The sequence below is a fragment of the Caulobacter sp. Root343 genome (assembly GCF_001425745.1).
In the GTDB taxonomy this organism is placed as follows: domain Bacteria; phylum Pseudomonadota; class Alphaproteobacteria; order Caulobacterales; family Caulobacteraceae; genus Caulobacter.
Window position 1 is genome coordinate 789,657 of sequence record NZ_LMDF01000007.1, and the last position, 57,671, is coordinate 847,327.

Consider the following 57,671-nt stretch of genomic DNA (forward strand, 5'->3'; position numbering starts at 1 on the left):
CCCTGATGGCGCCGACCGAGATCCTGGCCCGCCAGCACTTCGAGACCATCGCCCCGCCGCTTCAGGCCCTGGGCCTGTCGGTGATCCTACTGACCGGCCGTGACAAGGGCCCGGGCCGCGCGGCCAAGCTGGCGGGTCTGGTCGACGGGACTCACCAGGTCGCCGTCGGCACCCACGCCCTGTTCCAGGACGACGTCGCCTTCAAGGCCTTGGCGTTCACCGTGATCGACGAACAGCACCGCTTCGGCGTCAACGAGCGGCGTCGCCTGCAAGACAAGGGTCCTGCTGGCGTGGACTGGGGCGTCCATCTCCTGGCCATGTCGGCCACGCCGATCCCGCGCACCCTGGAGTTGACAGTGTTCGGCGACCTGGACGTCTCGCGCATCGACGAGAAGCCGCCGGGCCGCACGCCCGTCGCCACCCGCGCCGCGCCCATCCCACGCGTGCCGGAGATCGTCGATCGCCTGCGCGTCGCCATCGCCGGCGGAGCTCAAGCCTTCTGGATCTGCCCGCTGGTGTCCGAGTCCGACAAGGTCGACCTGCGGGCCGCCGAGGATCGCGCCGCCGATCTGCGCCAGCAGCTAGGCCCCAGCGTAGGCCTTGTTCACGGCCAGATGCCGGCCGCCGAGAAGGACGCGGTCATGCAGCGCTTCGTCGATGGCGAGGTCAGCGTCCTGGTCGCCACCACGGTGGTCGAGGTCGGGGTCAATGTCCCCAACGCCAGCATCATGGTCATCGAGCACGCCGACCGCTTCGGCCTGGCCCAGCTGCACCAGTTGCGTGGTCGCGTCGGCCGGGGCGCGCGCGAGAGCTCCTGCGTCCTGCTCTATGATCCCCCGCTGTCGGAAGTGGCCCAGCAGCGCCTCGACATCCTGCGCCGCAGCGACGACGGCTTCGAGATCGCCGAGAGAGACCTGGAACTGCGCGGCGGCGGCGACCCGCTGGGCCTCAAGCAGAGCGGCTTCCCGGCCTATCGCCTGGCCGATCCCGTGGCTCACCGCGACCTGATCGCCGTGGCCGCCGACGACGCCCGCCTGATCCTGGCCCGCGACCCGGACCTGACCTCACCGCGCGGCCAGGCTCTGCGGATGCTGCAGGAACTGTTCGACTGGAAACCCGCCTCGCCGCTTCACGACGCGGGTTAAACCGCGCTCAGTGCGCCGCCGCGCCCTTGCGGTGGTGCCAGAGGTGCATCACGCCAGCCAGGACGCCGCCGATCGCGAAACCAACCACCGCCGAGCCGAGCGCAAAGGCCAGCCAGCCGGTCAGGGCGCCGATCCCAGGAACCTGCCCAGCCCAACGCGAGAAGCCTGCGACCCAATGCGGGATCGGCGTCAGGTGGAATTTTTCGAGGCCGTGGACGATGATGCCGCCGCCGACCCACAGCATGGCCGCCGTGCCGATCACGGTCAGGCCTTCCATGGTCCAGGGCATGGCCTTGACCAGGCCCCGGCCGAACCCCCGCAGTCCGGGCGACCGCCCTCGCGACAGGTGCAGGCCGATATCGTCCATCTTCACGATCAGGGCGACGACGCCGTAGACGCCGATGGTCAGCAGCACGCCGACCAGGGCCAGGGCGCCCGCCTGGATCGCCAGAGGCTTGTCCGAAACGTCGGCCAGGGCGATCGCCATGATCTCGGCCGACAGGATGAAGTCGGTGCGGATCGCGCCGCCTACCTTCTGCTTTTCCAGCTCGGGGCCGCTCAGCGCCAGCTCCTCGATCGCCTCGCCCTCGCTTTGCGGCGTGAAGGCTTCCAGCACCTTTTCGGTCGCCTCGAAGGTCAGATAGGCGCCGCCACACATCAGCAGCGGCGTCACCGCCCACGGGGCGAAGGCGCTCAGCACCATGGCCCCGGGCAACAGGAACAGCAGCTTGTTGCGCAGGGAGCCCAGAGCGATCTTCCAGACGATCGGCAGCTCACGGTCGGGCGTGAAGCCCAAGGCGTAGCCCGGCGTCACCGCCGTGTCGTCGACCACCACGCCCACGGCCTTGGTGCCGGCCTTGCCGGCGGCGGCGCTGACGTCGTCCAGCGAGGCGGCGGCGAGCTTGGTGATGCCGGCGACGTCATCGAGCAGGGCGGCGAGACCGGAGGGCATGGAGCATCCTGGGCAGAGTTGAGCGCCCACGCCTAAGGCGCGCCGGCCTCGCCGTAAAGTCGCGACGGGCTTGCCGGACGCCCTGTCATAGCCGCGACCCTGACCTGGGCGTCGGCCTCGAGGTCGGCGTAGAACAGGTTGTAGGCGTCGACCTTGCGGCGATCGGCCCACGAGCCACTGTCGCGCAGCGAACTGGACTTGGGCTTGCTGGTGCGCAGCAAACCGTTCTCGCATCTCGCCGAGACCTGGCGCTGCAGGAAGGCTGGTCGAGCGCCCCAATCCAGGCCCGTGGCGTTGGTCGCCCCCAGGTTCAGCCGCGCCGGCGCCCGCTCCAGGGTGACCCCGCCCAGCAGCGGGTTGAAGCACAGGGGCTCGCGATGCTCGAGATTGACCAACTGATCGGCCCCGTCCCAGACCAGCGAGCGGCCCATCAGTTCCTGGACGCTGCGGAAGTCGCCTTCCTGGGCCGACGCCCAGGCGGCGACGCATTGGGTCTCGCCCCGCCGTTCGCAGGCCGGCAATGGAGAGTCCGGGGCGTATTCGTCGGCCGGAACCACGGTCTCGATCAGATAGGCGGCGACCAGGCGGCGCTTCAGATCCGGCTTGGTGGCGACCTCTTCGCGCAGCAGCCGCGCGGCCAGGGAGCCGCCCTGCTCCACCCCGACCACGATGAACGGCCGGTCGTGGCCATAGCGCGACAGATAGGTCCGGAAGGCCTGCAGAACGTCGCCATAGGCGAAGCGCCGGGCGTCGCGGGCGTCGTCGCGCAGGGTCAGATAGGTGTAGAGGCTGGCTTGCCGGTAGCGCGGCGCGAACACCCGGCCCACGCGGTCGAACGGCCCGGCGTAGTTGGGCAGCACCACCCGCGACAGGAAGCGGCTGGCCTTCGGCTGGTCGATCCCGCCGTTCCAGTCACGACCGCCGTCGAAGGTGGTCGGATGGACAAAGAAGACATCGACCGACCGATCCACGGGCGCCACGCCGTCAGCGTCGCGGGGCAGCAGCGCCCAGGAGGCGCGCTTGCCGTAATCCGGGGCCGGCGGCGGGTGATAGGTCAGGAACGGGACCTTGGGGTCCAGGGCGTTGCTGAGGATGTCGTAGCGCCAGATGAACGCCGCCGCGATGACCAGCGCCAGGAACAGCGCCACGCCCGCGAAGATCCAGCGTCTCAAGCCAATGACACCCATGGACTCGTGGGTACACCAAGCCCCGCCTGGGATTAAGCCCTTTCCTACGCGTCTTCCCGGCCGATGATCGCCACCGAACAGACATTGCTGGCCGGTGCGCCGCCCAGGTTGTGGGTCATGCCGAAAACCGGGTCGGACAGCTGCCGCTCGCCCGCGCGGCCTTGCAGCTGCAGATACATCTCGTAGAGCATGCGTAGGCCCGACGCGCCGATCGGATGGCCGAAGCACTTGAGGCCGCCGTCGATCTGGCACGGCACGCCGCCGTCGGCGTCGTAGAAGCCGTCCAGCACGTCGCGCCAACCCTGCCCCTCCGGCGAGATGAACAGGTCCTCCATGGTCACCAGCTCGGTGATCGAGAAGCAGTCGTGCACCTCCATCATCGAGATCTGCTCGCGCGGTCGCTCGATGCCGGCCTCCTTGTAGGCTTTGCCCGCGGCGATGCGGGCGGTGTGGAAGTGGCTGCCGTCCCAGCCGTTGTACTGGCTCTCGTAGCCGTTCGAGACCGACAGCTGCAGGGCCTTGACCGTGGTCAGGTTCCGCTTGCCCAGGCTTCGGGCGATCTCGGGCGTGGTGACGATGGCCGCCGCCGCGCCGTCCGAGACGCCGCAGCAGTCGAACAGGCCCAGCGGCTCGGCGATCATCGGCGCGTTGAGGGCTTGGTCGACGGTGATCGGCTTGCGCAGGTGGGCCTTGGGATTCTTGGCCCCGTTGGCGTGGCTCTTGACCGAGACGTGAGCGATGGCGCGCTTTAGGTCATCCTTCGAGACCCCATGCTTGGCGCGATAGGCGCTGGCCAGCTGGGCGAAGTTCCCCGGGGCCGAGCCGTTGGGCATGACCTGCGGGTTGAGCGTGCCAGGGTTGCCGGCCGGCAGGCCGCCATAGCCGGTGTCCTTCAGCTTCTCGACGCCGACCGCCAGGGCGATGTCGGCCGCGCCCGCCGCCACGGCGTAGACCGCGCCCCGGAAGGCCTCCGAGCCCGAGGCGCAGAAGTTCTCGACCCGGGTGACGGCGATGTTCGGCAGGCGCAGGGCGATCGACAGCGGCGTGCCGCCCTTGCCCGAGCCGATCTCGTCGATGTGGGTCGAGAACCAGGCCGCATCCAGCTGAGTTGGCTCGACACCGGCGTCCTGCATCGCTTCCAGATAGGCCTCGACCATCAGGTCATCGGGGCCCGCGTCCCAGCGCTCGCCGAACTTCGAACAACCCATCCCGAGGATGGCGACCTTGTCGCGGATTCCCTGTGGCATGGTCGCCTCCTATTCCGCCGCTTGAGCGGTTTGAGCCGCGATCGCCGCCCGGTCCGGCGCGGCCTTCCAGAAGTAGCGGACGAAGCCGCGCTTCTCGTCGACGTCCTTGATGCGGAACACCATCCGTACCGGCAGGCCCGTCTCGACATCGCCCGGCGCGACGTCGGTGATGTCCATCATGATCCGTCCGCCGCCTTCGAAGACGATCATGCCGTAATGGTTGGGCGGGTTCATCGAGAAGGTCAGATAGTCGGCCGAGTAGCTGAGCACCGAGGCCTTGCGCTCGGCGAAGCGGTACGGCTCCTGGGTGTCGACGGCGGGGTTGTTGGGCGCGACCGAGATGCGGGTGCGCGGAAACTGGACGACGCCGGTCTCGCGACAGCGCCCGCCGACCAAGCCCAGGATCATGTCCTCGTTGCGGTAGAGGGTGGTCAGGGCCGTCTTGTTGTCCTTCTCGGCCCGCATGCCCTTGTCCCATTCGATCAGACCGTTGAAGGTCAGGAACTTCAGGTAGTTGGTTTCTTCTTGACGGTCGGCCAGAGCGCCCGTGACGCCGCGCGCAGGGCGCTGGCCCTGACCGGTGGCGCGGAACACCAAGGCCTCGGCGCCCTGGCCGAACTGGGCGACCAGGATGGTCTCGCCGACCTTGGCCTCTTCAAGCGCGTGCGCCAGCATGATTGGCCCGTGCGCGCAGCCGGCCTCGCCCATCACCGCGGCGAGATTGTCGCGGACGGCCTCGGGCCGGATCCCGATGGTTTTGGCCAGGCTCGCGGCCATGCCGGCGAAAGTGGACGGGAAGCAGAAATGGTCGATATCAGAGGGGCTTAACCCCGCGACTTCAAGCGCTCTCTGGATGGCCGGCGGGACCAGCTTGACGATGCCCTCGTCACGGATCCAGCGCTCCTCCCAGTAGTGATCGAAGCCGCCGTCATCGCCGCGGAAGTGGTCGACGAAGTCATCGGTGACGCTGCCACGCCCAAGCAGCTCGGCCGCGCCGGCCCCCTCCGTGACCACGAAGGCCGCCGCGCCATCGCCAAAGTCCAGCTCCTGCGCCGAGGCCGCTCGCGCCTTGCGGTGCTCGCCGACAGCGACCAGGGCGGTTCCGCCGCTAACCAGGGCCTGTCCCAGCGCCGTCAGTCCGCAGCGCTGCGAGCCGGTGACGTCGCTGGCGCGGATCGATTTCTCCAAGGTCAGGGCCGCCGAGACGATCCCGGCGTTCAGCCGGTCCGCGAACGGCGCGGTGGTCGAGGCGAAATAGAGGGCGTCGATATGGGAGCGGTCGTCGGCCGGCCCCAGCGCGTCGCGAGCCGCCTCGACGGCCATGGTCAGGGCGTCCTCGTCCCAGTTGGCCATGGACCGCTCGCCCTTGCCCTTGGCCTTGAGGTTGGGCGCGACCCAGGCGTTGGCCTCGGTCACGGCCTTGCGGCTCAGACGAAGACGCGGCGCATAGGCGCCCCAGGCGGCGATGCCGGCCATGACCAACTCCCTGGCGTCGAGGTTTCCGCCCCGATCTCGAAAGTCAGCCTACGCCGGCGCCTGCGCTCCGCAACCGTGCCCTGACGTCAGCGATACGGGTCCTCGGTATTGAGATAGCCGGCCACATAGTCGGCCACCCCGTCCTCGAGCGGCGTCATCGGGGCGTCGTAGCCAGCCGCGCGCAGGCGGCTCATGTCGGCCTGAGTGTAGTACTGGTACTTGCCGCGCAGCACCTCGGGCATGTCGATATAGGTGATGTCGGCCTCTCGCCCGGCCGCCGCGAACGCCGCCACGGCCAGGTCGCGGAACGAGCGCGCGTGGCCCGAGCCCAGGTTGAAGACCCCGTTCACGGCCGGGCTCCTGGCCAGCCAGGCGATCACGTCGACCACGTCGCGGACATAGACGAAGTCGCGCAGTTGGCCCCCGTCCTCATAGTCCGGATGGTGCGACTTGAAGAGCTTGACGCCCTCGCCAGCGGCGATACGCGGCCAGATCTGGGCCACGACCGACTTCATGCCGGCCTTGTGCTCCTCGTTCGGGCCATAGACGTTGAAGAACTTCAGGCCCGCCCACTGGGCCGGGGCGCGGCCGCGATGGGCCTCGCGCACGGCGTAGAGGTCGAACAGGGCCTTGGACCAGCCATAGGCGTTCAGCGGCCGCAGCGCCTTCAGGGAGTCGAGATCATCCTTGCCTTCGAAGCCCAGGGTCCCGTCGCCATAGGTGGCCGCCGACGAGGCATAGATCAGGCGCTTGCCATGCTCGGCGCACCAGTCCCAGAGGTCGCGCGACAGCACGAAATTGGACTGCACGATCTTGTCGGCGTCGGCCTCGGTGGTCGAGGACACCGCGCCCATGTGGATGATTAGCTCGACGCTCTCGCCCTTGCGCGCCAGCCACTCGGTCAGCTGCTCGGGCGCCACGAAGTCGGCGATCGGGTGCTTGGCGATGTTGCGCCACTTGCCGCTGGCCGCGTCGCGCAGGCGATCGCAGACCACGACGTCCAGCGACGGATCCTCGCAGAGGCGGGCCACGACGTTCGAGCCGATGAAGCCCGCGCCGCCAGTGACGAGAACGATGCGACGGCTCATGCGCTAAGCCGCCGCCTTGGTCAGGGCGTCATAGGCCAGCAGGTTGCCGACCAAGGCCTCGAACTGGCTCATCGGCACCATGTTGGGGCCATCCGAGGGCGCGTGGTCCGGGTCGGGATGGGTCTCGATGAAGACGCAGGCCACGCCCACCGCCACGGCCGCGCGGGCCAGGACCGGCACGAACTCGCGCTGGCCGCCCGAAGACGTGCCCTGCCCGCCCGGCTGCTGCACACTATGGGTGGCGTCGAACACCACCGGACAGCCGATCTCCTTCATGATCGGCAGCGAGCGCATGTCGCTGACCAGGGTGTTGTAGCCGAACGATGCGCCGCGCTCGCAAGCCATGACGTTGGGATTGCCCGCGCCCGTCACCTTGGCGATGACGTTCTTCATGTCCCAAGGCGCCAGGAACTGGCCCTTCTTGATGTTGATCGCGCGGCCTGTATGGGCGGCGGCGACCAGCAGGTCGGTCTGGCGGCACAGGAAGGCCGGGATCTGGATGACGTCGACGGCCTCGGCCACGATCGGGCAATGGCTAGTCTCGTGCACGTCGGTCAGGGTGGGCAGGCCGGTCACCTCGCGGATCTCCTGGAAGATCGGCAGGCTGTCGTGCAGGCCGATGCCGCGCTGGGCGTTGGCCGAGGTGCGGTTGGCCTTGTCATACGACGTCTTGTAGATCAGACCGACGCCGAGCCGTTGGGCCATCTCCTTCAGCGCGTGAGCGGTTTCCAGCGCGTGCTGGCGGCTTTCCATCTGGCAGGGGCCGGCGATGATCGACAGCTTTTCGCCGTTGCCGATGCGGACAGGCGCGCCGGTCGGCGTCTTGATCTCGACGAGGGCGTTCGGGGCTACGGCTTGCGGCTGACTCACGGCAACTATTCCAGTCGGTAGGGATTTGAGGCGCCCAAGAGGTGACCCTTCGAGCGGGACGGTGCAAGTGCGGAAAGACCTGGGCGACCATGAGGCGAACCTGGCGCCCGTCATCGTCTGGTTCCGCCAGGACCTGCGCTTAGCCGACAATCCCGCGCTGCGCCATGCCGCCGATGGGGGCCGTCCAGTGATCGCGCTCTACATCCTCGACCAGACGCCCGGCATGCGCGCGGCTGGCGCGGCGTCGCTATGGTGGCTGGACAAGTCGCTGAAGAGCTTGGCCCAGAGCCTTGAGAAGCTTGGCAATAAGCTCGTGTTTCGCAAGGGCGCCGCCGCTGAGGTGCTCGACGAGGTGATCTCCGAGACCGGCGCGACCTGCGTGCTGTGGAATCGCCTCTATGACGCGGCCAGCATCGCGCGAGATAGCGACATCAAGGCTCGACTCAAGGACGCCGGCGTCGATTGCCAGAGCTTCAACGCCGGCCTTCTGAACGAGCCCTGGACTGTCAAGAATGGCTCCGGCCAGCCGTATAAAGTGTTCACGCCCTACTGGCGCGCGGCGCGTGAGCAGTTGGGCCGGATAACCGTAGAATCCATGCCGAAGCCCCTGAAATCCCTAGGCAACCACCCGCACACTGAAAGCCTAGCCGCCTGGGGGCTGCATCCGACCAAACCCGACTGGTCCAAGGGCTTTGATCTCTGGACGCCCGGTGAAGCTGGCGCCCAGGCGCGACTGAACGACTTCCTATCCGGACCCATCGACGGCTATGGCGACAAGCGCGATGTTCCGGGCGTCCAGGCGACCTCAAACCTGTCTCCGCACCTCCATTTTGGCGAGATCGGGCCGCGTCAGGTCTGGCTGGCGGCCCGCAACGCCGCCAACGCTGGCGACGCCCCGGCCGGCGAGGTCGAGAAGTTCCTGTCCGAACTGGGCTGGCGCGAGTTCAACCATTCCATCCTGTTCCACTGGCCCGACCTGCCCCGACAGAACTTCAAGCCCGAGTTCGACGGCTTTCCCTGGGTCAAGGACCCCGCCGCGTTCGAAGCCTGGACGCGCGGCGAAACCGGCTATCCGATCGTCGACGCGGGCATGCGCGAGCTGTGGACCACCGGCTTCATGCACAACCGCGTGCGGATGATCGTCGCCTCGTTCCTGATCAAGCACCTGATGATCGACTGGCGCGAGGGCGAGGCCTGGTTCTGGGACACGCTGGTCGACGCCGACCTCGCCAACAATGTCGGCAACTGGCAGTGGACCGCCGGCAGCGGCGCCGACGCCTCACCCTATTTCCGGATCTTCAATCCTATCGCTCAGGGCGAGAAGTTCGACCCCCGTGGCGTTTACGTCCGGCGCTGGGTTCCGGAACTTCGGCACGTTCCCGACGAACTTATCCACAAGCCGTGGACCTCCCCCTTGCATCTGCCGGAGGAAGCCAAACGTCTCTATGAGCGGCCGATCGTGGACCACGCCCGGGCGCGCGAGCGGGCCTTGGAGGCCTATCGCGGCCTCTAGCTGAGCCGGGGCTTTACGAGCCGGTCGTTAACGGCGTTAATAAACGCGTAACTCGGATGCGAGGCCCTGCCTTGGATACTGCGTTGTGGAACGACCCCGACCTGAAGGCCGCCCCGGCCGCCTTCCGCGCCGCGCTTCGCGTGCTGGCGACCAATTGGGACTTTGGCTCGGTCACCTGGATTCTACCGACGGGCAAGGCCCTGACCGTGAAGGGCGGCCGGGCCGGTCCTGACGTCACCGTCCAGATCAACGACTATCATTTCATCCGCCGAGCCTTCTCGTCGGGCTCCATCGGCTTCGCCGAGGGCTTCATGGCGGGCGAGTGGGAGACGCCGGACCTCTCCGCGGTGCTGGAAGCGTTCTCACTGAACTTCGACAGACTGACACCGTTGCTGACCGGCAATCCGATCATGCGGGTGGTCAATGGCCTGTACCACCTGCTTCATCGCAACAGCCGCGACGGTTCGCGCAAGAACATCCACGCCCACTACGACCTGGGCAACGGCTTCTACTCGCGCTGGCTGGACCCCAGCATGACCTATTCCTCGGCCTTGTATGAGCGGCCCAACCAGCCGTTGTCCGAGGCTCAGCACGCCAAGTACGCGGCCCTGGCCAAGACCATCGACCTTGCGCCCGGCAAGCACGTGCTGGAGATCGGCTGCGGCTGGGGCGGCTTCGCCGAGTTCGCGGCCAAGGAGGTGGGGGCCAAGGTCACCGGCATCACCATCTCCCAGGCCCAGTACGATTTCGCCCGCAAGCGCCTGTTCGAGCAGGGACTTTCCGAAAAAGCCGATATCCAGCTGATCGACTATCGCGACGTCGAAGGCCAGTTCGACGCCGTGGCCTCGATCGAGATGTTCGAGGCGGTCGGCGAGGAATATTGGCCGACCTATTTCGGCAAGATCCATGAGGTGCTGCGCCCCGGCGGCCGCGCCGGCCTGCAGATCATCACCATCCGCGATGAGCTGTTCCCTCGCTATCGCGGCCGCACCGATTTCATCCAGCGCTACATCTTCCCGGGCGGCATGCTGCCCAGCGAGGCGCGGCTGAAGGAAGAGACCGAGCGCGCTGGCTTGGAATGGAGCGATCTCAAGCGCTTCGGCCAGAATTATGCCGACACCCTGGCCGAGTGGGCGCGACGGTTCGAGGCCGCCTGGAGCGACATCCGCAAGGACGGCTTCGACGAGCGGTTCCGGCGGCTGTGGCGGTTCTATCTCAGCTATTGCGAGGCGGGCTTCCGCACCGAACGGACCAATGTCATCCAGCTGGGCTTGAGCCGGAGCTGATGGTGAGCCGCCGGGCTCAGCATCGCGCGACGACGTTTTGTGGATAACCCGCCAAGCCCACGGGCAAGCTCAAGGTTTGTTCGTGAGGCTCACCCGCCTTCAGGAAAACTGGGGTTGCGCCGACGGCCCGCCGCACGATCTACCAGCGGTCCGGAACCGCCCAGAGCCGCCGAAGAAGGCCCGCCATGACCGCCCAGCCCAGCGTCGTCCCGAGTGTCTTGGACGCCATCGGAAACACCCCGCTGATCCGCCTGGCCCGCGCCAGCGAAGCCACGGGCTGTGAGATCCTGGGCAAGGCCGAGTTCATGAACCCGGGCCAGTCGGTCAAGGACCGCGCGGCCCTGGGCATCATCCGCGACGCCGAAGCCAAGGGCTTGCTGAAGCCCGGCGGCCGCATCGTCGAAGGCACCGCCGGCAATACCGGCATCGGTCTGGCGATGGTCGCCTCGGCCCTGGGCTATAAGACCACGATCGTCATCCCCCGCACCCAGAGCCAGGAGAAGAAGGACGCCATCCGCCTGCTGGGCGCGGAACTGGTCGAGGTCGACGCTGTCCCCTACTCCAATCCCGACAACTACGTCCGCTATTCCGGACGCTTGGCCGAGGAGCTCGCCAAGACGGAGCCGAACGGCGCGATCTGGGCCAACCAGTTCGACAACGTCGCCAACCGCGAGGCCCATTACCGCACCACCGGCCCTGAAATCTTCGAGCAGACGGGCGGCAAGGTCGACGGCTTCGTCTGCGCCGTCGGATCGGGCGGCACCTTGTCCGGCGTGGCCGCGGCCCTGCGCGAGCGCAAGCCGTCGGTGAAGATCGGCCTGGCCGACCCCCACGGCGCGGCGCTCTATGCCTGGTACAAGGACGGTGAGCTGAAGTCCGAGGGAACCTCGATCAGCGAGGGCATCGGCCAGGGCCGCGTCACCGCCAACCTGACGGACCTGGTCGTCGACCATCCGTTCCGCGTCGATGACGTCGAAATGCTGGAGGTAATCTACGACCTCGTCCAGTACGAAGGTCTGTGCCTGGGCGGCTCGTCCGGCATCAACATCGCCGGCGCGATCAAGCTGGCCAAGGCGCTGGGGCCCGGCCACACCATCGTGACCATCCTCTGCGACCACGGCTCGCGCTATCAGTCCAAGCTGTTCAATCCCGAGTTCCTCAAGGAAAAGGGCCTGCCGACGCCGCCCTGGATGTAAGGTCGTCGCCGAGTCAGATTCCGAAGAGGCTTGTCCATGAGCACCCCGTCCGATCCGCTGGTCTCCACCGCCTGGCTGGCCGAACACCTGGACGCGCCGGACGTGCGCGTGGTCGACGCCTCGTGGCACATGCCGGCCGCCCAGCGTGACCCCGGCAAGGAATTCCTGGCCGCCCACATCCCGGGCGCGGTGTTCTTCGACATCGACGACATTTCCGACGAGACCTCGGACCTGCCGCACATGATCCCGACGCCGGTGAAGTTCGCCTCGCGGGTCAAGAAGCTCGGCCTGGGCGACGGCTCGCGGATCGTCGTCTATGACAGCATCGGCATTCTGCCGGCTGCCCGCGCCTGGTGGCACTTCCGCACCATGGGCCACGAGGACGTGGTGGTGCTGGACGGCGGCCTGCCCAAGTGGATCGCCGAGGGTCGCCCGATCGAGGACGGCCCCGCCTCGCCCCAGGAGCGCCACTTCACCCCGCGCTACCAGGCCGACATCTATCGCTCGGTCGAGCAGATGCGGAGCATCGTCGAGAGCGGCCGCGAGCAGATCATCGACGCCCGCGCCGCCGGCCGCTTCGAGGGCAAGGATCCCGAGCCCCGCGCCGGCCTGCGCGGCGGCCACATGCCGGGCGCCCGCAACATCCCGCTGTCGGCGATGATCGCGCCGGACGGCACGATGTTGGCGGCCGACAAGCTGAAGACCGTGTTCGAAGCCGCCGGCGTCGATATCAACAGGCCGATCGTCTCGACCTGCGGCTCAGGCATCACCGCCTCGGTCGTGGCCCTGGCCTTGGCGCGCCTGGGCAAGCCGCGCTCGGCGGTCTACGACGGATCGTGGACCGAATGGGGCGGGCTGGCGGATACGCCCGTGGCGACCGGGCCGGCGACCTAGTCAGCGCATCGGCGGCGCGTAAAGCAATCCGGGCTTGGGCGCGTTCCACAGCGCGTTCAGGCCACGATCCAGCTTCAGGGCCGAGCCGCCGCCGATCTCGCGGTCGAAGATCTCGCCGTAGTTGCCGTCTGCCGTGATCGCGCGATAGGCCCAGTCGGCGTCGAGGCTGAGCATGGCGCCATAGCCGCCCTCGCCCAGCAGCCGCCGCGCCTCGGGATCGGCGCCGGTCTTCATGTCCTTGGCGTTGGCGCGAGTGATCCCGTGCTCCTCGGCCAGGATCAGGGCGTACAGGGTCCAGCGGACGATGTCCGTCCAGGCCGGATCGTCCTGGCGCACCAGCGGGCCGAGCGGCTCCTTGGAGATGGCGTCGGGCAGGATCACATGAGCGCCGGGATCGTCCATCACCGACCGCGCCGCGGCCAGGGCCGAGATGTCGGCCGTGAAGGCGTCGCACTGGTCGGCCTGATAGGCCGCGCGGGCCTGGTCCTCGCGATCGAACACCATGGCCGTGTAGGCGATACCGCGCGCCCGGAAGAAGTCCTCCAGGTTCTGGGCCGAGGTGGCGTTGCTCTGGACGCAGATCTTGGCCGTGTTCAGCTCGACGGCGCTGGTCAGGTTCAAGCTGCGACGGACCAGGAAACCCTGGCCATCGAAATATGAGATCGCCGCCATGTCTAGCTGGTCGCCGGCGTCGCGCGAGAAGGTCCACGAGGTGTTGCGCCACAGGACGTCGACCTTGCCGGCGCGCAGGGCCGCGATCCGCTCCTCGTTGCCCAGCGGCACGAAGCGGACCTTGTCGGGCTTGCCCAGCACGGCGGCGGCCACGGCCCGGCAGAAGGCCACATTGAAGCCGCGCCAGCGCCCGCCGTTGTCTTGGAAGGCGAAGCCCGGCAGTTCGGGATTGACCCCGCAGCGCAGCTCTCCTCGCGCCCGGATGGCTTTTAGCGTCGGGCTGGGCGCGGCCGGCTTGATCGCCAGCGGCGCGACGGTCTCGGCGGGCTTCGAATCCGGAGAGGACGAAGGACGATCGCAGCCCGCCAGGACAAGCGCCGCGAAAACAGCCAAGCCGAACCGCACCGACACCGATCGCTCCTTGAACCCCGCGCGGAGGGCGCTAAAGCCTGCCTGAGCAGGCTTTACCTCATAAACTCAGAGCGTGGCACTCGCCAAAACCGCTCACACTTTTTGCTGCCACGCTCTAAACCACAAGCTCTACGCCGCGTCGCCGAAGAGTGCCCCCATGGATGAAGAAACCCGCCTGATCCGCAAGGGCTCCCAACCCACCGGCCTGGCGCGGACCGTCAATCCGCCCATTCAGCGCGGCTCCACGGTGCTGATGCCCAACGCGGCGTCACTGTATGACGACACCCAGATGTCCTACGGTATCACCGGCCTCTCCTCGCCGGCCGCCCTGCAGCAGGCCCTGGCCGAGCTGGAGGGCTCGCCTGACGTCACCCTCTACCCGTCCGGCCTGGCGGCGATCACCGGCGCCATGCTGGCTGTGCTGAAGGCCGGCGACGAGATCCTGGTGGTCGACAGCGCCTACAAGCCCACGCGCCGGTTCTGCGACCGGGTGCTCACCCGCTTCGGCGTCCAGACCACCTACTACGATCCGGCCCTGACGCCCGATGATCTGATGGCCCTGACGACGCCGAGGACCCGGCTGATCCTGCTGGAGGCGCCTGGCTCTCTGACGTTTGAGATGCAGGACGTCCCGGCCATCGCCAAGGCGGCCAACGATCGCGGGATCCTGACGCTGATCGACAACACCTGGGCCGCCGGCCTCTATTTCAAGCCGCTGGCGCATGGGGTGACGATCAGCGTTCAGGCCCTGACGAAGTACGTCGGCGGCCATTCGGACTGCTTCATGGGCTCGGCGACGACGATGGACTCCGTGATCGGCAACCAGCTGGGCGACGCCATGTGGGACATCGGCTGGTCGGTGTCGCCCGACGACGCCTACACGATGCTGAGGGGCCTTCGGACCCTGGCCACCCGCCTGCCGCGCCACCAGGACAACGGTTTGGCCGTCGCCCGCTGGCTGCAGGACCGGCCGGAGGTGTCGCGCGTACTGCACCCCGCCCTGCCCGGCGATCCTGGTCACGCCTTGTGGAAGCGCGATTTCACCGGCGCCTGCGGCCTGTTCGGCGTGGTGCTGAAACCCTGCTCGCAGAGCGCTGTCCACGCCTTCCTCGACAGCTTGGAGCTGTTCGGCCTGGGCTTCTCCTGGGGCGGCTATGAGAGCCTGGCCATTCATTGCGACCCGCAGCTGAAGAACCGCAGCGTTCCGGTGACCCTGGAAGGCCCGCTGCTGCGCTTGCATATCGGCCTCGAGGCGGTCGACGACCTCAAGGCCGACCTCGACCAAGCGTTCGGGAAGCTGGTCTAGACGACCGCGCCGTCCTTCCAGTCGCGCGCCATGAACCGGCCCGGCGCCCCGCTCAGCACCGCCAGGGCCGCCTCGATGTTGCGCATCTTGGCCTCCTCGGACTTGACGCTGGCGAACCGGCGCAGGGCCTCCTTCTGGAGGCTGGGCGTCAGCGCCTCCCAGGCCTTGGCGGCGGCCGGGTCGCGCTTCAGGCCGTCCGAGAACGCCTCGGGCGTCGGATGGGCCGGGCCACCGCGATAGGCCTCGTCGAAGGCGACCTCGACGTCGACCGTATCGCCGACGCCGACCCTAGCCGCCTCGCGGACCTCGCCATGCAGATAGAGGAAGAAGCCGCCGTCGCCCCTCGGCATCATGTTGATGCGCCAGGACTCGGCCGGCGCGCCATTAACCTGGACCCGGACCGGCATCGGCTTGCGCCAGCCTTCGCGCAGGCGCGCGGCCTGCTCGGCGTCGACCGGCACGAACGGGTTGATGCCGTTGATCTCAATCGTGGCCTGGAAGCGAAGGCTGGTCATGGCGATCCTAGAGGTAGCGGACCTCGGCCTCGGTCGGCCGTTCCCACCAGAGATTGTCGCGACCATTGCCGTAGTTGATCGGCGCGGCCGCCAGCTCCTCGGGCGTGACGTTGTCCAACGTCGCGACCTGGATCGAGACGAAGTCGCCGCCCAGCTCGGCGACATGCCCGTGACCGAAGGTGCGCACGCCGCAGGCTGAGCAGAACCGGTGGTGACCGCTCATCGTGCCGAACTGATAGTCGCCCAGGCTGTCCTCGCCCGACAGCAGCCGGAAGGCGTCAGGCTTGATCAGGGTTCCCCAACCCCGAGCCTTGGCGCAGATCGAACAGTTGCAGCGGCTGGTGCCGGCTTCCAGATCGATGTCGGCTTCGTAGCGCACCGCGCCGCAGTGGCAGCTGCCGGTATAGGTCTTCAGCATGGGTCGTCCCTCTCGATATGCGTCTTCGTTGAACGCCGTTCTAAAGGAAGGCTGCTGCCACCCTACTGTCAGTATTGACCCGTCGGCGTATCACCCATGGCGGCCTTGGCGGCCACGTCGGCGAGCGCGGTCCAAGGCGTCTTGCCGATATGCATCATGAAGAATTGGTCGACGGCCAGCCCCTCCCGCGTCACGGCCTGGGTCAGCTCGCTGACCGCCTGGGGCGTCGAAAAGCTTCCATCGCGGCCCCGTTGGAAGGGATCGCTGCCGTACAGCAGACGGTGCTCAGGCAGATAGACCATCATTTGCCGCTCACTGGCCTCCCCGCGCAGGGGATAGAGCTCCAGTCGATTGGGTCCGGCGCCAATCACGGTCTTGCCCGAGACGAAGCGCCAGACCGGCGCTCTGGGCTTCTTGGCCAGCGCATCGGGCTTGCTGGTCCGGGGATCGGCGATCAGTCGCGAGAGCGCCGGCCCGTTCACGTCGACCGCATAGACCGGGATGCCACGCGCGACATATTCGCGGACGCCCGCCAGATGGGGCCACGCATCGGATGTCGAAACGACGGCCTTGATCGGCGCGCCGGGAAACCGTCGCTCGACCTCGGCGATGACCTTGGCCGAATAGCCTGACGAGATCGGCGCCTCCAGCACCACGACACCATCGTCCTGCCGCACCAAGGCGACGTACCAGGCCCCGGGGATCATCACGACGCCCGGCGCCAGTTCTTGAGCCGGGTTGGCGCGCGAGCCAAGTGGGCGCTGTTCCAGGTCCGTCGGATTGACCTTGGGATCGTAGGCCGCGCGGATCTCGGGCGGGATGGTCAGCAAGGTCTGGTCCAGAGGGCCGTCGAACACTTGGCGCTTGATCGCGAACATCGAGTCCGGGAGGCCGTTGACCTCGATGTTCCACTGCATGGGCGTCCGGACACCGCCCTTTCCGAGCCACCAGAAACTCCAATAGGTGCGCATGGTCGCGTCGCCCAGGTAGTTCCAGTAACCCCGGCGCGCCATCGGCCCCGAATAGTCGAAGGCCGTCGGCAGGTGGCTGCCGCCGTTCAGATAGATCGTCACCGGGGCGCCGTCGAACGTGAAGCTCACCACGTCGTGACGAACCGACTGCAGAGTCTTGGTGGGCAGAGCGCGCAGATCCTTGGCGTCCAGAGCGGTCAGCAGCATGCGTTCGGGTGACAGGGCCATCCTCTCCCGCGCATAGACGACGAGGTCCGGCGAACCGGCGCTGCGCCGCTCGCCGGCCGTCTGCATCGCCGCCGCCGCGTCGACCGTCATTCCGCTCGTGGCGGCATAGGCAGGGTAGACCGCCACATTCATGCGCTGGGCGAAGCGTCCTGTCTTCAGGTCGTGGATCTCATGGATCGTCTGGAACTCCGGAATGTATGGCCCCTCCGGGCGTTCAGATTGTTCAAGGAGGTTGCGATAGCCGGAAGCGTCCCATTCCACGGCGCCCAACGCGCGGAGCTGGGCCTCGCCGCCCTGGGCCGCCAAGGCTTGGCGCACCAGATCCATGGCGCGGCGGTCGGCCGCCGAAGCAGCTCCCACCGCCAGGATCAGGGAAAGCACGCCCGCAAAGCCAAAACGCAACATCGACCGCACTCCCTATGCGCTTTTCGGCGCAATGCGCGGGACCTTAGCCGTGAGCGTGGCGATTCCTAGGATGATCTTGCGGCGCGAGGCCCGAATTCAGGCGATCTTTCGCGCCTGATCGACGATCTCGGCCATCGCATGGGCTTGGGCGGCGACCTCGCCGACCACGATCAGCAGCGGGCCGTCGCCGGCCTCGGCCACACGCTCGGCCAGGGTGGCCAGGGTCGCCGTATAGAGCTTGGCGTCCGCGCCGCCGGCCTTTTCCACCGCGACGGCGGGCGTGTTGGCCGGACGGCCGGCTTCGATCATCCGCTGAGCCAGGTCGCCGGCCACATCGCCGCCCATATAGACCGCCAAGGTGGCCTCGGGGTCGGCCGCGGCGCTCCAGTCGCCCGACAGCTTGCCGGCCTCCAGGCGGGCGGTGGTGAAGACCACCCGGCGCGCTTCGCCGCGATGGGTCAGCGGGAAGCCGAACTGGGCCGCGGCGGCGCAGGCGGCGGTGACGCCGGGCACCACTTCGGTCTCGACGCCGAAGCCGTTCAGGAACGCCGCCTCTTCACCGACCCGGCCGAAGATCGACGGGTCGCCGCCCTTCAGCCGCACCACGCGAAGGCCTTTGCGGGCCAGGCGCAGCATCAGGCGGTTGATCTCGTCCTGCTTCATGCTGGGCTTGCCGGCCCGCTTGCCGGTCTGGATGCGCACGCAGCCGGCCGGGGCCAGGGCGATGGCCTCTTCCGAACACAGGGCGTCATAGAGCAGCGCCTGGGCGCTCTCGACGGCGCGGAACGCGCGGACGGTCATCAGGTCCACCGGACCAGGGCCGGCGCCGACCAGCAGCACCTTGCCAAGCTTGCTCTCAACCGACATGGGCGGGCTCCTTAGGAGTAACGGCCAAGGCTTTGATCATTCGTGCGATTTCCGGGCGACAGGATCCGCAGTTGGTCCCCGCGCCCGTGGCCGCGCCGATCGCGTCGGGCGTCTCGGCGCCGGCGACGATGGCGGCGTTCACAACCTTGGCGCCGACCTTCAGGCAGGCGCAGACCATCGGGCCCTTGTCGACCGGCGCGCCAGGCGGACGACCGAACAGCAGGGCCGAGCGGGCCTGGGCGGACAGGGTCTGCTCGGCGAACAGGTCGACCAGCCAATCGCGCGGCGGCAGGCGGCCGGTGGTGGTCATGTAGAAAACCGCGACCAGCTTGCCGGCCTCGATCCAGGCCTCGCGGCGCGCGCCGGTGGCGGCGTCCTCGTAGGCGACGACCTCGCCGTCCAGCTTCTTGGTCAGGGCCTTGCGCAGAGCGTCGCGCTGCCCCTGCTCGCCCCGGCCGGCGAACTCGTGCTGCTGGCAGGCGTCCTGCGGGATGCGGCGCCAGACGAGGTCCAGGCCCGGGGCCATGACGGCGTCGCGGCTCAGGAAGAAGCCCTTCCAGGTTTCGCGATAGGCCCGAACGCGGGCGGGCGTGTGCTTGAACTCCGGCTGGCCTGAGGTCGGGTCGGTGTTCGGCGCGACCAGGGCGTTGGCGCGGCCCGACGGGGCGAAGGCGTCGGTCCAGTGCATCGGCATGAACAGTGAGCCGCGGCGCTGACGGTCGCTGACCTTGGCCACGGCGACGGCCTCGGCCCGCGAGGTCGTCACCCGCGCCAGGGCGCCGTCCTTGAGGCCCAGGGCCTCGGCGTCGTCGGGATGGATCTCGACGTAGGGTTCGGGCGCGTGGCGGCAGAGATCGGGGGCCAGGCCCGTGCGGGTCATCGTGTGCCACTGGTCGCGGATGCGGCCGGTGTTCAGCGACATTGGGTAGGCGTCGCCAGTCGCCTCAGCGGGTCCCTTCGGCTTGACCGGGACCATGCGGGCGCGGCCGTCGGCGGTCTGGAAGCGGCCGTCGACGAACAGACGCGGCGTGCCCCTGCCGTCGGCCTTCACAGGCCACTGGATCGGCAGGAGTTCGTTGTAAGTCTCTGGTGTCAAAGCCGAAAGGCCAGCCAGATTCAGCACACGATCCTGGTTTTCGTAAGCGGTCAGGCGCGCCCATTCGCGGAAGACGCTGGCGTTGTTGGCCCAGCCGAAGCCGCCGAAGCCCATGGCCGTGGCGACATCGGCCATGACCTTCCAGTCGGCCCGCGCATTGCCCGGCGCCGGGAACAGGGCCCGCTGGCGCGAGATGCGGCGTTCGGAATTGGTGACCGTGCCGTCCTTCTCGCCCCAGCCCAGGGCCGGCAACTTGACGTCGGCGAAGGCGGTGGTGTCGGTCTCGACACAGTCGGAGACCACCACGAACGGGCACTTGGCCAGGGCCTCGCGGACCGCGCCGCTGTCGGGCAGGCTGACGGCCGGGTTGGTGGCCATCACCCAGATCGCCTTGATGCGTCCGTCGCGGACCGCCTCGAACATTTCGACGGCCTTCAGGCCCGGCGCGCGGACGGTGTCGGGCGCGCCCCAGAAGCGAGCGACGCGGTCGCGATCGGCCGGGGCGAAGTCCATGTGGCCGGCCAGGGTGTTGGCCATGCCGCCGGTCTCGCGGCCACCCATGGCGTTGGGCTGGCCGGTGATCGAGAACGGGCATGCGCCCGGCTTACCGATCCGGCCCGTGGCCAGGTGGACGTTGATGATGGACAGACCCTTGGCCACGCCCTGGGCCGACTGATTGGCCCCCATCGAGAACAGGCTGACCGTCCGCTCATGGGCGGCGAACAGGTCGTAGAAGGCCTGCAGATCCTCGATCGCCACGCCGCAATCAGCGGCGACCGCCGAGAGCGACTGGTTGTTTTCCGCAAGCGCGGCGACCACTTGCTCGAAATTGTTCACGTGCTCGGCGATGTAGGCGTGATCGATCGCGCCACGCCGGATCATATCCGCCAGCAGGCCATTCCACAGACGCACGTCGCTCTGCGGGGCGATGGCCAGGTGCAGGTCGGCGCCCTCGGCCGTGTCGGTGCGGCGCGGGTCGATGACCACGTGCTTCTGGCCGCGCGCCTTGGCCGCCTCCATGCGACGGAACAGGACGGGGTGGGTCCAGGCGGCGTTGTGACCGCTGAACACCACCAGATCCGCCGCGTCGAGATCCTCGTAGCAGCCCGGCACCAGGTCGGCGCCGAACGCCTGCTTGTGGGCGGCCACGGCCGAGGCCATGCACAGGCGGCTGTTGGTGTCGATATTGCCCGAACCGATGAAGCCCTTCATCAGCTTGTTGGCGACGTAGTAGTCCTCGGTCAGCAGCTGACCCGAGACATAGAACGCCACGCTGTCGCGGCCGTGGCGCGCGATGGTGTCCTTGAAGCGCTTCGCGACCAGGGCCGTCGCCTCATTCCAGGTCGCGCCCCGGCCCGCGATGGTCGGCTCCAGGAGGCGACCTTCCAGGCTCACGGTCGCGCCCAGAGCCGAACCCTTGGAGCACAGGCGGCCCAAGTTGGCGGGGTGAACGGCGTCGCCCGCGATCGACACCGACCGGCCCTCCCCGACCGCGCCCGCCACGCCGCAACCGACGCCGCAATACGCGCAGGTGGTCTTGATCGTCGTCAGCGCTACGGAGCCGTCGGCCATGTTGTCAGTCCGCCATCGCCGGCTGGGCCAGCAGGACGCGGCCGTCCTTGATCAGCACCGGCACTACGGGCGTGCAGCCCTTGCCGGCGTCGGCGCCTGTGGGCTGGCCGGTGGCCAGGTCGATGACCCAGCTGTGCAGCGGGCAAGTCACGCCGTGGCCGTGGACGATGCCCTGGCTCAAAGGGCCGTGCTTGTGGGGGCAGCGGTCGACCAGGGCGAAGACCTTGCCGTCGCCCGTGCGGAACACGGCGACGTCGCCCTGGGCCGTGGCCACCCGACGCGCGCCGCGCTCGGGGATGTCGGTCACGGCGCCGACGTCACGCCAGTCAGGATCGATATGGGCTTGAACGGTCATTCGGCCGCCATCTCCAGGGGAAGGGTCGCCATCGGGGTGAATTCGCCGGCCGCGACACCGCCGGTGGCGCGCTCGGCCCAGGGGTCGATCTGGGCGGTTTCCTGCGACTTCACGAAGCGGGCATAGAGCGCCGCGCGGTTTTCGAGGTCGTCGACGGTGGCGGCGCGGATCGTGTCGAGGCCGATGCGGGCCATCCACTTGTAGATCCGCTCCAGGTACCAGCCGCCCTCGCGGTACATCTGCATGACCGCGGCGATCAGCTGGATGGCCTCTTCCTCGGTGGGAACCTTGGTCAGCAGCTCGGTGCCCTGGATGTGCAGGCCGGCGGCGCCGCCGACATGGATCTCATAGCCGCTATCGACGCAGATCACGCCGATGTCCTTGCAGGTCGATTCCGCGCAGTTGCGCGGGCAGCCCGACACGGCCAGCTTGACCTTGGCCGGCGCCCACGAGCCCCACATGAACTTCTCGAGCTTGATGCCGAGGCCAGTGGAATCCTGGGTGCCGAACCGGCACCAGTCGCTGCCGACGCAGGTCTTCACCGTGCGCAGACCCTTGGCATAGGCGTGGCCGCTGACCATGCCGGCCGCGTTGAGATCGGCCCACACCGCCGGCAGGTCGTCCTTCTTGACGCCCAGCAGGTCGATACGCTGGCCGCCCGTCACCTTGACGGCGGGAATGGCGTACTTGTCGGCGACGTCGGCGATGGCCCGCAGCTCGTCGGGCGAGGTCATGCCGCCCCACATGCGCGGGACGACCGAATAGGTGCCGTCCTTCTGGATGTTGGCGTGGACGCGCTCGTTGATGAAGCGCGACTGGCTGTCGTCGACATATTCGCCCGGCCAGGCGCACAGCAGGTAGTAGTTCAGGGCCGGCCGACACGAGGCGCAGCCGTCGGGGGTGTCCCATTCCATGGCCTGCATGACGGCGGGCATGGATTTCAGCTCGAGCTCGACGATCGCCTTGCGCACATCGCCGTGCGGGTGATGCGTGCACTTGCACATCGGCTTCGGGCCTGTCTGGGCCTTGAAGCCGTCGCCGAGGGTCAGGCGGATCACCTGTTCCACCAGCGGCGTGCACGAGCCGCACGAGGCCGAGGCTTTGGTGACCGCGCGAACGTCGTCCAGCGTGGTCAGGCCCTGGGCCGTGATGGCTCCCGTGATCGCACCCTTGCAGACGCCGTTGCAGCCGCAGATTTCCTGCGTGTCGGGCATGGCCGCAACGGCCGCGCTAGGGTCCAGGCCCGAGAGGCCCTCCGTGATCGCTTGCCCGAAGATCAGAGTCTCGCGGATGTCCGCGACGTCGGTCCCCGCCCGCATCAGGTCGAAGTACCAGCCGCCGTCGGCCGCGTCGCCGAACAGCACCGCGCCGGCGACCTTGCCGTCCTCGATGACCACGCGCTTGTAGACGCCGCGGGCCGCGTCGCGGAACACGATGTCCTCGCAACCGTCGCCGCCGGCGAACTTGCCGGCCGAGAACACGTCGACACCCGAGACCTTCAGACGGGTCGACAGCACCGAGCCCGCATAGGTCCCCGCACCGTCGGTCAATTCCTCGGCAAGGGCCCGGCACATGTCCCAGATCGGGGCCACCAGGCCATAGCAGTTGCCACGGTGCTCGACGCACTCGCCGACCGAGAACACGGCTGGATCGGAGGTGCGCATGGCGTCGTCGACGATGATGCCGCGATTGACCTGCAGGCCGGAAGTCTTGGCCAGGGTCGCGTTCGGACGGATGCCGACCGCCATGACCAGCAGGTCGCAGGCCAGGACCCGGCCGTCTTTCAGCTTCAAGCCGGCGACCTTGCCGTCTTGGCCGACGATTTCCTCGGACTGGGCGCCCAGCACCGTCTCGACGCCGCGTTCGGCCAGGGCCTCGCGCAGCAGATAGCCGGCGCTCTCGTCCAGCTGGCGCTCCATCAGCACGTCCATCAGGTGGACGACCGTGGCGGCCATGCCGCGGCGGGCCAGGCCGTAGGCGGCTTCCAGGCCCAGCAGGCCGCCGCCGATGACCACGGCGCGGGCGCCGGGCTTGCCGGAAGCCTCGACCATGGCCTCGACGTCGTCGAGATCGCGGAAAGTGACGACGCCCTTCAGGTCCGAGCCCGGTAGCGGCAGGCGGAACGGATCCGAGCCGGTGGCCAGGATCAGCTTGTCGTAGGCGACTTCCAGACCGCCTTCGGCGACCACCTTGCGGCCTTCCAGGTCGATCGCGGTGACGGCGCGACCGGCGTGCAAGGTGATGGCGTTGTCGCGATACCAAGCCTCGTCATTGATGACGATGTCGTCGAAGGTCTTCTCGCCCGCCAGGACCGGCGAGAGCATGATCCGGTTGTAGTTCACCCGCGGCTCGGCGCCGAAGATGGTCACGTCGTAGCGGGCGGGGTCGCGCTTCAGCACTTCCTCGACCGCTCGGCAGCCGGCCATGCCGTTGCCGATGACGACCAGCCTCTCCTTCAGGTTTTCGGCCTTGAGTTGGGTCATGGTGGACAATCTCGTTCGTCGAAGCGGGAGGATCAGACGCGGACGGTGGCGGCGTCGCCATGCAGGGTCGGCCACACGGCGCGCCAGCGAGCCTTGAGGCCGTGCAGGGCCAGGAAGGCGAACATCGCCAGGGCGGCGAAGCCGAGGAATCCGGGCTGGTAGGAGCCGGTCATCTTCTTGGCCATGCCCAGGGTCGAGGCCAGGTAGAAGCCGCCGATGCCGCCGGTCATGCCAATCAGGCCGGTCATGACGCCGATTTCCTTGCGGAACCGCTGGGGGGCCAGCTGGAACACAGCGCCGTTGCCGGCGCCCAGGGCCAGCATCGAGAACAGAAGCACGGCCAGGGCGACGAACGGCGACGGCAGCTGGAAGCTGGCGACCGCCATGCCGGCCGCGGCCAGGATGTAGACGAAGCTCAGGGTGCGCACCCCGCCGAAGCGGTCGGCCAGGGCGCCGCCGACCGGACGGATGAACGAACCGGCGAAGACGCAGGCGGCGGTGAAGAAGCCGGCGATAACCGGATCCAAGCCGTATTCCGAGTTGAAGTACATGGTCAGCGACGAGGCCAGGCCGACGAAGCCGCCGAAGGTCACGCCGTACAGCAGCATCAGCCACCAGGCGTCCGGGACCTTCAGGACATCGAGATATTCGCCCAGCTTCTTGGGCGCGGGCTGCTCCGGCGCATCCTTGGCCAGCAGCATGTAGACGACGAAGGCCAGCGCCAGCGGAATGGCGGCCAGGCCGATCACGGTCTGCCAGCCGAACGCCTTGGCCAGGGCCGGCGCGAACAGGGCGGCCAGGGCCGTGCCTGAGTTGCCGGCGCCGGCGATGCCCAGGGCCAGACCCTGATATTCCTGCGGATACCAGCGCGAGGCCAGCGGCAGGGCGACGGCGAACGAGGCGCCCGCCACACCCAGGATCACACCCAGGGCCAGCACCTGATGATAGTTGTGAATGCCGACGGCCCAGGCCAGCACCAGCCCGGCCAGAACGATCAGCTGGCCGATCATGCCGGTCTTCTTCGGCCCGATCCGGTCGACCAGCACGCCATTGACCAGGCGCAGGACGGCGCCGGCCAGGACCGGGATGGCGACCATCAAACCCTTCTGGGCGGGATCGAGGTGAAAGTCCTTGGCGATCGCGACGCCCAGCGGACCCAGGATCACCCAGACCATGAAGCTGAGATCGAAGTACAGGAAGGCGGCGAACAGGGTCGGCGCATGGCCGGCCTTCAGGAAGTCGCGGGAGAGCATGTCGGCCTCGGATGTCTGCGTGTCTGCGAGAGCGGGGCGTCGTCGCCCCGGACGGGTGACCGCATCCGAGCGGTCCTCTGGCAGCCGCGAACGCCGTTGTTCGGTGGCCTTGATGCTATTGAAGACGGGTGACGGGCGTCATGTCACGGCCCATGCCGCGCTGCGGCGCCGCCGATGTTTGCGACGCACACTTGCTCAGCATTTATGCACGAGCGGCGCCCAGGAAGCGTGCAGGTCTGGCTAGCCGCGATGGATATCGAAGGCGGCGGCGTAGGCGCGCGCGGCCTTCGGATCGAACGCTCGGCCGTCAAACAGTCGCGCCTCGGCCGGTCCAGCGGCGTCGGCGAAGGCCAGGGCCGGCTCCAGAATCGGCCCCAGCGACAGGGCCGCCTCGCGATAGAGGTCGGGGCGATAGACCCGGTCGACCAGAGCCTGCAGATCGTGCTCGGCGCCGATCTGCCCCCAGCGGGTCATCTGCGACAGGAACCAGAGGCCGTGCTCGCGACGCGGCAGGCCCGCCGCGTCGCGGTGGAAGACGATTTCGCTCTCCAGCGCCCGGCCGATCGCGGCCGGCGCCGCGCCGATGCGATCGGGCCGGGCCAGCAGTTCGATCAGCGTCTCGCGGTTCTCGGCCTCGTCGGCCCAGGCCGCGGCGCGCATAACCGCCCGCAGGCAGGCGCGCAGTTCGTCGGGTCGCTGGGTCGCGAGCTCGGTCGTGACGCCCAGCACCTTGTCGGGACCACCGGGCCAGAACTGCGAGGCGGCGATCAGGATTCGGCCGACGCCGCCGGTCTCGGCCACCACGTTCCAGGGGGCGCCGACGCAGAACCCGTCGATGGCGCCCGCATGCATCTGCTCGACCATGCGCGGCGGCGGAGTGACCACCAGGCGCACGTCGCGGTCCGGATCGATCCCCCCCTGCGCCAGCCAATAGCGCAGCAGGTAGTTGTGCATCGAATAGGGGAAGACCACGGCGAAGGTCAGCGGTCCCTGCCCGCGCGCACGCCGCTCCGCGATCACCTTGGCCAGCGGCGCGGCGGTCACCGGCGTTCGCGCCAGGGCGTCTGGATCGACCGCGCGGATCGCCTCGGCCAAGGCGATCGACACCGTGACGGCGCTGCCGTTCTGGTTCAGCGCCAGGGGCGCCAGGATCGCGCCCTGGCCGCCCGCGCCAGCCGACATCGTCGCCGCCAGGGCCATCGGAGCCAGCATGTGGGCGCCGTCCAGCAGGCCGACGGCGACCTTGTCGCGGATCGTGGCCCATGAGGCTTCGCGGATCAGCTCGACGTTCAGCCCTTCTTCCTCGAAGAAGCCCAGGGCCTGGGCCGCGGCCAGGGGCGCGCAATCGGTCAGCGGAATGAAGCCGAGACGCAAATCGGAAAGGCCGCTCACGCGCCGTCCCCCTTCAGCACTCCGGCGAAAGCCAGCAGGTCGGCGGCCACGGCGCCGATCGGTTTGCCCCGGTCCATGGCCAATTTGCGCAGCAGGCGATAGGCGCCGTCCTCGTCCAGGCCGCGCTCCTTCATCAGCAGGCCCTTGGCCCGCTCGACGGTCTTGCGCGATTCCAGGTCGGCCTTGGCCTTGGCCAGATCGCCGCGCAGCTGCTGGGTCAGGGCGAAGCGGCTCATGGCCACGTCGAGGATCGAGCGCACGCGATTGGGCGCCAGACCGTCGACGACATAGGCCGCGACCCCGGCCCGTACCGCCTGCTCGGCCAGGCCCGGCTCGGACCTGTCGACGAACATCACCACCGGATGGCCTTGGCTGGACTCCTGCAGACTATCCAGCGTGTCACGGTCGGGACTCTCGGCGGCGATCACCACCACGTCCGGCGCGAAGGCCATGACCTCGGCCTCGTCGTAGACCGCCGAACGGCGGACTTCGAGCGGTTGCACGCCCTCCAGCCCCTGGGCCACGAGCGCGGCGCGCGCGGTATCTGGATCAATGACAAGCACCCGCATCGCGTTCGTCCTACGCAGGGCGGCGCGATGGGCGGGAAACTTTCCCCCGCCAGGGGCGCCCACTCTGAAGATTGCGCAGAAACCAGGCGCCGACGACCATTCCTTGAGCGAAACGGCAAGCTCTGCCCGAGAGCGAACGATGACGGCGCGGGACTGCCGCGCGCGCCGCCAGACCGGCAAGACCTTGCCGCCGGAGGCGTCCCGCCGCCGCCCAGCGCCATCGGAACGTGCAAGAACAGCGATCGACCTTGCGTTGTCCTCCCGGCTCGCGCCAGATCTGGCGACACGAGATGAAGCGGAGCCTGTCATGTCCCTCTACCTGTTCGCCCTGTTGATCGGCGTGATCGCCGGCTTGCGCGCCATGACGGCGCCCGCGGCGGTCGCCTGGGCCGCGCGCCTGGGCTGGCTGCCGCTGGCGGGCTTTCCCCTGGTCTGGTTGGGCGGCGTGATCCCCGTCCTCGTCTTGACCGCTTTGGCGGCGCTGGAACTGGTCGCCGACCAATTGCCCAAGACTCCCAGCCGCAAGGTTCCGGTGCAGTTCATCACCCGTGTCCTGACCGGCGCGTTCAGCGGCGCGACGCTGATGATGCCGAGCGGCCACTGGCTGCGCGGCGCGGTCATCGGCGCCGTCGGTGCGGTGCTCGGCACGTTCGGCGGCGCCGAGGCGCGCGCGCGGCTGGCCAAGCTGTTCGGCAAGGACCAACCGGCCGCCCTGATCGAGGACGTGGTCGCCGTCGGCGGGGCGCTTTTGATCGTGGCCCTGGCCCGATGAGCGAGGCGCGCGCGTTCGACGCCATCATCATCGGCGCCGGCCAGGCCGGTCCGTCTCTGGCCGGCCGCCTGACCGCCGCCGGCCAGACCGTGGCGATGATCGAGCGCAAGGACTTCGGCGGGACCTGTGTCAACACCGGCTGCATGCCGACCAAGACCCTGGTGGCCAGCGCCTATGCCGCCCATCTGGCCCGTCGCGCCGCCGACTATGGCGTCGTTCTGAATGGTCCTGTCGGCGTCGACATGAAGCGGGTCAAGGAACGCCAGCAGACCGTGGTTCGCACCGCCCGCGGCAATGTCGAGACATGGCTGCGCGGCATGCCGGGCATTACGGTGATCCAGGGCCATGCCCGTTTCGAGAGCGCCGACACGGTTCGGGTGGGCGACGACCTGCTGACGGCGCCGAAGATCTTCCTGAACGTCGGCGGCCGGGCGAATGTCCCCGACATGCCGGGGATCGGCGACGTTCCCTACCTGACCAATGTCGACATGATGCAGCTGGATACGCTGCCCGAACACCTGGTCATCGTCGGAGGCAGCTATATCGGGCTGGAGTTCGCCCAGATGTTCCGACGTTTCGGCAGCCAGGTGACCGTCATCGAGATGGGGCCACGTCTGATCGGCCGCGAGGATCCGGAGATCTCCGACACCATCCGCGAGATCCTGGAGGCCGAGGGGATCACCGTCCGCCTGAACGCCGAGTGCATCCGCTTCGCTCGCCATGACGGCGGCGTCTGCGCCCATGTCACCTGCGAGGCCGGCGCGCCGCAGGTGACCGGCTCGCATGTGCTGCTGGCCGTCGGCCGCAGACCCAATACCGACGACCTGGGGCTCGATACCGCCGGGATCGAGATCGACAAGCGCGGCTACATCGTCGTCGACGACCAGTTGCGCACCAATGTCCCGGGCGTCTGGGCGATGGGCGACTGCAACGGCAAAGGCGCCTTCACCCATACGGCCTACAACGACTTCGAGATCATCGCCGCCAACCTGCTGGATGATGATCCCCGCCGCGTGAGCGACCGCATCACCTGCTATGGCCTGTTCGTCGATCCGCCGCTGGGACGGGTCGGCATGACCGAGGCGGAAGCCAGAACGACCGGCCGCCCGCTGCTGGTAGGCAAGCGACCCATGACCCGCGTCGGCCGCGCCGTCGAGAAGGGCGAGACCCAGGGCTTCATGAAGGTGGTGATCGACGCCGAGACCAAGCAGATCCTCGGCGCCGCCATCCTGGGCCTGAACGGCGACGAGGCCATCCACGGCATGCTCGACCTGATGTACGCCAAGGCGCCTTACACGGTGATCCAACGGGCGGTGCATATCCATCCGACGGTGTCCGAATTGATCCCGACGATGCTTGGCGAGCTGAAAACGGACTAGCTAGGCTGCTCGGCGCGCGTACAGGAACTCGATCACCGCCGCCCGGGCGTGGACGTAGGTCGGATGTTCGGCCACGGCCAGGCGGTCGCGCGGACGAGGTAGCGCGACGTCCAGAATTTGGCCGACACGAGCACGCGGGCCGTTGGTCATCATCACGATGCGGTCCGAGAGCAGGGTCGCCTCGTCGACGTCGTGGGTGATCATCAGCACGGTGTTCTTGAGCGCCGCGTGGATCTCCATGACGCTGTCCTGCAGGTGCGCGCGGGTCAGGGCGTCCAGCGCCCCGAACGGCTCGTCCAGCAGCAGCACCTTGGGCTCCATGGCCAAGGCCCGGGCGATGCCGACCCGCTGCTTCATGCCGCCAGAGATCTCGGACGGGCGCTTGTCCAAGGCGTGGCCCATCTTGACCAGATCCAGATTGTGCAGCGTCCAGTCACGACGTTCGGCGGCCGACTTGGTCCGGCCGAACACCTTGTCGACCGCTAGTGACACGTTCTCGCGTACTGACAGCCAGGGCAGCAGCGAGTGGTTCTGGAACACCACAGCCCTGTCCGGACCGGGGGCGTTGACCTCCTGCCGGTCCAGGATCACCGCGCCGGTGGTGACGGGGGTCAGGCCCGCCACCACGTTCAGTAGCGTGGACTTGCCGCAACCGGAGTGGCCGATGATCGAGACGAACTCGCCCTTTTCGACCTTCAGGTCGATGCCGGTCAGAACCTCGCTGCGGGCGGCCCCCTTGGTGAAGGTCACGCCGACGTTCTCGATGGAAAGATAGGCCTTGGCCATGTGCATGACTCTCTAGCTAGCGGCGCTGCCGCGCGAGACGAAGTGACCGACCAGGGCCACCAGGCGATCGAGGAAGAAGCCCGTGACGCCGACCCAGGCCAGGGCCACGATGATGTCGGCGATCCGCGAGGCGTTGTACTGATCCCAGATGAAGAAGCCGATGCCGACGCCGCCCAGCAGCATTTCCGAGGCGACGATGGCCAGCCAGCTCATGCCGATGCCGATCCGCAGGCCCGTGAAGATATAGGGCGTGGTCGCCGGCAGCAGGATCTTGAAGAAGTACTCGACCGGCGACAGGCGCAGCACCTTGGCGACGTTGACATAGTCGCTGGGGATGTTCCGCACGCCGACGGCGGTGTTGATGATGATCGGCCAGATCGAGGTGATGAAGATCACGAACAGGGCCGAGGGCTGGGCCTGGTGGAAGGCGGCCAGCGAGATCGGCAGCCAGGCCAGCGGCGGCACGGTGCGCAGGACCTGAAAGATCGGATCCAGACCTCGGTGCGCCCAGCGGTTCGAGCCGACGAACACACCCAGCAGGATTCCGCAGACGGCCGAGATCGAGAAGCCGACGCCCACCCGCTTCAGACTGGTGAACACGTGCCAAGCCAGACCCTTGTCGACGCCCCCGTTGTCGTAGAACGGGTGCAGGATCAGGTCCTTCGAGTCCGTCCAGACCTGCTTGGGCGACGGCAGGCCCGTATAGGAGTCGCCGATGACCGCCTGCCAGATGGCGAGCGCCACCAGCAGGGTCAGCAGCGGCGGGATCACCGTCTCGGCCACCGCCTTGGCGCGGCGGCCCAGCTCCGGCAGGAACAGCGACTTGGCCGGCGGAGGCGCGGTCGGCGCGGCGGCGACCGGCGCGGGCGCCGGCGTCGCTTGGCTGAACGAGGGCTTGGGATAGGTCACGGCGCGCCCTCCCCTCAGACCAGCTTCTTGATCGGCTGGCTGGCCAGGTAGGCGCCCGGATTGGCCGGATCGAACACCTTGCCGTCGAAGAAGCGCTCGACGCCGCGGCTGTCGCCGGCCGGACCGTTCTGGCCGATGGTCTTGGCCGCCGCGCGCCAGATGTCCGAGCGGTTGACCTTGTCGACCAGGGCCTTGGTGTTGGTCTTCTGCGGCAGCACGCCCCAGCGCACGTCCTCGGTCAGGAACCACAGGTCGTGGGACTTGAACGGGAAGCTGGCGTTGTCGGCCCAGAACTTCATCCGGTGCGGCGAGTTCTTCAGCGTCCGGCCGTCGCCGTAGTCCACAGTCCCCTGCAGGCGGGGCAGGATGTCGCCCATCGGCACGTTGATGTACTGGCGTCCGGAGACGATCGAGCACATGGCCGGCAGGTTCGAGGCCTTGTCGCACCACAGCTGCGCCTCCTGAACGGCGGCGGTGATCGCCTGGGCGGCGCGAGGATATTTGTCGACCCAGGCCGCGCGCATCCCCAGCGCCTTTTCCGGGTGGTTCATCCACAGCTCGGACGTCAGGCAGGCGGTGTAGCCGACATGCTGATTGACCAGCTGACCGTTCCACGGCTCGCCCACGCAGAAGGCGTCCTGGGTGCCGGCCTTCATGTTGGCCACCATCTGCGGCGGCGGGATCACGATGGTGGCGACGTCGGTCTCGGGATTGATCCCGCCGGCCGCCAACCAGTAGCGGACCCACAGGTCGTGGGTGCCGCCGCGGAAGGTCATGGCGACCTTGGCGATGTTGCCCGCCGCCTTCATCTGCTGGAACTTGGCCTTGGCCCCGGCGCTGTTCAGGCCGACCTGGACGCTCTTCAGGTCATTGCCGACCGAGATCCCCTGCCCGTTCGTGTTCAGGCGAGCCAGGATATACATCGGGGTCGGCACACCGTTGGTCACCGCCCCGGTGGTCATCAGATAGGGCATCGGCGACAGGATGTGCGCACCGTCGATGCCGCCTCGCTCGGAGCCCAGCACCAGGTTGTCGCGGGTCGCGGCCCACGAGGCCTGTTTGACCACCTCGAGGTCGGGCAGGCCGTACTTGGCGAACAGGCCGCGCTCCTTGGCGATGATCACCGGCGAGCTGTCGGTCAGGGCGATGAAGCCCAGGCGAGCCTTGGCCACTTCGGGGCCGGCGCCGGCGGCGTGGGCCCCGGCCGGGAACGCGGCCTTGGCGGCGGCGACGGTGGCGGCGGCGCCGATCAAGGCGTGACGGCGCGTCAGGCCGGACTTGGTCATGTCGGTCTTGCTCATGGTCATGCGTCCTGTCGGCTAGAACTTGTATTCGAGGGTGAACCAGGCCTTGGTCCGCGCGGCCGGCGGCGTCGCCGTGCCGACGGGCACGGTCGTGACGCGCTGGAAGTCGGCGTACTTCAGCTGGATCGAGAGCTTGGTGGTGATCGCGGCGGTGAACTGGACGTCCCACTCGTGGCCGAGGTCGGCGCCGGTCCGCTGATCGTCGAAGTCGTGATAGCGGACCACGATGTCGCTGTTGAAGAAGTAGGTCCGGCGGAAGCGTGGCTTGACGTTCAGGCTGAGGTTCAGGTCCTCGAGGCCGTCGACGAAGCTCTTGTTGCCGCCCGGCGAGACGAAGGCGTCGGCCCAGCCGTTGAAGGCGTGGGTGGTGGCCAGCGGCGTGGTGAAGCCACGCGTCCCGTCGCCTTCCAGCGACTCGTAGGACACCTTGACCGTGTAGATGTCGAAGGTCCCGGCCAGGTCGGCGCCGTAATAGTCGAGCTCGAAGTTCGGCGTGTTGTGGCGGTAGTCCGACTGCTTGGCGTAGGTGGCGTTGTAGGCCAGCTGATAGAGACCCAGCCAGGTCTTGCCCGAAGCCTTGACGCCCTTGGTGATCGACGAGTTGGCCGCCGAGTTGCCGAAGTCGAGCGCGTAGACGAAGCCCTGCACGCGCAGCGCCTCGGCCGGCGACCAGGTGGCGTTGAAGAGGTGGCTGTCGCTGTCCCAGTCGCGCAGCTCGCCCAGAACCCGGTTGATATGGGTGACGTAGGCGTAGGTCGCCTTGAAGCGTCCCAGGGCCACGTCGGTTCGGATGGCGTCGAACGTCTGCTCGTCCTGGCGCCAGCCGACATTGCCCACGAAGCGCTGGTCATCCAGCAGGATGCGCTGCCGGCCCGCCGTGACCTGCAGGGCGGCGCTGGGCGTCCAGGTCAGCTGGGCGCGGTTCAGCTCGGTGACGTCCGGGTCGTTGACGATCGGATAGCGGGCCTTGTCGGCGCCGTTCAGCGGCGCGGTCGCCACGCCCGGTACGTTGACGGCATAATGCTCGGAACCGAGTTGGCGGACGTCCTCGAACTCGATCAGGCCCTTGACGCCCTTGAACTCGGCGGTTTCCCAGCCAAAGCGGGTGCGAACGGTGAAGGCGTTGGCCTCGTCGCGCAGGGTGGCCGTGCGGGTCTGATCAACGTTCTCGTAGCGCGCCCGCACCTCCAGGATCAGCTTGCCCGCCCCGATCTGGTCGCTGATCGTCGGCGGCGGAGCGGGCGGCGGCGGCTCAGGCGCGGCCTCGGCGGCCGGCTCCGCGGCCGCTTCCTCGGCGGGTTTCGGCGCCGGATCCGGCGCGGTTTGCGCCAAGGCGGCCGTGCTCCAGGCAAGCGCGCTCAGTGCCGCACCGCAGTGCAGCATAAATCGTACGGATTTCATGCCTTCATCCCCTAAGGCCAAAACAAAAAAACGCCCGGCGAGACCACGCGCAGCGGTCTCTCCGGACGTCGTTGTCCAAGCTTGCCAGACGGCTACAGCGCCGCCGGCGGCCCTTACGAGCCAACGGGGAACGTCGTTGTCCCCCGTGTCGAGATCAGGAGGCGGCCGAGGGGGCGAACCGGCAATCGCAAAACCGCGTTCGCGGCCGCCGCAACGCACAAACGACGCTGTTTTGCACAGCAGCAAAGCAGGCCAAAGCAGCGCTCTGCACGCAAATTCCGCGTTTCGATCATCCGAACGCGGCGCGTCGTCCAGGGCTGCTGACGGATCGCGAGCGCCCAATCTCGTCCCAGTTGCTCAAAAAGCGCTCGTCGCCGCGCCATGAGATCGACTCGCGGCGCTTCGCCTTTCAGATTTTGAACACTCGCCTTCAGACGAAATCAGAGCCTGTTGCGGTTGCGATAGAAAACTCACTACCCAGATAGCTTCACAGACGCCGACGGAGGGTCGGCGCCCCTTGAGGGATAGTCTCGCATGCCCACCCTGTTCGACCCGCTCCGTGTCGGCGATCTCAACCTGCCCAACCGCGTCGTCATGGCGCCGCTGACCCGGCTGCGCGCCGGTCCGAGCCAGATCCCGAACGCCCTGATGGCCGAGCACTACGCCCAGCGCGCCTCGGCGGGCCTGCTGATTACCGAGGGCGTGCCCGTTAGCCCGCAAGGCGTCGGCTATCCCGGCGTGCCCGGCGTCTGGTCCAAGGAACAGACCGAAGGTTGGAAACAGATCACCCGGGCGGTGCACGACAAGGGCGGCCGCATCTTCATGCAGATCTGGCATGTGGGCCGCATCTCCGATCCGTCGCACCTGAACGGCGAGGCCCCGGTCGGCCCCAGCGCCATCGCCGCCAAAGGCCATGTCAGCCTGCTGCGCCCTGAACGCCCCTACCCCACGCCTCGCGCCCTCTCGACCGAGGAAGTCGCCGGCGTGATCGAAGCCTTCCGCCAGGGCGCCGAGAACGCGCAGGCCGCCGGCTTCGACGGCGTGCAGCTGCACGGCGCCAACGGCTACCTGCTCGATCAATTCCTGCAGGACGGCTCCAACCAGCGGACCGACCAATACGGCGGTCCGATCGAAAACCGCGCGCGCCTGCTGCTGGAGGCGACCGACGCGGCCATCTCGGTCTGGGGCGCCGATCGCGTCGGCGTGCACCTGGCGCCGCGCGCCGACGGTCACTCGATGGGCGACAGCAACCTGCCAGCCACCTTCGGCTATGTCGCCAAGGCGCTGGGCGAGCGCAAGATCAGCTTCATCTCGGCCCGTGAGCACGAAGCGGCCGACAGCCTGGGCCCGGCCCTGAAGGCGGCGTTCGGCGGGGTCTATATCGCCAACGAGAAGTTCGACCGCGACAGCGCCAACGCCGCGATCGCAGCCGGCAAGACGGACGCGGTCGCGTTCGGCAGGGCCTTTATCGCCAACCCCGACCTGGTGGAGCGCCTGAAGGCCGGCGCGTCGCTGAATGCTCCCGACCCGACCACCTTCTACGGCGGCGACGGCAAGGGCTATACCGACTACCCCACCCTGGCCCAGGTTCCCGAACCGGCCGAATAGACCGATCGCCCTGCGGCGGCCGTCAGGCCGTCGCGGGGATCAGGCCCTCGGCCACATAGGTCTGCGCCACCGCCTCGGCGACCTTGATGCCATCGACGGCCGCCGAGAGGATGCCGCCAGCGTAGCCCGCGCCCTCGCCAGCCGGATAGAGGCCTGCGGTGTTGAGACTTTGGAAGTCCTTGCCGCGGGTGATCCGCACCGGCGAGGAGGTCCGGGTCTCGACCCCGGTCAGGATCACGTCCGGATGGTCATAGCCTGCGATCTGGCGGCCAAACACCGGCAGCGCCTCGCGCATGGCCTCGACCGCGAAGGCCGGCAGGCAGGCCGACAGGTCCGTCAGCGTCACGCCCGGCTTGTAGGAAGGCGCCACCTCACCGAGTTCCGTGGAGGGCCGGCCCGCCATGAAGTCGCCGACCTTCTGGCCCGGCGCCTGATAGCTGGAGCCCCCCGCCACATAGGCCAGGCTCTCCCACTTACGCTGGAACTCGACGCCGGCCAGCGGATGACCGGGATAGTCGCGCTCGGGATCGATGCCGACCACGAAGCCGGAATTGGCGTTCCGCTCGTTGCGCGAATATTGGCTCATGCCGTTGGTGACGACGCGGCCGGGCTCCGACGTCGCCGCCACCACCGTGCCGCCCGGGCACATGCAGAAGCTGTAGACGGTCCGGCCGTTCTTGCAGTGATGCGCCAGGCTGTAGTCGGCCGCACCCAGGTCCGGGTGACCGGCGCAGGTCCCGAAGCGGGCCTTGTCCATCCACGACTGCGGGTGCTCGATCCGCACCCCGATCGAGAAGGGCTTAGCCTCGATGTGGACGCCCTTGTCATAGAGCATCTGGAAGGTGTCGCGGGCGCTGTGACCGACGGCCAGCACCACGTGCTCGGCCTCCAGATAGTCGCCCGTCGACAGCTTCAGTCCACGCACCTTGCGCGAACCGTCCGCCGCCGTCTGGACGTCGATTTCGTCGACGCGATGCTGCCAGCGATATTCGCCGCCGAGCCCCTCGATGGTCTCGCGCATGCTCTCGACCATCGTCACTAGACGGAAGGTGCCGATGTGGGGGTGGGCCTCGGTCAGGATCTCCTCGGGCGCGCCGGCCTTGACGAACTCGGCCAGCACCTTGCGGCCCAGATGGCGCGGATCCTTGATCTGGCTGTAGAGCTTGCCGTCGGAAAAAGTCCCCGCCCCGCCTTCGCCGAATTGGACGTTGGACTCCGGGTTCAGCTCGCTGCGTCGCCACAGGCCCCAGGTGTCCTTGGTGCGTTCACGCACGACCTTGCCGCGATCCAGGATGATCGGCTTCAGGCCCATCTGAGCCAGGATCAGGCCGGCGAACAGGCCGCAAGGCCCCGCGCCGACCACCACCGGACGCGGACCTGCATAGGCTTCCGGCGCTCGGGTGACGAAGCGATATTCGGTGTCTGGCGTCGGGCGCACATGATGGTCGCCGGCGAAGCGCGCCAGAACCTCGGCCTCCTCGCGCAAGGTCACGTCGACCGAATAGACCATCAGGATCGCGGCCTTGCGGCGCGCGTCATGAGCGCGGCGGGCGACCTGATAGGTCAGCAGATCCTCGGCGGTGATCCCGAGGCGCTCGACAATGGCCGGCGCCATGGCCTCCGGCGGATGGCCGAGCGGCAGCTTCAATTCCGAAATACGCAGCATGCCCGCGTCTTAGCCGGAAGCTGGCCGATGCGCCATCTCGCGACGCCGGAGTTGCGATCGCGGTGCGCGTCACCAGTTAAGCTTCCCACGTAACCGCGTTCGGTGTGTTCATGCTTGCTCTCTTCCTCGCCTCGGCCGCCCTATTGGCCGATCCCGCGCCGTCGCCGTGGACCTATTTCGAAGGCGCCTGGAGCTGCGAAGGGGCCTTCCTGCCCTCGAACCGGCCGCTTGCCTCCGACATCGCCTTTCGCGTCGACCCGCGCAGCGGCGCCTTGGTCAAGGACCATCTGGACCGGCCGCCCGGTCGCTACGCCGCCACCGAGACCTGGGCCCAGGCGCCTGACGGCAAGACCTATCGCGCCGGCATCGCCTCGAACGGCGGCATGCGCTGGTATCGCTCCGAGGGCTGGATCGGCGACCAGTGGGTGTGGACCCGCCTGCGCGACGCCGCCGAGCCCGAGGAGGCCTTCGCCTTCATCCGCCAGGATCCGGCGACGATGGTCGTCGAATGGCGGATCTCGCGGAACGGCGCGCCGATGGTGGTCGGCGACCGGCTCACTTGCCGCAAGGCCTGACCTACAAGCATTACCTGGCGCGTAATCGCGCCGCCTCGCCGGCCGAGGCATCAAGGACGGGCCTGGAGACGCCAGGCGCTTCCTTGGAGACCCGCCATGACCGACGCCGCACAGATCGCCCAACGCTATATCGACAGCTGGAACGAGACCGATCAGACCCGCCGCGCCGATCTGTTGACCGCCCTATGGACCGATGACGCCCGCTATGTCGACCCGATGATGGCCGGCGAAGGCCGCGCCCAGATCGACGCCCTGATCGCCGGCGTCCACCAGCAATTCCCCGGCTTCCGCTTCAACCTGGCGGGCAAGCCGGACGGCTACGGCGCCCATGTCCGCTTCTCCTGGACCCTGGGTCCGGCTGGCGGCGAAGGCCTGGTCGAGGGCACGGACTTCGGCATCCTCGATAAAGGCCGCCTGCGCGTGGTGACCGGCTTTTTGGACAAGGTTCCCGCCTAGACCTTCGGATAGCCGCCGACCTCTTGTTCGTCGTCAATCACCCTGCCCGTCCCGGCCTTCACCTCGCGGACGATCCGACGATCAACTGCGTCGCGGTCCCAGGGCCGCGCCCCGGCATTGGCCAGGACATACGCCTCGACCTGGCTGGAGGGCCTCAGCTTCAGCCCCTCCGGCCAGAACGGCGGCTTGGCCAGGTGCGTGATCTTGGGGAATGGATTGGTGTTGAGGATCCGCACCGGCGGCATCTCGCTCCCGTTGGCGTAATGGGCTGGATTGTCGAAGGCGTAGAGATCCAGATCCCCCTGCCCCTCGACGATCAGAAACGGCAGGTCAGGACGTGTCGAGGCGCCGCCCCGCACGACATTGCCGGCGATGGCCAACTGGCCCTTGCGCCACGCGTGGCCCACCCACTCCGAAGCGTTCAGCGCGTAGTGCATGCAGCGCGTGCCGGGGTCGTAGATCAGGTTGTTGACAGTCACCGCCTCGACCCCGCCCTTGAACAGTTGGTTGCGCTCGCGGTTGTGGGCGTAGAGGTTGCCGACGATCAGCACCTCGTAGGCGTTGTCGTGGATCAGACTGCCCTTGGAGTGCTCGCCCTTCACGTGGCTGGCGTTCGACAGACCCTCGGCGACGATGTTGTTGCTGAAGGTGATCCGGTGCGAGGTCCCGTCCCGCCATTTGGCTGGATCCTCGCCGCCCTCGAAGCGCGGTCCGGACGCCGACAGGTTCTCGTCCGTGGCCCAGCTGGTCGAGCAATGGTCGACGATGACGTCGTGGGCCCTCCAGCAGGTGATGCCGTCGACCTCCCAGCCGCTTTTCGAGGGCTCGCCGTCGCGGCCGGCCCGGACGCGGATATGACGGACGATCACGTCGTGGCTCTCGATGGCCAGGCTGCCCTTGATCAACGTGATCCCGGGCGACGGCGCGGTCTCGCCGGCGATGGTCAGGAAGGGCTCGATGACCTTGATGCTGTGGCGCGCCAGATCGATCACGCCGCCAATGTCGAAGACGATGGTGCGCGGGCCCTTGGCCGCGACCGCCTCGCGCAGAGAGCCCGGACCACCGCCAGCCAAGGTCTTCACGCGAATGACCTTGCCGCCGTCGCCGCCGGGCGTCTTGGCCGCCCAGCCCAGGCGCTCGAACACCGGCTTGCGCGGCGCGGCAAGACCAAGGCCCGGCGTCGCCACGAGGGCGGCGGCCAGAAAGGTGTCGCGTCGGGTGAGCATCGAATTCCTCCTCAAGCGCCGGTCGCCAGCCAGGCGACGGCGTTGGCCAGCCAGCGCTGCTGCAGCGGCTTGGCCATGTCCGGCAGACGGTGGACGAGAACGCGCGCCTTGTCCTGGCGAGCAATAAAGCTAGCCGCGCCGTTCTTGCGGTCGTGGTCCCGGCTGTAGGCGGCGACGACCTCGACGCCTTGTCCGTCGATGACCAGGCCGTTCGAGGGCTGACCCTCGACCTGGTGCAATACGCTCATGGCCATGTCGGCCGGCAGGCCGGCGAAGGTGGCATGGGCGCGTACATAGTTCCAGTTGCCCATCCACGGCGCCCGTAGGCCGCCGACTTGGCCGGCATAGTCGAAGAGGCCCAGGGCAGAGAGCTGCTTGGCCACGCCGTCGGCCAGACCGTCCTCTTGGACCATGGCGAGCAGCGGCGCCCCGGCCTTCACGGCGGCCAGCACCTCGGGCGGCAATTCACCCAGGACCACGACCGGCTTCTCGCCCTTCTTGGGCTGGGCTTCGAGACCGGTCTGCTCGCCGACCTGGCGGCGGACGATCTCGTCGGTCTTCAGGCCCGAGGCGACGATACCGGCGTAGCGGACGCCCGGCTTGAAGTCGTCGATCACCACGCCGGGCACGGCCAACAGCTGCTCACGCAGGCTCCTGGCGATGCCGGAGACGCCGAGACGGATCGGCTTGGCCGGCTTGGGCGCCGCGGCCGTCACCCAGATCTCGCGATCGGAGACGACGTCGCCGATGGCGATGCGGATCCTGTTCAGCCCCTCGCGGGTCAGGGCCGGCGTGCGGACGCTCTCGGCGACCAGGTAGCTGAACTGGTCCTGCGACTGCGGTGGAACCGGCCAGCGGCCCAGGATCTCGACCTCGCCGCCGGGCCCCACCAGGCTGAGCACCAGCTCCCCGGTGGCGGGCTTGCCCGTGTCGTTAAAGAACCAGAGATCCAGCTCGGCGCTCTCGCCGGCCGCATAGGCCAGGGCCTGGGGTTTGGCGATCGCCATGACCGGCCGCAAGGCCTGGCTCATCAGCGTCGGATCCGCCTTGAAGCCGCGCAGGTTGTCGACGACGCCGGAATGGTTCTCGATCGAGGTGCTCTCCCAACCGGAGACGCAGGCGATGTCCACCGTCTCGCCCAGGCGGATGTTTTCCAGATAGTTGCGCCAGGACTCGTAGACCTTGCGCCCCACCGACAGGAACAGCGCCTCGCTGGTCGGAAAGGCCGGTTTGAAACCCCAGCGTTCCAGGTAGCTGTTGGTCGCCGCGACGATGTCCTTGTGGTCTTGCAGGTCGTAGCTCTTGCCGCCGTTGGCCAGGATCTCGACGACCATGGCCTCGTGATTGTCGGCCGTAGCGCAGCCCTGCATCTCGCCGAACTCGACGATGAAGGGCTTGCCCTTCTGCTGGTGGATGTAGTCGTCCTTGGACCTATAGAACTTGTCGTACCACTGGTCGCCGGCGCCCTGATGCTCGACCCACCAGCCGCCCCATGGCTCGACGTCCGAGCGGTAGTAGTGATCGCTGTACGGCAGGTACATCGCCTGAGCCGCGCCACGCTTGACGAAGCCGTCGTTCAGCACGACCGCCCGGCTGGGATCCAGGTCGTGCATGGCCTTCAGCACGATCTGCACGTCGGGATTGGCCAGGTTCGCGCCGATCTCGTTCTGCAGAGTGTACTGGACCAGCGACGGCCGCGAGCGGAAGGCGCGGACCATGGCCCTGCACTTCTCGAGCATGAAGTCGCGGCTGAACGTGTCGGCGGCCGACAGGCTCTCACCGGGTTTGAGGTCGCGCCCGATGGCGTGACGGCCACCGCCGGGCTCCATGACCCGCAGCAGGCCCATCTCGTCCATGGCGTCGAACACCTCGGGCTTGCCGACGTTGCGGTGGAAATGCAGCGTGTTGAGGCCTAGGGCGTGGGCGGAGGTCACCTCCCGCTTGGCCAACTCCGGGTTCGGCCACAAGCCGTTGAAGCCCCAATAGCCCCACGAGATCGCCGAGTAGAGCCGCGTGCGGCGACCATTCAGGCGCAGCAAGGCGTCGGTTCCGACACCCTCTACCCCAAACCAGCGGAAGCCGAAGCGGACCTCGCGGGTGTCGACCGCGCCCTTGGCTTGGCTCCAGCGGAAGCGCAGACGGTGCAGGACGGGGGCGCCGAGGTCCCAGAGCCTGGCCGTCGGAGCGGAGACGGTGAAGCGGACCCGCAGGCGATGCTCGTCGATCGCCTCGACGGTCTCGATCGTAGAGGTGGCGGCGACGAACGCGCCAGCGTCATCGATGAGTTCGACAGCCGCCCTGCCCTTCAGCTTGTCGAGACCGGACTTCGGCAGCGGCTTGTCGAGCACCACCTCCATGTAGCCGGTGACCTTGCGCGGTTCGGGCGTGTTCAGCACCCAGGCGTCGTCGATGCGCGCCTCGTGGGGATGGACGCTGAGTGTCAGGCCGCGATCCAGGCCGCCAAAGCCGTGCGAGGCGAACAGCTTCAGCTTGCCCCACATCATCGTCGTGGAGTCGCGCCAGTCGAAGCGACCGCCGGGATTAGTAATCCGGATCGCCAGGCGGTTGACCTCGCCGGGACGCATGGCCTTGGTCAGGTCGCAGCTGATCGGCAGCTCCGACATGATCGAATAGCCGACCAGCACCTCGTTCAGGAAAACCTCGGCCCGCAGGCGCGCGCCGCGGATGTTCAGCAGCACCCGCCGCCCCTTGGCCGAGGCCGGGATGTCGATGGCCTTGCTCCACCACGAAACGCCTTTGTAGGCGCCGTAGCGCGGAACGTCGTCGTCCTCGGCGTAGCGGTACTCGTCGGGACCGTAGGGCCGCGTGCCGAACTTGCCCCAGAAGTGCTCCTCGACAGTTGTCGGCAGCTTGACGGTAATCGCCTCGCCCGACGCCAGTGCGTTCCAGCCGCCGGTCGGCGGATTGATCGGCAGCTTGGCCAGATCGAACGCGCCGGGCAGGTGGATGAGGTCGTCCTTCCAGGCCGCGCCCTGGTCGATCCACAGCCGCCAGCCGTCGTCGGAGATGGCCAGCGACGGCTCGGCCGCGACACCGACGGCGGGTGTCAGGCTCGTGGCGGCGGCGACGCCGAGGCTGGTGGTCAGGAAGCTGCGGCGGTCGATACGCATCGGGCACTCTGTCTCTAGGGTTTCCAGCCGTCCGTGCCCGCCAGGAAGATCTTGCGGTCCCAGGCCTTGGCCTGCTCGGCGGTCAATTGCTTAGTGCGTGGCTCGCGGGTCGTCGGACTCGCCCCCGGACCGGTCGAGGCGTATTCGGCGAAGGTCGCGGTCGACAGGGTGTCGGTCTTGCCTGGCGTCCATTCGCGCCAGCCGGCCGGATCCAACGCCGCCTCGATGCGCGAGCGCATAAAGATCACTGTCGCGTAGGGCCGCCAGGCCCGGCCCAAGAAGATCCCCTTGGCGTTCGGGTCGGCGGTGATCAGGCAGCGGTCGAAGACATAGGCGCTGTCCTGGTCGGGCCGCACTTTGCTCTGGGCCGTGAACATCACGCTCTCATGGGCGATGCCGTGGATTTTGCAGCGATCGAAGAACGCCTTGGCGTCGCCGAAGATGAAGTCGACGTGGCCCTCGACATAGCAGTCCTTGAAGTACTGCCGGCTCGGCTTGTCCTTCTTGCTGGCGGCGTAGAGCGTGTCCTGGGCGCCCAGCAGCCGCACCTTCTCCAGCACGGCGCGATCGGCGGTGATAGCCAGGGCCACGGCCTGGGAGGGGCGCGGATCCTTCAAGTGATAGTCGTTCTGGATCGTCAGGTTCCTGGCTCGGAAGCCGTCGCCCGACACGTTCATCGTGAACGACTTGAAGGTCCCGCCCGCCGTGATCGCGCCGTCGCTCCAGACGATCACGACATCCTGCGGCCGCGCGCCCTTGCCGATCAGGCGAACGTTCGGCTTGGCGACCGTGACCTTCTCCCGGTACTCGCCAGGCTGCAGCTCGATCGTCCCACCGTGGGCCGGCAGGGCTTCGATCGCCGCGGTCAGGGTCGTGTACGCCGCCTTGGGCCCGACCTTCAGGGTCGCGGCGGCCGCGACGTCAGTCAGGGCCGTGGCCAGCAGCAGAGCGAGAAAGGCGCGCTTGCCGATCATGCGCGCGCCAGGGCGCCGCCGCGCGCGACGAGGCGAACGCTCTGGCCCTTCTTCATCTCAACCTCCAGCGTCGATCCCGCGTGAACCACGGTGTGGCGGCCGTCGAGCTTGGCGGTCAGCACCGCCTCCATCAGCTTGCCGCCGGCCCAGCGGACGTCGACGCCAACCGCGCCCCGCGCCCGCAGCCCCGTCATCTGGCCCGTCGGCCAGGCCGACGGCAGGGCGGGCAGCAGGTAGATGCGCCCGTTGCGGCTCTGCAGAACCATCTCGGTCATGCCGGAGGTTCCGCCGAAGTTGCCGTCGATCTGGAATGGCGGATGGGCGTCGAACATGTTCGGATAGGTCCGCTCGGGGCCCAGCAGCAGCTTCAGCACATCGTGGGCGTGATCGCCGTCGCCCAGCCGCGCCCACAGGTTTAGACGCCAGGCTATGGCCCAGCCGGTGGCGAGATCGCCGCGCGTCAGCAGCGAGGTCTTGGCCGCCGCCGCCAGCTTGGGCGTGGTGTCGACCTCGATCTGGTCCGAGGGGAAGACGCCGTACAGGTGCGAGACGTGCCGGTGATGGAGATCTTCGGCGGTCGCGTCCCAATCCTCCTGCCACTCCTGCAGTTGGCCGTCCTTGCCGATCTTGTAGGGCGCCAGCTTGTCGCGAGCCGCCTTTAGCTCGGCGACAAAGGCCTTGTCGGCGCCGAGGATCACCTCGGCCTTCAGGCAGTTGTCGAACAGGTCGCGGACGATCGCCTGGTCCATGGTCGGGCCGGCGGCCAGCGACGTACCCTGGCTGTGGTTGTTCTCGGGCGAGAGTGACGGGTTGGTGACCAGCACGCCGAACTTCGGGTCGACCACCAGGGTGTCGAGGAAGAAACGCGCCGAGCCCTTCATCAGCGAATAGACGCGAGCCAGATAGGCCGGGTCGCGATTGTAGTCGTAGTGGTCGAAGACGTGCTTGCAAAGCCAGGCGCCGCCCGTCGGCCAGACGCCGTACTTGGCGCCGTCGATCGGCGCGGTGGCGCGCCACAGGTCTGTGTTGTGGTGGGCGACCCAGCCGCGCGCGCCATACATGACCTTCGCCGTTCGCTCGCCGGTGCGGGCGATGTCCTGAACGAGCGCGATCAGCGGCTCGACCAGTTCCGGCAGGTTGGTCGGCTCGGCCGGCCAGTAGTTCATCTCGGTGTTGATGTTGATCGTGTACTTGCCGCCCCAGGGGGCCGAAGTCTTGTCGTTCCAGATGCCCTGCAGGTTGGCCGGCTGGCTGCCCGGGCGCGAGCACGCGATCAGCAGGTAGCGGCCGTACTGGAAATAGAGCGCCGCCAGCGAGGGATCGTCGGTCGTCGGCGATTGCCGGATCCGCTCGTCGGTGGGCAGCAGGTCGGCGCGAGTACGGCCAAAGTCGACGCCGACGCGGCGGAACAGGCTTCGGTGATCGGCCTGATGCTCGGCCAGGATCTTCGTCCAAGGCTTGCCGGCCAGCTTGGCCAGAGTCGCCTTGTTCAGGGCGGCCGGATCGCCCGAGACGTCATCATAGCGGCGATAACTGGTGGCCGCAGCGATCAGCAGCAGCACTTCGTCCGCGCCCTTCACCGAAAGCTTGTCACCCTGCCCCACCACTTGGCCGCCCCTGGCGCGAACCTCGACGCGACACTCGAAACTCAGCTTGGCGGGAACGCCCTGTTGGCTCTCGTTGGCGCCCGTTAGCACCAGCGACGTTCCGTCGACCGTCGTAACCGGCTTGGACTTCATCGGACTGGCGAAACTCAGATCGACGCTGATCGACGCCTTGCGGCTGGCGGTCAGGCGCACCGCGATCACACCGTCCGGCGCGCTGCCGATCACTTCGCGCAGATAGCGGACGCTTTTCGCGGTGAAGCTGGTGGTGGCGATCGCCCCGTCGATGTCGAGGTCGCGGACATAGTCGGCGCCCGCTTCGGCCAGGCCGGGGAAGTCCAGCTTCAGGTCGCCGATCGTCTGGTAGGACATCTGCCGCTTGGGAACGCCCAGGAACTTGGCGTCGGCGAGCTCCGTCGCCTTGGCGTACTCGCCCGCGTCGATCAGGCGGCGGATCTCCGGCAGGGCCGCCAGGGACTCGGGATTGGCCGGATCATAGGGGCCGCCCGCCCAAAGCGTATCCTCGTTCAGTTGCAGCCGCTCAGCCGCGACACCGCCGAACACCATCGCCCCAAGCTTGCCCGAGCCGACCGGCAGGGCCTCGACCCACTCCTTGGCTGGCTGGCGATACCATAGGCGCTGCGGCGTAACCTTGGGCGTGGCGGCCCGGGCCGAACCGATCGACGCCGCCAAAAGCGACGCGCCGCCCATGGCGCTCAGGGCTGTTCTGCGGGTCGCTTCCATGTCCGTTTCCTCATGCTATCCCGCCGCCGGCATTCGCCCGGCTCGCGGCAATTTTCATATTTAAAATGGATTTTGCATGCGGATAGCAAGACTAAACCTAGGGGATCAGATAGCGGCGTAGACCCGGCACGGACTTCGAGAGTTCGTCAGTGACGATCGCCGAGAAATAGTCGGCGCCGACAACGCCGAGGTGGGTGTAGTCGAACGATAGCTTGGCCTGACCCATCGGCTCGACGGCGGCATTGTTCTGGACCGCCGGCGAGGCGCTTGGCGTCGCGGAGGCCGGCGGAGCGGCGCTGATCGTCGTGCCCGTCTTGCCGGCCGCCTCGACCACTTCGGGCGGCGGCGGACGCTGGGCGAACTTCATGGCCTCGACCGGGCCCATGGCCTGGACGGCGGCCTGGCTGCGAGCGTGCAGGTCGACGACGGGGGTCTGCGTCTCCACCGCCACCTTGCGCACCGCGTCGGCCCAGGGCCCCAGGTCGTCGAGCAGCTTGCCGTCCTTGAACTGGCGGCGCGTCAGGGGCGTGACCAGGATCGGCTTGCCGCCGGCCGCCCTCACCTCCTCGACATAGCGCTTCATGTTGGCCGGGAATTCGGTGACCAAGTCCGTCGAGCGGCCCGGCTTGCCCGGCTGGTCGTTGTGACCGAACTGGATCAGGACGTAGGTATCGGTGAACCCGCCCGACTTGATTTCGTCCATCGCCAACGCCCACGAGCCCTCGGCGCGGTAGTTGCCGCTGGAGCGCCCGCCGCGCGCCAGGTTGATGCAGGCGGCGAACGAGGTCACGTGCCAGCCGCAGAAGCTGGGGCCCCATCCCCCCAGGACCGCCGTGGTCGAGTCGCCGACCAGGACGATCTTGATCGCCTTGAACTTGGGTGGCGTGGGCTCGGCGGTCTGGCTTCCCGAAGTTTGGGCCTGGGCGGCGAGCGGAATGATCGCCAGGGCGGCCGCGACGGCTAGAGCCTTCAAACGCATGGACTGCTGCTCCGGAAGAAGAGCGGGCGGCGCTGGGGAAGGACCCGCGCCGCCCTAGTTGTCACCTCGGGAGGAGGTGGTCTCTGGCCTAGAACGTCGCCCGGAAGCCGACGAAGAACTGTCGGCCCGAGGCGCTGTAGGCGGTGATGACGGGATCCTTGGCGTAGCCGAACCGGTTGCTGGGCTGGTTCGTCAGGTTCAGCATCTCGACGCTGAACGACATGTTCGAGTTGAACTTGTAGCTGAACGAGGCATCGACATTGGTGGTCGCCTCGCTGCCGACGAAGTCGTTGACCAGCGGAGAGTCGCAGACGCCGGGATCGCAGGTGCCCGAGGCGATCGGGTATTGGGTGAAGTACTTGGCGCGATAGGCCGTCGAGACGCGGGCCGACCACTTCTTGGCGTCATAGTAGACGGTGAAGTTGAAGGCGTCCGGCGAAGCGCCGGTGAATGGGCCCGGCGAGACGATGCGCGGACGGGCCGCCGCCGTCGCCGTGGCCAGGGCGCCCGGGTCGATGATGTAGTTCAGCTCGGATTCCAGGTGGGTGTAGTTGGCCTGAACGCCCAGCTTGTCCAGGAACCACGGCAGGAAGGTCAGGTTCTGCTGGTAGCTGAACTCGACGCCGCGGATATAGCCGCCCGGCGCGTCGCGGAACTGGCGGATGTCGAAGGACTGAGTGTTGATGTAGTTCAACGCCGCTAGCTGGGCCGCCGAAGGCGAGCCCGTGGCCGGGATCTGAGTGGCGCGGAGCTGGTCGATGGCCTCTTCGCTGAGGATCGACGACAGCGTACCCGAGCTGATCACGGTCTGCGGGAAGCTGCTGATCTCTTTGTCGAAGATCGCCGCCGAGAACAACGCGCCCTTGGCGAAGTACCACTCGAATGACAGGTCGTAGTTGACGGCCCGGAACGGCTTGAGCTGCGGGTTGCCCAGGGTGATCGTGCCGCCCGAGGTCGAACCCGTGGTGCTCGGAGCGCTAAACGCGGTGATCGACGGCGCCAGGTTGCCCAGCAGCGGACGCGCCATCACCTCGGCCACGCCCAAGCGGACCATCATCTTGTCCGACAGTTCGTAGGCCACGTTCATCGACGGCAGGATGTCGTGATACTTGTTCTCGGCCGAAATCGGGCGGGCCGTATTGGTCAGGCCGCTGGAGACAAGCTCGGTCAGGGCGTAGCGCGTGCCGATGTTGCCGCGCAGAGTGCGGTCGAACAGCTGGGTGTTGAAGTCGAACTGGACATAGGCGCCGGTGTCGGTCTCGTCGACGCCATAGGTGTTGGCCGGGCTGGCCAGGGCCGAGGTCCGCCAGTCGCCCCACTTGTTGACGCAGTTGCAGTCGAAGCCGAACAGGGCCGCGAACTTGGCGTTGTCCGGGGCCAGGAACGAGGTGGCCGTGCCCTCCGGCAGATCCAGCAGCTTGCCATATTCGATCAGGCGGCTGGTGGCCGCGACCGAGCTGTTGGCCTCCTTGAACGAGGGATTCAGCGTCTCACCGACCGTGCGCTGGAACTGGGTTGTGAAGAAGCTGTACTTGCGGCGCGAGACGCCGACCTTGACGGTGTTGTCGTCGTCCAGGTCGTAGGCCAGGTCGAAGCGCCCGCCCTCGTAATGGTTGTCGGCCACGCGGCGATAGATGCGCAGAGCCGAATAGTTCTTCACGAAGTCCCAGCTGGCCGGATTGGCTGGATCAAAGCCCAGGTTGATCAGCGGCATGTCGCCATCGCCACGTTCGTCGTAGACGATGTAGTCGTTGCCGGGCACGCCCTGGCCGCTATCCAGGCGAATGTAGTCGGCCAGCAGGCCAGTGCTCTTGTTGACCGAGCGCGACCGGCCATAGACGGCCTTGACGCTGAGGCGATCGGTGAACTCGTGCTCGATGTTGATCGAGCCCTGTTGGAAGAAGGTCGTGTAGACCTGCTGATCATCGGCCGAGCGCACATCGACATTGCCCAGCTTCAGATAGTCGGCGTTGGCGCCGCTGGGGCTGAGCTTGGCGTCGATCAGGCGGACCGACGGGCGACCGATCATCGCGTCGCGAAGGCCGAGGCCGAACGGATTACTGGCCGAGATCGGCACGTAACCGACCGACGCGGGATTGTTGTAGTAATCGTAGGGCTCGAGATTGTTGGGGTTGTAGCTGAACGCCATCCCCGGCACGAGCGCCCCGCCGCCCAGCTGCTGACCGCAGTCGATCGCGTCCACGATGGCCGTCGCATCGCGCGCCGTACAGGTGTTGTAGAGGCCGCGCTTGTTGGCCACGCTCGTTGAGGCGTTGGCGTTGTTATAGGTGGCGTTGGTGTTGTTGCGGTTCAGGCCGACCAGGCTGATCTGGAAGTTCTCGGAGTTGTTGTAGAACCGCGAATAGACGCCATCGATGCTGACCGTGGTCTTGGAGTCGGGCGAGCGCCACTGCACCGAACCCGTCAGGCCCAAGCGGTCCTGCTCCAACTGCTGCTGGTTCAGCGACGGCAGAGCCGGGATGCGCACCAACGAGCCTGGCGCGCCGGAAGTCAGGTCCCGGCCCTGCGGGCTGTTGATCAGCGCGTAAGCCGCCGGATTGGACCCGACCATGGCCGCGCAGGCCGCCGGGTTGGTCACGTTCATGGTGACGATCGCGTTGCACGCCGTGCCGATCGGCGCGGCGAAGCCCTGGCGCTGCAGGCCGGCGGTCTGGGTCGGTGTCGTGGCGAAGGTCGAACCCCGATAGGTGTAGTCCGACTGGCCGGGTGCGCGAAGATAGCTGTCGATCGTCGAGTTGCGCTTGTTGTAGGCGGCCGAGAACAGCGCGCCGAAGTCGCCCCAGTTGGTCTCCCAACGGTCCGAGATCAGGCCCGCGCCGCGCGGATTGTGGTGACCGCCGGCCTCGTAGTAGGCGTCCTGGATCGACAGGGCCAGGCGGCGGCCCTTGAAGTTCAGCGGGCGGCCGGTGATCAGGTCGATCGTGGCGCCCAGCGAACCTTCGTCGGTCTCGGCCGAGGCGGTCTTCTGCACGCGCAGCGAGCTGAACAGCTCCGAGGCGAAGGTGTTGAAGTCGAAGCCGCGCGAGCGGTTCGGGCTGGTGCCGGAGTCGTTCGAGCCGGCGGTCGACAGGGCTTCCAGGCCGTTCAGGCGCACGCGGGTGAAGTCGCTGCCCAGGCCGCGAACGGTGATGGTGCGGCCTTCGCCGTTGTCGCGGTCGATCGAGACGCCTGGCAGGCGTTGCAACGATTCGGCCAGGTTGGCGTCGGGGAAGTCGGCGATGTCCTCGGCGTTGATGGCGTCGACCATCACGTTCGAGGTGCGCTTTAGATTCAACGCGCTCTGCAACGAGGCGCGATAGCCGGTGACGACCACCTCGGCGACGGTCGAGTCCGCCGGCGCCGGAGCGGCGGCTGGCGCCTGATCCTGAGCGTGGGCCGCACTGGCGAGGCCGGCGGCGGCGATCAGAGCGAAGATTGAAGTGCTGGAAGCGCCCATGGCGGCGCGGCGCGATTGCGCGAACATCGTTTCCCTCCCTTTCAAGGTCGCGGCCTTTCGAGGCCGTCATCACCGGATTGTTGTCACCGGTGTCATTTGAGATAAGCATGCCGAGAGGGATGACAAAAGGGAAAAGTTACCGGTAACTTATTAAAATCATTGGGATTTTATTGCTTTCAGGAGCGACCCCATAACGACGCTTTCCGCTCACCGATCCGCACAAAAAAGTTCCGGATCGCCCGAAAATCCCGACGCGCCATTGATCGACGGAGCGTTCGCCCGCATCGTCGCGCCCAATAAGGATGCCGAGAGCATTTGGGGAGTGGCGGTGTCCAAGGCGGAGCGACCGAAGCTTCGAATCGTGGGCGAAGAGGTTTGGCGTGATCACCCGGCCTATCCGGCCGTGTACGCCAGGGAATGGCGCGACCTCTGCGCGTTCCTGCGCGCCCGCTTCGGTCCAGGTCCGCCCGATTGCGAAGACGTTGCTCAGCAAGCCTTCTTCAAGCTCGGCGAGCAGACCGCCGACCGACAGCTGGAAAGTCCCCGCGCCTTCGTCTTCCGGATCGCCATCAACCTGATGCACGACGCTCGCCGTCAGTTGCGCCGCGCCAATGCGGCCTTGGAAGACACCACCACCTTGGCCGCCGACGCGGATCCCGACCTCGAACGCGCCCTGATCGCCAAGCAGCAGGTGCGTCTGCTGCAGAAGGTGTTGGCCGGCCTGCCCGAGCGGCACCGCCTCTACCTGACCGCCAATCGCATGGATGGCCTAAGCTTCGCCGAAATCGCCCGCCGTCATGGCGTGTCGGAATCCCTGGTCCGCAAGACCGTGGATGAAGCCGCAGCCGTCTGCCAGCGCGCCGTCGCGCGCGGAACCATCGACTATCGAGGCCTGTCGCGTGAACGCACCCGTCGATCCTGACTCGGCGATCGGCGCCCAGGCCCGCGCGTGGGCCCTGGCGGTGATCGGCGAGGACTTTCCGACCGCCCGCTCGGCCCAGCTCGAAACCTGGCTGAAGGCCGATCCACGCCATCCGCTGGCCTACGACGAGGCCGAGCGCACCCTGCTGCTGCTGGACGAGGCCCTAGCCACACCGATCGCCGCGCGCCCTGCCCGCCCCTCGGCTTCGCGCTGGGCCTGGCCGGCCGCGGCCATGGCCGCCAGTCTCGTCGCCGCCGCCGTATTGGCGACGCCGCCGACCGCGATCGTGTCCGCGCCTGGCCAGACTCGCGAGGTCGCCCTGGCCGACGGGAGCCACGTGACGCTTGGGCCCGCATCCAGCCTGCGCCCCAGCTGGCGTTTGGCGCGCCGAACCTATGTCCTGCAAACCGGCCAAGCTTTCTTCGCCGTGGCCCACGACAAGGCGCATCCGTTCACGGTCGCCGCTGGCGAGACCAAGGTGCGGGTGCTGGGCACGCGCTTCGACGTCCATAAAAGCCCGGACAACCGCGTCCGGGTCGAGGTCGAGCAAGGCCTCGTCGAGGTGTCGCGCGGCCCGTCCGCCGCCAAGGTCCCGGCCGGTCAAGGCGCCTTGGCCGACGCCTCGGGCGTGCGAACCGCCGCCCTCGACGGCATCGGCGACGCCGGAGCCTGGCGTCGCGGACGGTTGGCCTACGTCGCCGCGCCGCTGGCGGACGTGATCGCCGACCTCAATCGCTACGGCCTGCGGGTCCGAGTCGCGCCAAACGCGGCGGGCCTGAAGGTGACCACGGGCCTGCGCCCCGACCAGGCGGGCGCGTTCGTCGCCGGCCTGCCCCGCGTGCTGCCGGTGACGGTGGCGCGGGAAGCCGACGGCGGCCTGCTGATCCGCGCGCGATGAAGTGGCCGCTTAGGTCGGGGACGGCGCTGACAGCGCTCCTGATCGGCGCGCCAGCCTTCGCCGCCCAACGCCCCGCCGTTTTCGCCTTCGACCAGCCCGCTCAGCCCCTGGCCAGAGCGTTACTGGCGTTGTCGGAGCGCGCTGGTGTGGTCGTACTGGCCCCCGCCCCGCTGCTTGCCAGCCGGCAGGCGCCAGCCCTGCGCGGGACCATGCCCCTGCCCACGGCGTTGAACGTGCTGCTCGCCGGTTCGCGCCTGACCTTCGTGATCGGCGCGGACGGCGTCGTCACCATCGTCCCCTTGTCTACCGGAGCCCGGTCTGCTTCCCGCTCAATTCCCGTTCCACCCGCGTCCCGGCCAACCGAAGATCCCGTCGCCGAGGTCGACCCGGTCAGCGTCATCGCCCGCGAAGGGGCCCGCCTGCCGGCGGCCCTGAAGCGCCGGACGCCGTCGCCGATCGATATCCTGACCGAAGACGAGATCGCCCGCTCGGGCGCGCTCAGTCTGGGCGACGCCTTGCGCGACATGCCCGGCGTGGCGGCGGTGACCGACGGCGGCGAGACTCGTCAGATCGCCGTCCGCGGCGTCGCCAGCCGCTTCACGCGCGTGCGCATCAACGGCATGGAGACCCTCGCGACCTTCGGCGGAGCCAATGCCGGCGGCGGCACCAACCGCGGCCGGTCGTTCGACTACAACGTCTTCGCCGCCGACCTCTTCCGACAAGTCCGGCTGCAAAAGACCGCGTCCGCCGATATTGACGAAGGCACGCTGGGCTCCACGGTCGATATCCGGACTCGATCGCCGTTCGACCTGCCCGATCGCAGCCTGAGGCTTTACGCCGAGCAGACCTATAACAGCCGCGCTCAGCGCCTGGCGCCGCGCGGCTCGATCGTGCTGTCGCGCCGGTTGGCCGACGACCGCTTGGGCGTCCTGGTCTCGGCCGCCTATTCGCGACGCTACGCCGTGGACGCGGGCAGTACGGCCGGCGGTTGGCAGTCGGGCGTGGCGCTCCATCCCGGCTTCGGCGCCACGACGGGCGCCGCCAGCCTGGCGGAGGTCAACGCCGCTCTGCACGCCCGCATTCCGCGCCTGGAGCTGATGACTGCCGACCAATCGCGCCTGGGCCTGACCGCCGCCCTGGACTGGCGGCCGTCGGACCGGACCCGGATCTCGCTGGACCTGCTCTACGCGACGCTGGAGTCCAAGCGAAACGAGTTCCTGCTGGAGAGCTTCACCTTCCGCACCGCGGGCGCCTGCGGTCCGGCCTCGCCCCCCTCTTGCGGGCTCAACGCCGTGACCGCGATCGATCCGGTGATCACAGCGTTCCACCCCGGTTTGCCGGTGCTGATCGCCGGGACGTTCGACGGCGTCGACGTCAAGTCGGAGGCCCGCTACGACGAGCTCGACACCACCTTCCGCCAGACGACCCTGACGGCGACCCACGAACTGCCAGGCGGGATCGAGTTGACCGCGCTGGCGGGCTTTTCCCGCTCGGACTTCAGCAATCCAATCCAGAACACGCTGCACTTCGATCAGTATGGCGTGAACGGCTTCACCTACGATTTCCGGGACCGCGTCCACCCGTTCGTAGGCTATGGCGACGCCACGCTGGACCAGGCCTCCGCCTGGACCCTGTCGGAGTTTCGCGACGATCCGAACTGGGTCGACAATAGCTACAAGACCGTTGGACTTGACCTGAAAGGCGTGGTCGGGGGCTTGGAATGGCAGGCCGGTGTCCTGCACAAGGACTACCGCACCGAGGCGGTCACCCTGTCGCGTTCAAATGGAACGATCGCCAATCTGAACGGCGTCACGCCCGCCGCCCTGGCCAGCATTCCGATCGCCGACTACGCCAGGCTGGTCGGCGCGGGCGTATCGTTTGGCGCGCTCGATCCACCGGGCCGATGGCTGGCGCCGGACGTGGTTCGCGGCCTGGCGCTGCTACGCCGCGCCTGCGCCCGCACCACCTGCGACGCCTTCCGCCTGGGTCCCGAGCCGGTCGCCGCCACCAACTACGCGATCGGAGAGCGGGACGACGCCGCCTATCTTCAACTCTCGCGGCCCCGCGTCATTGGTCGGCGCTTCTGGGGCGATGTCGGCGTCCGCCTGGCGCGCACCGCCCAGGACTCGACCGGTTCCGAAGTCCAGCCCGACGGAAGCCTCAAGCCTGTTCGTGCGCGGCGCAGCTATGGCGACGTCCTGCCCTCGGCGAATTTGGTCTGGGAACCGACGGGCGACCTCACGGTCCGCCTGGGCGCCGCCAAGGTGGTGGTCCGACCCGACCTGCGCAGCCTACGGCCGGGTTTCACGATCGCCACGACAAGCCTGAAGGCTGTTTCGGCTGGCGATCCTGACCTTAGCCCGACCTATGCGAACAACCTCGATCTCGCCGTCGAATGGCTCGCTCCGGGCGGCGGGGCCGTATCCCTGGCGGCGTACCACAAGTCGATCGGCTCCATCGTTCAGCAGACCATCACCCAGCCCGCGCCGTTTTCGACCAACCCCTACGGTCTCCCCGACAGCGTCGCGATCCTGTCCTGCGGCGGGGCTCCAGGGTGCGACCCGGCCTTGCCGATCTGGCAGTTCATTCGTCCCGTCAACACCGGCAAGGGTCAGTTGAACGGCTTGGAGCTATCCGTGGCTACACCGCTGGGTGCGCCGGGCTCGGCCCTGGCGCCCTGGCGGCTACAAGGCTCGCTGGCCTATACGCGGTCGAAAATCCGCTATTGGATGCCGGCCGGCAATCTCGAGCCGATCGAGGACGCCCTTGGCGGGCCGCGCGTGGTCGGCAATCTGGCGCTGGTCTATGCCACGCCGCGCCTGGAGGCGCGCGCCGCCGTCAATCATCGGGGCCGCTATCTGTCGGCCATTCCGGCATTGACCGGCGGGGATTCCGACGGCTTCGCGGCCGTGACCACGATCGACGCCGCGCTGCGCTACAAGCTCTCGTCGCGGATCACTTTGACCGCCGATTTCGTCAACCTGACCGACGCCGTGATCCGCCAGTTCATCGACCGCAGCGAGATCCCCAACTACCAGCACCGTACGGGTCGCGACGTCCGAGTAGGTCTACGCTTCCGATATCGCTAGGGCTGCTCGTCCAAGGCGAAGATGCGGCGCATGGCGATCCACTTCTCGCCGTCCACGGCGCTCGGCAGCGGTTGTTGAAACTCCCACATCAGACGCTCCCAGGCCTGAACGTCCTCCGAGCCCATGTCGGCGGCGGCCTTGGCCTCGGGTGAGAAGTCCGGCCCGACCTCCATGATCATGAAAAGACGGCTTTCGACGCGCCAGATCTCCATGGCCAGGATGCCGGCGTCCCGGATCGAACGGACGACCGCCGGCGGCACGGCGCCGGGCGCATGCCAGGCCTCGTAACGCTCGATCAGGGCCGGATCGTCCCGCAGGTCGAGAGCGAGGCAATGGCGAACCGATTTCATGAGCCTTGTCCTTGAGTTATTCCGACGACCTAACCGATCCGCCGTCGTGGTATGAAGGCGCCCTCCGCCTAGGCCGTCGGGCGGATCTCACTGGTGATCTCGGCCGCGGCCTTCTGCAGATCCGCGATGGTCTCGGGCATCGGGATCGCCGACGGAGTGTCGACATAGGGGCAGGTCAACGCCGCCGCGACGCCGTCGGGCCCGTAGATCGGCACCGACAGATCGACCACGGCCTTGGTCACATAACTGTCGGCGCGGACATAGCCATCGTCGCGCGCCTTGGCGGCCTCGGCCTCGAACCGCTTCCAGGTCGCGACCGTCACGCCAGCCCTCAGCTCTTCGCCCCAGCGTCGACGTTCGCTCTCCGTCTGGAAGGCGTACAGCACCAGGCCCGAGGTCGCCTGGACGATCTTGCGCCGATAGCCGACGCGGACCGAAAACCCCTGATCTCCCGGCGCCTCGACGCGGGCGACCACCACCATCTGGTCGCCGCTGGCGACGGCCAGGTGACAGGACTGGCCGATCCGCGGACAGACGGCGCGCATGGTCGGCAAGGCCGCTTCAAGAAGGTCCTTGGCTGGCGCGCGGGCCATGCCCAGGGCGAACAGTTTATTGGTCAGGATCAGACCGTCCTCGTCGGCGGCGCGTCCGACATAGCCCCGCGCCTCCAGCACCTGAACCATGCGGAACAGCTCGCTGGATGAGCGCTCGAGGGCGCTAGAGATCTGCGTCAGGGTCAGGCCGCCGCGATTGGCGGCCAACAGTTCCAGCACGTCGAGGCCCTTTTCGAGGGCCGGCGCGCGATAGTCTCGCTTCTTGGCGCGGGTGTCGGACATAGATCGCCTATAGCCGATAGAATCGGCGCGCCGTCTCGCCGAATACCCGGGCGTGATCGGCGGGCGGGACCCAGGTCGCGCAGAGCGCGCGCCAGGCGGCGTAGTCGCCGGCCAGGTTCAGCACCGGCCAGTCGCTCCCCCACATCAGGCGGTCAGGACCGAAGACCTCCAGCAGATGCGCGGCATAAGGCGCGACGGCGTCGGCGGTCGGCGCGTCGCCGGCTTCGGTCAGCAGGCCCGACAGCTTGCAGTGGACACCCGGCAGCTCGGCCAGGGCGACGATCTGGTCGCGCCAAGGATCCGGACGCCCCTCGCCGATCTCAGGCTTGGCGCCATGATCCACAACGAGACGCAGATCCGGCCAGCGGCGGACGAGCGTCAGAATGTGCGGCAGATGGCGCGGCTTGATCAGCGCGTCGAACGCCAGGTCGGCCGCGATCATCGCCGCGATGGCGGGCTCCAGCGCCGGGTCGAGGATCCAGTCGCCCGGCAGGTCCTGCAACATCGGCCGCAGGCCCTTGAGGCGCGGATTCCTCGCCAGGAAGCCTATCCGCGCCGGCGCGTCCGGCGCGGTGAGATCGGTCCAACCGACGACGCCCACCGCCAGCGGGTCGGCGGCCGCGACTTGCAGCAGCCATTCGGTGTCGCGCGCGCTGGGCTGTGACTGCACGAGAACGACACCGGAAAGATCCGACGAAGCAGAGGCTTCCGCCAGATCCTTCAGGTCAAAATTTCGATAGATCGCCGCGAGGTCCGGTATCGGCCACGCGTGGTCGTTCTCGCCGAGCCGCCAGATGTGGCAGTGGGCGTCGATCAGCACGACACGATGGCCTTGATCACGCCGGCCGAGGGCTCCATCCAGCTCGGCAGGGCGCCCGCGAGATCCTTCAGCGCGGCCTTGTGGGTATTGAGCGCCGCCGTCGGCACCTGCCCGGCCTTGATCGCCGCAAGCACGTGATCGAAGTCCTCGATCGTGGCGTTGCGGCTAGCCAGCAGCGACATCTCACGCTTGTGGAACTCAGGATCCGAGAAGGTGATGTCGGCCGAGACCACCGAGATCAGCACGTAGGTCCCGCCGTGGCCGACATAGGCAAAGCCCTGCTGCATGGCTGCGGCGCTGCCGGTGGCGTCGAACACCACGTCGAAGAAGGCGCCCCCCGTCAGGTCCGAGAGCGCGGCAGGCGTCGCGTCGCTCAAGGCGACGACGTGATCCGCCCCCAGGTGCTGGCGGCAGAACA

General features: G+C 67.9%; 46 protein-coding genes (2 of these 46 cut by a window edge). 14 read left to right on the top strand and 32 right to left on the bottom strand.

What is annotated here, in order from left to right:
• Positions 1-1,145: the 3' portion of an ATP-dependent DNA helicase RecG gene (recG, locus tag ASC70_RS16225; RefSeq protein ID WP_056051814.1), read on the top strand. Its footprint begins 955 nt before the window's first position; 1,145 of the gene's 2,100 nt are visible here — the last part of the coding sequence; its start codon lies off the left edge, out of view; the stop codon is at positions 1,143-1,145.
• 7 nt (positions 1,146-1,152) lie between these two features.
• Here recG and ASC70_RS16230 read toward each other — a convergent pair whose 3' ends face one another.
• The 6 genes from ASC70_RS16230 to kdsA form a co-directional block, all read right to left on the bottom strand.
• Complete coding sequence (locus tag ASC70_RS16230; RefSeq protein WP_056051817.1) at positions 1,153-2,097, bottom strand: DUF808 domain-containing protein; 945 nt, start codon at positions 2,095-2,097, stop codon at positions 1,153-1,155.
• Positions 2,098-2,129: 32 nt separating this feature from the next.
• Positions 2,130-3,284, bottom strand: coding sequence for a DUF3089 domain-containing protein (locus ASC70_RS16235; protein ID WP_056051819.1), 1,155 nt, complete (start codon positions 3,282-3,284; stop codon positions 2,130-2,132).
• A gap of 44 nt (positions 3,285-3,328) precedes the next feature.
• A complete protein-coding gene (locus ASC70_RS16240; RefSeq protein ID WP_056051821.1) occupies positions 3,329-4,531 on the bottom strand; it encodes an acetyl-CoA acetyltransferase in 1,203 nt (400 codons plus the stop codon).
• A gap of 9 nt (positions 4,532-4,540) precedes the next feature.
• Positions 4,541-6,007 carry a hydroxymethylglutaryl-CoA synthase family protein gene (locus tag ASC70_RS16245; protein ID WP_056051824.1) on the bottom strand — a complete coding sequence of 489 codons (1,467 nt, stop codon included), beginning with the start codon at positions 6,005-6,007 and terminating at the stop codon, positions 4,541-4,543.
• 86 nt (positions 6,008-6,093) lie between these two features.
• Positions 6,094-7,095 carry an ADP-glyceromanno-heptose 6-epimerase gene (rfaD, locus tag ASC70_RS16250; RefSeq protein WP_056051827.1) on the bottom strand — a complete coding sequence of 334 codons (1,002 nt, stop codon included), beginning with the start codon at positions 7,093-7,095 and terminating at the stop codon, positions 6,094-6,096.
• Between the two features lie 3 nt (positions 7,096-7,098).
• A complete protein-coding gene (gene kdsA, locus ASC70_RS16255) occupies positions 7,099-7,965 on the bottom strand; it encodes a 3-deoxy-8-phosphooctulonate synthase (protein WP_082539750.1) in 867 nt (288 codons plus the stop codon).
• 61 nt (positions 7,966-8,026) lie between these two features.
• Here kdsA and ASC70_RS16260 point away from each other — a divergent pair, with 61 nt between their 5' ends.
• From ASC70_RS16260 to sseA, 4 genes are all read left to right on the top strand, one after another.
• Positions 8,027-9,478 carry a deoxyribodipyrimidine photo-lyase gene (locus ASC70_RS16260; RefSeq protein WP_056051830.1) on the top strand — a complete coding sequence of 484 codons (1,452 nt, stop codon included), beginning with the start codon at positions 8,027-8,029 and terminating at the stop codon, positions 9,476-9,478.
• Positions 9,479-9,534: 56 nt separating this feature from the next.
• Positions 9,535-10,764 (top strand): cyclopropane-fatty-acyl-phospholipid synthase family protein, encoded by a 1,230-nt coding sequence (locus ASC70_RS16265; RefSeq protein WP_056051833.1) that lies wholly within the window; start codon positions 9,535-9,537, stop codon positions 10,762-10,764.
• Between the two features lie 185 nt (positions 10,765-10,949).
• On the top strand, positions 10,950-11,960 hold the full coding sequence (locus ASC70_RS16270) for a cysteine synthase A (protein WP_056051836.1): 1,011 nt from the start codon (positions 10,950-10,952) through the stop codon (positions 11,958-11,960).
• 36 nt (positions 11,961-11,996) lie between these two features.
• A complete protein-coding gene (gene sseA, locus ASC70_RS16275) occupies positions 11,997-12,854 on the top strand; it encodes a 3-mercaptopyruvate sulfurtransferase (protein ID WP_056051838.1) in 858 nt (285 codons plus the stop codon).
• Here sseA and ASC70_RS16280 read toward each other — a convergent pair whose 3' ends face one another.
• The gene (locus ASC70_RS16280) at positions 12,855-13,937 is read right to left on the bottom strand and encodes an amino acid ABC transporter substrate-binding protein (protein WP_082539751.1); all 1,083 of its coding nucleotides are present in this window, start codon (positions 13,935-13,937) and stop codon (positions 12,855-12,857) included.
• A 157-nt stretch (positions 13,938-14,094) separates the two neighbouring features.
• Here ASC70_RS16280 and metC point away from each other — a divergent pair, with 157 nt between their 5' ends.
• On the top strand, positions 14,095-15,243 hold the full coding sequence (gene metC, locus ASC70_RS16285; RefSeq protein WP_056051841.1) for a cystathionine beta-lyase: 1,149 nt from the start codon (positions 14,095-14,097) through the stop codon (positions 15,241-15,243).
• On the opposite strand, the gene ASC70_RS16290 is transcribed toward metC, so the two are convergent.
• The 10 genes from ASC70_RS16290 to ASC70_RS16335 form a co-directional block, all read right to left on the bottom strand.
• Positions 15,240-15,758, bottom strand: coding sequence for a YdeI/OmpD-associated family protein (locus ASC70_RS16290; protein WP_056051844.1), 519 nt, complete (start codon positions 15,756-15,758; stop codon positions 15,240-15,242). The two genes, metC and ASC70_RS16290, sit on opposite strands and share 4 nt — an antisense overlap.
• Positions 15,759-15,765: 7 nt before the next feature.
• Positions 15,766-16,176, bottom strand: coding sequence for a GFA family protein (locus ASC70_RS16295; protein ID WP_056051847.1), 411 nt, complete (start codon positions 16,174-16,176; stop codon positions 15,766-15,768).
• Between the two features lie 68 nt (positions 16,177-16,244).
• Positions 16,245-17,780, bottom strand: a complete 1,536-nt coding sequence (locus ASC70_RS16300; RefSeq protein WP_056051848.1) for a hypothetical protein — start codon at positions 17,778-17,780, stop codon at positions 16,245-16,247.
• Positions 17,781-17,876: 96 nt separating this feature from the next.
• On the bottom strand, positions 17,877-18,647 hold the full coding sequence (gene cobA / locus ASC70_RS16305) for a uroporphyrinogen-III C-methyltransferase (RefSeq protein ID WP_056051852.1): 771 nt from the start codon (positions 18,645-18,647) through the stop codon (positions 17,877-17,879).
• Complete coding sequence (locus ASC70_RS16310) at positions 18,637-21,315, bottom strand: nitrate reductase (RefSeq protein ID WP_056051854.1); 2,679 nt, start codon at positions 21,313-21,315, stop codon at positions 18,637-18,639. Before ASC70_RS16310 ends, cobA begins: the two co-directional genes overlap by 11 nt.
• Before the next feature lie 4 nt (positions 21,316-21,319).
• Positions 21,320-21,670, bottom strand: coding sequence for a nitrite reductase small subunit NirD (nirD, locus tag ASC70_RS16315; RefSeq protein WP_047405278.1), 351 nt, complete (start codon positions 21,668-21,670; stop codon positions 21,320-21,322).
• Positions 21,667-24,153: a nitrite reductase large subunit NirB gene (gene nirB / locus ASC70_RS16320; protein ID WP_056051857.1), complete on the bottom strand. Its 2,487-nt coding sequence runs from the start codon at positions 24,151-24,153 to the stop codon at positions 21,667-21,669. The genes nirD and nirB overlap by 4 nt, the downstream gene beginning before the upstream one ends.
• 32 nt (positions 24,154-24,185) lie before the next feature.
• The gene (locus tag ASC70_RS16325; protein ID WP_056051860.1) at positions 24,186-25,406 is read right to left on the bottom strand and encodes a NarK/NasA family nitrate transporter; all 1,221 of its coding nucleotides are present in this window, start codon (positions 25,404-25,406) and stop codon (positions 24,186-24,188) included.
• Between the two features lie 240 nt (positions 25,407-25,646).
• Entirely contained in the window at positions 25,647-26,798 is a 1,152-nt protein-coding gene (locus ASC70_RS16330) for a CmpA/NrtA family ABC transporter substrate-binding protein (RefSeq protein WP_056051861.1), read from the bottom strand.
• Positions 26,795-27,367 (bottom strand): ANTAR domain-containing response regulator, encoded by a 573-nt coding sequence (locus ASC70_RS16335; protein ID WP_047405272.1) that lies wholly within the window; start codon positions 27,365-27,367, stop codon positions 26,795-26,797. Before ASC70_RS16335 ends, ASC70_RS16330 begins: the two co-directional genes overlap by 4 nt.
• Before the next feature lie 307 nt (positions 27,368-27,674).
• On the opposite strand from ASC70_RS16335, the gene ASC70_RS16340 reads away from it, so the two are divergent.
• Both ASC70_RS16340 and ASC70_RS16345 read left to right on the top strand, forming a co-directional pair.
• Complete coding sequence (locus ASC70_RS16340) at positions 27,675-28,139, top strand: DUF4126 family protein (protein WP_047405270.1); 465 nt, start codon at positions 27,675-27,677, stop codon at positions 28,137-28,139.
• The gene (locus ASC70_RS16345) at positions 28,136-29,518 is read left to right on the top strand and encodes an FAD-containing oxidoreductase (protein ID WP_056051864.1); all 1,383 of its coding nucleotides are present in this window, start codon (positions 28,136-28,138) and stop codon (positions 29,516-29,518) included. The genes ASC70_RS16340 and ASC70_RS16345 overlap by 4 nt, the downstream gene beginning before the upstream one ends.
• Here the strand turns inward: ASC70_RS16345 and ASC70_RS16350 are convergent, their stop codons facing one another.
• Genes ASC70_RS16350 through ASC70_RS16365 form a run of 4 tightly spaced genes read right to left on the bottom strand, consistent with a single transcriptional unit; the run spans position 29,519 to position 33,918 of the window.
• Positions 29,519-30,304 carry an ABC transporter ATP-binding protein gene (locus tag ASC70_RS16350; RefSeq protein ID WP_056051867.1) on the bottom strand — a complete coding sequence of 262 codons (786 nt, stop codon included), beginning with the start codon at positions 30,302-30,304 and terminating at the stop codon, positions 29,519-29,521.
• A 12-nt stretch (positions 30,305-30,316) separates the two neighbouring features.
• The gene (ntrB, locus tag ASC70_RS16355; RefSeq protein ID WP_056051871.1) at positions 30,317-31,213 is read right to left on the bottom strand and encodes a nitrate ABC transporter permease; all 897 of its coding nucleotides are present in this window, start codon (positions 31,211-31,213) and stop codon (positions 30,317-30,319) included.
• Positions 31,214-31,227: 14 nt separating this feature from the next.
• Positions 31,228-32,520 (bottom strand): CmpA/NrtA family ABC transporter substrate-binding protein, encoded by a 1,293-nt coding sequence (locus ASC70_RS16360; protein WP_056051873.1) that lies wholly within the window; start codon positions 32,518-32,520, stop codon positions 31,228-31,230.
• A 12-nt stretch (positions 32,521-32,532) separates the two neighbouring features.
• On the bottom strand, positions 32,533-33,918 hold the full coding sequence (locus ASC70_RS16365; RefSeq protein WP_082539753.1) for an alginate export family protein: 1,386 nt from the start codon (positions 33,916-33,918) through the stop codon (positions 32,533-32,535).
• 534 nt (positions 33,919-34,452) lie between these two features.
• On the opposite strand from ASC70_RS16365, the gene ASC70_RS16370 reads away from it, so the two are divergent.
• Positions 34,453-35,526: an alkene reductase gene (locus ASC70_RS16370; RefSeq protein ID WP_056051877.1), complete on the top strand. Its 1,074-nt coding sequence runs from the start codon at positions 34,453-34,455 to the stop codon at positions 35,524-35,526.
• A gap of 22 nt (positions 35,527-35,548) precedes the next feature.
• On the opposite strand, the gene ASC70_RS16375 is transcribed toward ASC70_RS16370, so the two are convergent.
• Complete coding sequence (locus tag ASC70_RS16375; protein ID WP_056051880.1) at positions 35,549-37,192, bottom strand: NAD(P)/FAD-dependent oxidoreductase; 1,644 nt, start codon at positions 37,190-37,192, stop codon at positions 35,549-35,551.
• A gap of 110 nt (positions 37,193-37,302) precedes the next feature.
• Between ASC70_RS16375 and ASC70_RS16380 the strand changes: the two genes are divergently transcribed.
• Both ASC70_RS16380 and ASC70_RS16385 read left to right on the top strand, forming a co-directional pair.
• Entirely contained in the window at positions 37,303-37,767 is a 465-nt protein-coding gene (locus ASC70_RS16380; RefSeq protein WP_156396237.1) for a hypothetical protein, read from the top strand.
• Positions 37,768-37,863: 96 nt separating this feature from the next.
• On the top strand, positions 37,864-38,223 hold the full coding sequence (locus ASC70_RS16385) for a nuclear transport factor 2 family protein (RefSeq protein WP_056051887.1): 360 nt from the start codon (positions 37,864-37,866) through the stop codon (positions 38,221-38,223).
• Here the strand turns inward: ASC70_RS16385 and ASC70_RS16390 are convergent.
• The 6 genes from ASC70_RS16390 to ASC70_RS16415 all read right to left on the bottom strand — a co-directional run bounded on the left by ASC70_RS16390 (position 38,220) and on the right by ASC70_RS16415 (position 50,365).
• Positions 38,220-39,449, bottom strand: a complete 1,230-nt coding sequence (locus ASC70_RS16390) for a polysaccharide lyase family 1 protein (protein ID WP_056051890.1) — start codon at positions 39,447-39,449, stop codon at positions 38,220-38,222. The two genes, ASC70_RS16385 and ASC70_RS16390, sit on opposite strands and share 4 nt — an antisense overlap.
• An 11-nt stretch (positions 39,450-39,460) precedes the next feature.
• Positions 39,461-42,580, bottom strand: a complete 3,120-nt coding sequence (locus ASC70_RS16395) for a glycoside hydrolase family 2 (protein WP_056051893.1) — start codon at positions 42,578-42,580, stop codon at positions 39,461-39,463.
• Between the two features lie 14 nt (positions 42,581-42,594).
• Positions 42,595-43,554 (bottom strand): pectinesterase family protein, encoded by a 960-nt coding sequence (locus tag ASC70_RS16400; protein WP_082539754.1) that lies wholly within the window; start codon positions 43,552-43,554, stop codon positions 42,595-42,597.
• Positions 43,551-45,902, bottom strand: a complete 2,352-nt coding sequence (locus ASC70_RS16405; RefSeq protein ID WP_056051896.1) for a glycoside hydrolase N-terminal domain-containing protein — start codon at positions 45,900-45,902, stop codon at positions 43,551-43,553. The genes ASC70_RS16400 and ASC70_RS16405 overlap by 4 nt, the downstream gene beginning before the upstream one ends.
• A gap of 97 nt (positions 45,903-45,999) precedes the next feature.
• Positions 46,000-46,881, bottom strand: a complete 882-nt coding sequence (locus tag ASC70_RS16410; protein ID WP_056051899.1) for a rhamnogalacturonan acetylesterase — start codon at positions 46,879-46,881, stop codon at positions 46,000-46,002.
• A gap of 88 nt (positions 46,882-46,969) precedes the next feature.
• Complete coding sequence (locus ASC70_RS16415; RefSeq protein WP_056051902.1) at positions 46,970-50,365, bottom strand: TonB-dependent receptor; 3,396 nt, start codon at positions 50,363-50,365, stop codon at positions 46,970-46,972.
• Between the two features lie 334 nt (positions 50,366-50,699).
• Here ASC70_RS16415 and ASC70_RS16420 point away from each other — a divergent pair, with 334 nt between their 5' ends.
• Genes ASC70_RS16420 through ASC70_RS16430 form a run of 3 tightly spaced genes read left to right on the top strand, consistent with a single transcriptional unit; the run spans position 50,700 to position 55,247 of the window.
• A complete protein-coding gene (locus tag ASC70_RS16420; protein ID WP_162247236.1) occupies positions 50,700-51,260 on the top strand; it encodes an RNA polymerase sigma factor in 561 nt (186 codons plus the stop codon).
• On the top strand, positions 51,238-52,158 hold the full coding sequence (locus tag ASC70_RS16425; protein ID WP_056051905.1) for a FecR domain-containing protein: 921 nt from the start codon (positions 51,238-51,240) through the stop codon (positions 52,156-52,158). Before ASC70_RS16420 ends, ASC70_RS16425 begins: the two co-directional genes overlap by 23 nt.
• Entirely contained in the window at positions 52,155-55,247 is a 3,093-nt protein-coding gene (locus ASC70_RS16430; protein ID WP_056051907.1) for a TonB-dependent receptor, read from the top strand. Before ASC70_RS16425 ends, ASC70_RS16430 begins: the two co-directional genes overlap by 4 nt.
• On the opposite strand, the gene ASC70_RS16435 is transcribed toward ASC70_RS16430, so the two are convergent.
• From ASC70_RS16435 to ASC70_RS16450, 4 genes are all read right to left on the bottom strand, one after another.
• On the bottom strand, positions 55,244-55,597 hold the full coding sequence (locus ASC70_RS16435) for an L-rhamnose mutarotase (protein ID WP_056051910.1): 354 nt from the start codon (positions 55,595-55,597) through the stop codon (positions 55,244-55,246). The genes ASC70_RS16430 and ASC70_RS16435 overlap by 4 nt on opposite strands.
• A gap of 68 nt (positions 55,598-55,665) precedes the next feature.
• A complete protein-coding gene (locus ASC70_RS16440) occupies positions 55,666-56,433 on the bottom strand; it encodes an IclR family transcriptional regulator (RefSeq protein WP_056051913.1) in 768 nt (255 codons plus the stop codon).
• Positions 56,434-56,440: 7 nt separating this feature from the next.
• Complete coding sequence (locus ASC70_RS16445) at positions 56,441-57,253, bottom strand: amidohydrolase (RefSeq protein WP_056051917.1); 813 nt, start codon at positions 57,251-57,253, stop codon at positions 56,441-56,443.
• On the bottom strand, positions 57,247-57,671 hold the 3' end of the coding sequence (locus tag ASC70_RS16450; RefSeq protein ID WP_235519431.1) for a zinc-binding alcohol dehydrogenase family protein. It continues 601 nt past the right edge of the window; only the last 425 of its 1,026 coding nucleotides appear in the window; its start codon lies off the right edge, out of view; it ends in the stop codon at positions 57,247-57,249. Before ASC70_RS16450 ends, ASC70_RS16445 begins: the two co-directional genes overlap by 7 nt.

Bases quoted from the DNA above. Each gene is read 5' to 3' on its own strand.
- ASC70_RS16380 (WP_156396237.1), top strand. From the start codon at position 37,303: ATGCTTGCTCTCTTCCTCGCCTCGGCCGCCCTATTGGCCGATCCCGCG.
- ASC70_RS16435 (WP_056051910.1), bottom strand. From the start codon at position 55,597: ATGAAATCGGTTCGCCATTGCCTCGCTCTCGACCTGCGGGACGATCCG.
- ASC70_RS16405 (WP_056051896.1), bottom strand. From the start codon at position 45,902: ATGGAAGCGACCCGCAGAACAGCCCTGAGCGCCATGGGCGGCGCGTCG.
- nirB (WP_056051857.1), bottom strand. From the start codon at position 24,153: ATGACCCAACTCAAGGCCGAAAACCTGAAGGAGAGGCTGGTCGTCATC.
- ASC70_RS16325 (WP_056051860.1), bottom strand. From the start codon at position 25,406: ATGCTCTCCCGCGACTTCCTGAAGGCCGGCCATGCGCCGACCCTGTTC.
- ASC70_RS16235 (WP_056051819.1), bottom strand. From the start codon at position 3,284: ATGGGTGTCATTGGCTTGAGACGCTGGATCTTCGCGGGCGTGGCGCTG.
- ASC70_RS16385 (WP_056051887.1), top strand. From the start codon at position 37,864: ATGACCGACGCCGCACAGATCGCCCAACGCTATATCGACAGCTGGAAC.
- ASC70_RS16290 (WP_056051844.1), bottom strand. From the start codon at position 15,758: ATGACCAGCCTTCGCTTCCAGGCCACGATTGAGATCAACGGCATCAAC.
- ASC70_RS16230 (WP_056051817.1), bottom strand. From the start codon at position 2,097: ATGCCCTCCGGTCTCGCCGCCCTGCTCGATGACGTCGCCGGCATCACC.
- ASC70_RS16360 (WP_056051873.1), bottom strand. From the start codon at position 32,520: ATGACCATGAGCAAGACCGACATGACCAAGTCCGGCCTGACGCGCCGT.
- cobA (WP_056051852.1), bottom strand. From the start codon at position 18,647: ATGTCGGTTGAGAGCAAGCTTGGCAAGGTGCTGCTGGTCGGCGCCGGC.
- ASC70_RS16350 (WP_056051867.1), bottom strand. From the start codon at position 30,304: ATGGCCAAGGCCTATCTTTCCATCGAGAACGTCGGCGTGACCTTCACC.
- rfaD (WP_056051827.1), bottom strand. From the start codon at position 7,095: ATGAGCCGTCGCATCGTTCTCGTCACTGGCGGCGCGGGCTTCATCGGC.
- ASC70_RS16240 (WP_056051821.1), bottom strand. From the start codon at position 4,531: ATGCCACAGGGAATCCGCGACAAGGTCGCCATCCTCGGGATGGGTTGT.
- nirD (WP_047405278.1), bottom strand. From the start codon at position 21,670: ATGACCGTTCAAGCCCATATCGATCCTGACTGGCGTGACGTCGGCGCC.
- ASC70_RS16295 (WP_056051847.1), bottom strand. From the start codon at position 16,176: ATGCTGAAGACCTATACCGGCAGCTGCCACTGCGGCGCGGTGCGCTAC.
- ASC70_RS16375 (WP_056051880.1), bottom strand. From the start codon at position 37,192: ATGCTGCGTATTTCGGAATTGAAGCTGCCGCTCGGCCATCCGCCGGAG.
- metC (WP_056051841.1), top strand. From the start codon at position 14,095: ATGGATGAAGAAACCCGCCTGATCCGCAAGGGCTCCCAACCCACCGGC.
- ASC70_RS16395 (WP_056051893.1), bottom strand. From the start codon at position 42,580: ATGCGTATCGACCGCCGCAGCTTCCTGACCACCAGCCTCGGCGTCGCC.
- ASC70_RS16310 (WP_056051854.1), bottom strand. From the start codon at position 21,315: ATGGCCGACGGCTCCGTAGCGCTGACGACGATCAAGACCACCTGCGCG.
- ASC70_RS16270 (WP_056051836.1), top strand. From the start codon at position 10,950: ATGACCGCCCAGCCCAGCGTCGTCCCGAGTGTCTTGGACGCCATCGGA.
- ASC70_RS16365 (WP_082539753.1), bottom strand. From the start codon at position 33,918: ATGAAATCCGTACGATTTATGCTGCACTGCGGTGCGGCACTGAGCGCG.
- sseA (WP_056051838.1), top strand. From the start codon at position 11,997: ATGAGCACCCCGTCCGATCCGCTGGTCTCCACCGCCTGGCTGGCCGAA.
- ASC70_RS16390 (WP_056051890.1), bottom strand. From the start codon at position 39,449: ATGCTCACCCGACGCGACACCTTTCTGGCCGCCGCCCTCGTGGCGACG.
- ASC70_RS16370 (WP_056051877.1), top strand. From the start codon at position 34,453: ATGCCCACCCTGTTCGACCCGCTCCGTGTCGGCGATCTCAACCTGCCC.
- ASC70_RS16415 (WP_056051902.1), bottom strand. From the start codon at position 50,365: ATGTTCGCGCAATCGCGCCGCGCCGCCATGGGCGCTTCCAGCACTTCA.
- ASC70_RS16430 (WP_056051907.1), top strand. From the start codon at position 52,155: ATGAAGTGGCCGCTTAGGTCGGGGACGGCGCTGACAGCGCTCCTGATC.
- ASC70_RS16410 (WP_056051899.1), bottom strand. From the start codon at position 46,881: ATGCGTTTGAAGGCTCTAGCCGTCGCGGCCGCCCTGGCGATCATTCCG.
- ASC70_RS16300 (WP_056051848.1), bottom strand. From the start codon at position 17,780: ATGTTGCGTTTTGGCTTTGCGGGCGTGCTTTCCCTGATCCTGGCGGTG.
- ASC70_RS16340 (WP_047405270.1), top strand. From the start codon at position 27,675: ATGTCCCTCTACCTGTTCGCCCTGTTGATCGGCGTGATCGCCGGCTTG.
- ASC70_RS16345 (WP_056051864.1), top strand. From the start codon at position 28,136: ATGAGCGAGGCGCGCGCGTTCGACGCCATCATCATCGGCGCCGGCCAG.
- ASC70_RS16265 (WP_056051833.1), top strand. From the start codon at position 9,535: ATGCGAGGCCCTGCCTTGGATACTGCGTTGTGGAACGACCCCGACCTG.
- ASC70_RS16335 (WP_047405272.1), bottom strand. From the start codon at position 27,367: ATGCGGGTGCTTGTCATTGATCCAGATACCGCGCGCGCCGCGCTCGTG.
- ASC70_RS16400 (WP_082539754.1), bottom strand. From the start codon at position 43,554: ATGATCGGCAAGCGCGCCTTTCTCGCTCTGCTGCTGGCCACGGCCCTG.
- ASC70_RS16245 (WP_056051824.1), bottom strand. From the start codon at position 6,007: ATGGCCGGCATCGCCGCCTGGGGCGCCTATGCGCCGCGTCTTCGTCTG.
- ASC70_RS16440 (WP_056051913.1), bottom strand. From the start codon at position 56,433: ATGTCCGACACCCGCGCCAAGAAGCGAGACTATCGCGCGCCGGCCCTC.